Raw genomic sequence first — 57671 nt, forward strand, 5'->3', positions numbered from 1 at the left:
GCCCCGCACACATCGCCCGCTCGCGCCCGCACCAGGCCGCACCGGTCCTGAGGACGAACCACGTGCCTCCCGTCCGCTGCCTTCCCCGTCCCTGTCCCCGGTCCCGCGAACGGGCGATTCCTGCACCCCTTCCACCTGACGCCCTGCACACATCGCCCGCTCGCGCCGCTCCGGGCCGGACGTGTCCGCCCGATGCACCACGCGCCTCCGGTTCCATGCGCCACCTGACCCCGCGAGCGGGCGCTTCCCGCCCCCAGTTCGCCCGCCACCCCGCGGAGATCGCCCGCTCGGCACCGCGCTGACGACCCGAGACCGCGAGCGGGCGGAACCGGCACGCCGGCCGCCCGACCCTCTGCACACATCGCCCGTTCGGCACCGCGCTGACGGCCCCAGACCGCGAGCGGGCGGTTCCCGCACCTCACGCACTCGTCGCCGCGCACACATCGCCCGCTCGGGGTAGCCCGTGCGGACGCGCCACGAGCGGGCGGAACCGGCACGCCGACCGCCCGACCCCCTGCACACATCGCCCGCTCGCGAGGTCGCAGCACGGCAGGGGCGCGGAGCCACGGGCCGCGGGCAGGTAGGAGCGCGCTGCCGTGATGCGCCGTCGCCACGCGGCCGGGACCAGCCCGGGCTGCGGGACGATCTGCCCCCGGGCAGCCCCGCGTCAGTAGGGTCGAGGGGTGACCAGCGCGCTCCTCACGGACCAGTACGAACTCACCATGGTGGACGCCGCCCTGAAGGACGGCACGGCCGACCGTCGGTGCGTCTTCGAGGTCTTCACCCGCCGCCTCCCCGACGGTCGTCGCTACGGCGTCGCCGCGGGCCTCGGACGGTTCCTCACCTCGCTCACCGAGTTCCGGTTCGGCGACGAGGAGATCGGCTTCCTCCGCGACCGGGGCGTGATCGACGAGGGCACAGCAGCGTGGCTCGCCGACTACCGGTTCAGCGGCAGCATCCGCGCGTACCGCGAGGGCGAGGTCTTCTTCCCGAACTCGCCGGTCCTGCAGATCGAGGGCACCTTCGCCGAGTCGGTCGTCCTCGAGACGCTCGCGCTCAGCGTGTTCAACGCCGACTCGGCGATCGCGTCGGCGGCGGCACGCATGGTCTCAGCCGCCGACGGGCGCCCGCTCGCGGAGATGGGCTCACGCCGCACCGGCGAGTGGAACGCGGTCGCCGCCGCCCGGGCCGCGTACATCGCCGGCTTCGGCGCGACGAGCAACCTCGAGGCCGGTCGCACCTGGGGCATCCCCACGATGGGCACCGCCGCGCACGCCTTCACGCTCCTCCACGACTCGGAGGAGGCCGCCTTCCGCTCCCAGCTCGACGCCCTCGGGACCGGCACGACGCTGCTCGTCGACACCTACGACATCGAGGCCGCCGTGGCGACCGCAGTCCGGCTCACCGACGGTCGGCTCGGTGCCGTCCGCATCGACAGCGGCGACCTGCCCTCGGTCGTCGCATCGGTGCGCGCGCAGCTCGACCGCCTCGGCGCCCCCGCGACCAAGATCACGGTGACGAACGACCTCGACGAGTACACGATCGCCGCCCTCCGAGCCGCCCCCGTGGACTCCTACGGCGTCGGGACGAGCGTCGTCTCGGGCTCGGGCCACCCCGCGGCCGGCATGGTCTTCAAGCTCGTCGCCCACGAGACGCCCGACGGCGAGGGCTGGGTCCCGGTCGCCAAGAAGTCCGCGGACAAGGCGTCCACCGGTGGTCGCAAGGAAGCCGGTCGCCGACTCCGCAACGGCGTCGCGACCGCGGAGGTCGTCCTCACCACCGGCCAGGTCGGCCCCGACGAGCGCCCCCTGCTCGTCCCGGTCGTCGACCACGGCGAGGTCGACCCGGCCTTCACCGGCGTCGCGGGCGTCGAGGCAGCACGAGCGCACCACAAGCGAGCCAAAGCGGAGCTGCCGGCCGACGCATCACGCATCGGCCGCGGTGACCCGGCGATCCCGACCCTGGTGATCTGACCCGCCCGGTGGTGCGTCCGCGCTACTCGGCCTTCATCTTCTCGTAGATGGCCTTGCAGTCCGGGCACACCGGGAACTTCTCGGGGTCGCGACCCGGTACCCACTTCTTGCCGCAGAGCGCCTTGACGGGCTTGCCCGACAGCGCGGACTGCAGGATCTTGTCCTTCTTCACGTAGTGCGAGAAGCGCTCGTGGTCGCCGGGCTCGATCGCTTCTTCCTCGAGGAGCTTCTCGAGCTCGCGGTCCATCACGTCGAGGCCGCCGCCAGGTTCGGTCATGCTCATGGCTCCAGGGTACGACGGTGGCGGTGCCTCCGCGACGGCGTCGCGGAGGCTGTGGAGCGCCCCTGCGGGGCACGGCGCTGTGGAGGAAGGACCGGACGCACGATGCGCCTTGACGCCGTCACGTCCACGGACGGGAGGCACGGTTCCGGGCCGCCACGCGCCTCCCGCCCGACAGGCCGACAGGCCGACAGGCCGACAGGCCGACAGGCCGACAGGAGGCACGGTGCCGGGCCGCCACGCGCCTCCCGACCCGACAGACCGACGGACGGGAGGCGCAGTGCGGGGTCGCCACGCGCCTCCCGTCCGGCACTCAGTTGCGCTGGGCCGCCGCGAGCAGGTCCGGACCGTGCCGGTCGAAGAGTCGTCCGCCCAGGGCGACGCCGCCGATCAGGACGACCGCTCCGACGCCGAGCCCGACGAGGAGCGTCAGGACGGCCCAGGGCTCGGGGCCGTCCGTGAACGCGAGCACACCGAGCCACGCCGCGGGCACGACGGACAGGAGGATCCCGATGACCATCGTGGTCTGCGCGACGGCGGCCGTCGTCCCGGCGGCCTGCGGCTGCTGGAACGGGTGGTCCCCCGGACGCACCGTCGGGTACGGCAGTGCCACCGAGACGACGCTCGACAACCCGAGTCCGGCGAGCAGGGCGCCCACCGCGACGCCGGTGAGCACCGGGAACGCCGTCCAGTCGCCGAAGAGCTTCGCGGAGACCGCGGCACCGGCGACGACCGCGGGCACACCGACCACGAGCACGGGGACGAGTCGGCCGAGTCGGTCGCTCCACCCCGGCGCACCGGACGCGACGTGCAACCAGACCGCCGTGTTGTCGTAGGAGACGTCGTTGTGGGGCAGGAAGCCCGCGATGAGCGCCATCAGCGGCAGCGGCACGAGGGCCGTCCAGTGCCACGGCACACCCGCGACGCCGAGCGGGAGGACGACGATCGGCACGAACACGATCACGAGGTACGACATCCGGTAGCGGGGGTCCCGCGCCCAGTACGTCAGCGCTCGGGCCGCGACCGCACCGACCGGGCTCGACCCGAAGCGGGCGAACCACCCGAGGCCCTGGTAGCGGCGAGCAGTCGCACGGCCGTCGACGGTCTCGAGTGCACGACCGACGAGCGCCCACCAGGCGAGGCCGAGCAGACCGACGACGACGAGGGCGACCAGGAGCTTGAGGACGCCCTCGCCCACGCGTCCGCTCGCGATGTCGGCCGGGACGGCCCAGGCCGCACCCCACGGGGTCCAGCCGGCGACGTCCGCGACGGTCCGGAGCTCGGCGCTCGACGGGTCGAGCCACGACGTGCGCAGGAGGAGCGACGCCACCGGCAGACCGAGGACGACGACGACCAGGGCGGCGAGCCATCCGGCGTCGCGGGAGCGGTGCGGCGCGATCAGCATGGCGCCGACGGCCGAACCCACGCGGGCCAGGAGCGCACAGGTGGCGATGCCGAGCACGGCGGCGACGAGCGCGAGCACGACGAGGCCGCCGTTCCGGGACCACGTCCCGACCTGCCCGACGGCGACGATCGCGACGCACAACACCGGGATGCCGACCAGCCCGGCGACGCCGAGCCCGACGGCCAGACGTCGCCGGTCGATGCCGAAGACGGTGAACCGGCGCGGGTCGAACTGGTCGGTGCCGCCGAGCACGAGCGGGACGACCGTGAAGGCCACCGCGACGAACGTGCCGACGGGGACCGCGACGGACCGCGCGACCTCGACCGGGGCGCCGCGCAGCTCGAGCAGCTCGCCGGCGACGAAGACCGCCGCGACCAGTCCGAGCAGGCTGCCGACGACGACGAGGACGGCGTGCCGGGCTCCGCCGCGGACACCGCCCGCGAGCAGGTCGACCCTCAGTCGGAGAAGCTGTGCAACCATTCCATGCTCTCTGCCACGACGCGGCCGCCCGCGAGTTCGACGAACTTGTCCTCGAGGCTCTTGCGACCTCGGACCTGCGCCATCGTGCCGGAGGCGAGGACCTTGCCGCCGACGATGATGGCCACGGAGTCGCACGTGCGCTGGACCAGTTCCATGGAGTGGCTGGAGAGCACCACCGTGCCGCCGCCCCGGGTGTACCGGCGCAGGATGTCGGTGATGGTCGCCGCGCTCACGGGGTCGACCGACTCGAAGGGCTCGTCGAGGACGAGCACCCGCGGCGAGTGGATGAGCGTGGCGGCGAGGGCGATCTTCTTCGCCATGCCGACCGAGTAGTCGGCGACCTGGCGCCCGAGTGCCTCACCCAGACCGAAGGCGACGGCGAGGTCGTCGCTGCGCTTCCGGGCGGTCGCGCCGTCGAGGCCCCGGAGGGTCGCCGAGTAGTGCAGCAGCTGCGCGCCGGTCAGGCGGTCGAACAGCCGCAGTCGGTCCGGCAGGACCCCGAGGTCGCGCTTGGCGGCGACCGGGTCCGACCACACGTCGTGGTCGAGCACCGAGACGGTCCCGGCGTCGGGACGCAGCAGTCCCGTCACCATCGAGAGGGTCGTCGTCTTGCCGGCACCGTTGGGGCCGACGACGCCGAAGATCGAGCCCTGTCGGATCTCGAGGTCGACCTCGTCAGCGGCGACGGTCTGGCCGTACCGCTTCACGAGACCGCTGGCGCGCAGCACGACGGGCTGCAGCTGGGGCGCCTGGGCCGCGGGGGTCTCTCGGGCGGCCGGCTGGCGCTTCGGGGCGCGCTTCTTCTTGCCCGCGCCCGCTGCCTGGCTCGCACCGGAAACCTGGCTCGCACCCGACGCCTGGCTCGCACCAGACGCCTCGCTCGCACCCGTGGCGGTCGCAGCGGCGCCGTCGGACGTGGCGTCAGCGGCGGCGGTCTGCGTGGGCCGGGAGGCGCGGCCCCGGGGCTGCTTCGCCTTGCCCGGCTTCGTCGCGGTCGCTGCAACCGTCGCACCCGCGCCGGCTGCCGGTGCGGGGACGTCGGACCCGTCGCGGCCCGCCGACGGTCCTGCGACGGTCACCGTCGCACCGTCGGTCATCGCGTCACCATCGGGAGCGTCTCGTGCATCCCCGTCCCCCAAGTCGTCGTCGGCGCCGTCCGTCTCCGGATCGTCCGCCTCGGTCAGCCAGGCGGCATCGGACGTCACGTACACGTCGTCGTCATCAGCTGCGGCCACCGCCCAACCGTACCAACGCGTTCCGGACATCGGAGGACGGCCCCCGAGGGCGGGTCACGAATCGGACACGAAGGCGCCCCGGACGTACCCCGACGACCGCCGGTTCCGTAGGATTCACCGGGGCACGACGGAGTGTTCACCACTTGGAAACCTGCTCGGGCGGGCCGTCCGTGGCCGTCCGTCGCCTGCGCATCGACGCGGATCCGGCGCGTTCACGGGCAACTCAGACCTTCTGCGAGCAGACTCGACGAGGCCCGCCTGTGCCCAACGGCGCCCGGGCGGACACCAGAAGGGACCAGCATGACCACGCAGATCGTGATCCTCGCAGCGGGGATGGGCAGCCGGCTCGGCCGCAGCCTGCCGAAGCCGCTGACCGAACTGAGCGACGGCCGCACCATCATGCAGCAGCAGTTCGACAACATCCGCGCCGCGTTCGGCTCGAGCGCACGCGTGACGATCGTCGTCGGCTACAAGTCGGAGTACATCGTCGAGGCCTTCCCCGAGGCGAACTTCGTCTACAACGAGTCCTACGACTCCACGAACACCTCGAAGAGCCTGCTCCGTGCGCTGAAGGCGACCGGCAAGGGCGGCGTCCTCTGGATGAACGGTGATGTCGTGTTCGACCCGTGGGCACTCGTCCGTGCGGCGGACATGATGGACCAGGACCGCTCCTTCGTCAGCGTCAACACCGAGAAGGTCTCCGACGAGGAGGTCAAGTACACGGTGGGCGCCGAGGGCTTCATCGACAAGCTGTCGAAGCGCGTCGTCGGTGGTCTCGGCGAGGCCGTGGGCATCAACTACGTCTCGTCCCACGACAAGCAGGCGCTCATCCGCCAGCTCGGTCGCGTCGACGACCAGGAGTACTTCGAGGGTGGCATCGAGGCAGCCATCGCCGAGGACGGGCTACGCTGGTCGCCCGTCGACATCTCCGACCTGTACGCGGTCGAGATCGACTTCGCCGAGGACCTCGAGCGCGCGAACAACCTGTTCGCCTGACCAGACCGGATCCCCTCGGCAGTTCCGCCCGGAGGGAAACCGTGACCACAGCGAGTGCGCCGACCGCGCCCACGACCGCAGCTCCGGCAGCGTCGAGGGGCGCGGTTCGTCGTTACCGCCACGCCCTGTGGCTCCTGACCGTCCGCGACCTGCGTGTCCGGTACTCGACGTCCGCACTCGGCTACGTCTGGTCGATCCTCGACCCGCTCGTGATGTCGGCCATCTACTGGTTCGTCTTCACGCAGGTGTTCCACCGCGGGTCGGTGGGTGAGGAACCGTACATCGTCTTCCTCCTCTCGGCGCTCCTGCCGTGGATGTGGTTCACGGGATCGGTGTCGGACTCGACGCGGGCGTTCATCAAGGAGTCGAAGCTCATCCGCTCGACGACGATCCCCCGCAGCATCTGGGTGGCCCGCGTCGTCGCATCGAAGGGCATCGAGTTCCTGCTGAGCCTGCCGGTGCTGGCCGTGTTCGTCCTGGCCACCGGGGCCCGCGTGCACTGGGAGGTCCTGCTCTACCCACTGGCCATCGTGCTGCAGTGCGGGCTCGTCTACGGGCTCGGGCTCATCGTCGCGCCGCTGGTCGTGTTCTTCCGCGACCTGGAGCGTGCGGTCAAGCTCGTGCTGCGGTTCCTGTTCTACGCATCGCCGATCATCTACGGCACGCAGGCACTCCCCCGCACCCTGCACGACGTCGCCGCACTGAACCCGCTCAGCGGGATCTTCGGGATCTACCGGTCGGCCTTCTTCCCCGGCCAGCTGGACTGGTTCGAGGTGCTCGTCTCCGTCGTCGTCACCGTGGTGGTCCTCGGCATCGGGCTCGTCGTCTTCCGGCGCAGCGAACACCGCGTCCTCAAGGAGCTCTGATGACCGCAACGGACAGCAGCACCCGAACGAGCACGACCGCGCCCGTCATCTCGGTGCGCGACGCCGGCATCCGGTTCAAGCGCAACCGCCGGGCGAGCCGGAACTTCAAGGACCTGTTCGCCGGGCGATCGCGTCGCAAGCGGGCCGACGAGTTCTGGGCGCTGCGGAACGTCTCGTTCGACGTGCGCCCCGGCGAGGCGATCGGGGTCGTCGGCCGCAACGGCCAGGGCAAGTCGACCCTCCTCAAGCTCGTCGCGCAGGTGATGCTCCCCGACGAGGGACGCGTGCAGGTCCGCGCCGGTGTGGCCCCGCTCATCGAGATCACGGGCGGCTTCGTCGGGGACCTCTCGGTGCGCGACAACGTCTACCTCACGGCGGGCCTGCACGGGATGACGCGGGCCGAGATCCGCGACGCCTTCGACGAGATCATCGAGTTCGCCGAGATCGGCGACTTCGTGGACACCCCGTACAAGCACCTGTCGAGCGGCATGAAGGTGCGGATCGCCTTCGCGGTGATCTCCCGGCTCGACGAGCCCGTCATCCTGGTGGACGAGGTGCTCGCGGTCGGCGACAAGGCGTTCCGCGAGAAGTGCTACAAGCGCATCGAGGAGCTGCTCGCCGGCGGACGGACGCTCTTCTTCGTCTCGCACAGCGACAAGGACCTCCGGCGGTTCTGCGACCGCGGCCTGTACCTCGACAAGGGTCGTCTGCAGCTCGACGACACCATCGAGGCCGCCCTCGCCCGCTACGCATCCGACTACGGGAACTGACCCGTCGTTCCTCCACAGGGGCTGGTGGTGGAGGGCTGTGCACAGGGTGGGTCCTCGACGGGTCTCGGCGTCGGGCGGACGTCGGTGGGGGTTCCTAGCGTCGGGGACATGCAGCACCCGAGTACCGCCTACGCAGTCCCGTTCACGGTCGACCGCTCGCACGCGCCACGGCGCTACGAGCTGGTCAACACCGGCTCCGAGCCGGTCCACGCCCTGTCGCTGACGCACCTCGGCAACGGCTACGCGCCCCCGCTCGCGGTCAACCGGCTCGACCCCGGCCGGAGCCTCACGCTCGCCGTGTTCGGCGCCGATCCCGAGGACACCGGGGTCGTCGTCGTCCGGTGGCGTCGGCCCGACCGCTCCGAGTACCTGTGGCGGATGTCCCTGGTCGGTGGCCGCTGTGCTGCGTGACCGGGTGGGCCGTGTGGCGTCAGCGCTCGCCGCGCTCCGCCGCCACCTCGTGCCACCGCGCCACCAGTCGGTCGATCGCAGCGTGCAGCCGCGCGGTGGCAGCGCCCGGGGTGGTGTCCCCGAAGTAGCGGTCGACCCAGTGTCGGAGCTTCGCGAGCTCGGCGTCGTCGTGGGCCGCGGCATCCACCCGTGCGACGACGTCCACGGCGTCGGCGGCGGTCAACCAGTTCGCGTCGGCCAGGTACCCACGCTCGTCGACGTCGGCCTCGCCGGCCACCGGCCGCGTGACGATCAGCGGCTTGCCCACGGCGAGCCGGTCGTAGATCATCGCGCTGATGTCGGTGATGGCGACGTCGGCGTCGGCGAGCTGCCAGCCGAGCTCCGGACCGTCGTCGTGCACGTGCTGCGCGGACGGGTCCGCGGCGTTGGCCGCGGCGATCGCGGCGACGATGCGCTCGTGTGCTGCCCGGTAGGCCGGGTCGAGCACCCCGCGGCGCGGGTGGGGACGGTAGACGAGTCGGTGACGCGGCGAGGCGAGCAGGCGTTCGGCGAGGGTGACGCCGTGGGATGCGATCGACCCGTAGGCCGCAGCCGGGCGGTCCCCCTCCCAGGTCGGCGCGTACAGGACGACGATGCGGTCGTCCTCCGGGTAGGGAACCGCTCCGGCGAAGTGGTCGGCCTGGGGCCGTCCGATCGCGATCGTGCGCGCGTCGAGGTCGTAGTCCCACAGCGCGTCGGAGAGCCGGTCGCGGGCTGCGTCGCCGGCGATGAGCGCGTAGTCGTAGGCCTTGAACTGGTTCGTGGTCATGTACATCTTGTCGCTCTCGCCGTGGTTGACGAAGACGTGCCACATGCGCCCGTACCGCATCATCTGGAAGTTGCGGGCGTTCTGGTTGACGTACAGCACGATCTTCGGCGCCTGCTCGTCGACGAACCGCTCGAGGTCGACGACCTGGCGGGCGTAGACCACGGGCACCGGTGCCTCGTCGAGCAGCGCGAGCATGGTGCCCGGGTTCCGGGAGACGATCGCGACGGGGTGCTCGGCCGCGAGTTCGGCGAGCGGGGCGTACCACTGCCGTATCTGGTACATGTTCACCGGCGCGTCCGCGAAGTACACCGCCACCTCGACCGAACCGGGGGCGAGCGGCGGGTGTCCGGGGAGACGTCGGGCCAGGTCACGGCGACTCTGCCTCGAGCGCAGCAGACGTCGGGCCAGCCGCACGGCGGTCTGGGCGTCGCGGATGATCGGCATCGGGGGCACCTCCGGGTGCGAGCGGGACGGACGGAACGAGCGGAACGAGCAGGACTGACGGAACGAGTGGGACCAGCGGGCCAGACGGAACGGACGGAACGGACGGAACGAGCAGAACGGACAGTACGGACGGAACGGTTGGGACGAGCGGGACGAGCGGGACGGACCGAGCAACGTGACCACCGGGGCGGACACCGACCCGGACGTGCCTGCTCAGACGACCGGCGGCCTCCCCGCCAGCGTCATGCGTCCGACCGTCAGCCACCCCATCCTGCGCGCAGGACCGCAGTCGTGGGCCCAGCCCTCGCGCACACCGGCGAACCACGTGCGCAGACGAGCCGGGTGACGCCACCACCGAGCGACCTGGATCGCTGCCCAGGACGCCACGTACACGGGCTGCAGCAGCCCGGGCAGGTTCCGCCGTGCGAGCCAGACCCGGTTCCGGGCGTTCAGCCGGTAGTACTCGGCGTGCCGCGCCGGGTCGATCGCCGGGTGGTGCGCCACGAGCTCCCCCGAGTACCAGGCCCGCCGTCCGGCGTCCCACACACGCCAGGCGAGCTCGATGCCCTCGTGGGCGTAGAAGTACTCGGCTCCCCAGCCGCCGACGGCGCGGTAGACGTCCATCGGCAGGACGACGGCCCCCTCCCACACCGAGAACACCTGCGACGACGCAGCCGGGTCGCCCTTCCGGATCCGCGGCACCCAGCGACGGGGGTTCGCTGCGCCGGCCGGGTCCACGACCCGGGGCTGCACGAGGCCGAGCGACGGGTCCCGCTCGAACAGCGCGACGGCGTCCCGCAGGAAGGTATCGGACGGCACGGACGCGTCGTCGTCCAGGAAGAACACGTGGTCGCCGTCGACGACCTCCGCGCCGGCGTTGCGACCGGCTGGGATCCCGAGGTTCTCGGGCAGCGCGAGTGCCCGGACTCCCTCGGGCAGACCTGTCGGCTCCCACCCGTTGCCGACGCACACCACGTCGAGGTCGACGTCGCGCTGGGCGAGCACGCTCTCGATGCCGCGGCGGAGGTCGTCGGGCCGAGTGCCCTGCGTCAGGACGACGACCGCGATCCGTGGCCGCGCCCGGTGGGGTACGGCGTGCCGGCGGAGGGTGCTGCCGCTCACGCCCGGACCCGCTTCGACGCCATGATCGCCAGGAAGTGCCCTGCGGTGGCGAGCACGGCGAGCGGGAGCAGCGCGCCGACGAGCACGCGGTCGACCAGCGGGTGGCCCACCACGATGCCGACGACGGCGAAGACGAACGCCAGCATGGAGAGCTCGACCGAGTGGTACAGGCGGTGGAACGGCAGGAACCGCGCCGCGCGCCGCAGGGTCGCCAGCCGTCGGCCGGACGGCACCGTCCCGGCGTCCCGACGGTCGACGAGCTTCTCGAGCCCGGCGTTCGCCCGCGCGACGTGCACCATGTCGTTGAGCGCCTTGTTCAGCACGATGACGAGCCCGAGTGCGCAGCCGATCGTCGTCCACATCCACTCGCCCCCGTGCACCGGGAGGGTGGCTGCGCGGACGCCGAGCGCGATCGGGATGAGCCCCTCGGTCGTGTAGTGCCCGACCTTGTCGAGGAACACGCCGGCGGGCGAGCGGGTGCCGCGCCACCGGGCGACCTCGCCGTCGGAGCAGTCGACGAGCATCTGCAGCTGGCCGAGGACGAGCGCGAGCGCCGCACCCCAGATCCCCGGGATGAGCAGTGCCGCGGCGACGCTCCAACCGACGAGGATCATGAGCCCGGTGACCTGGTTCGCGCTGACGCGGGTCTTCAGCAGCACCCACGTCAGGTACGGCGAGACGTCCCGCAGGTAGAGCGACGCGGTCCAGTGCTCGGCGTTCGCGCGCGACCGGACCTCGTCCGGCTGTGCGACGGCGCGGAGTTCCGCGATGGAGCCGGGGCGTGCGTCGCCGCGGCCAGTGGTGTCGTGGGTCACGTGCTGGTCACCGTCCCGTGTGGGTGGTCAGTTCTGAGGTCCGGGTCAGGAACCCGATGATGAAGCCGACACCCCAGCCGACGTGGATGCAGGGCAGCACCACGAGGAGCCAGAGGAGCGTGCGCAGGCCCGACCGCCGTGCGACCACGACCGAGCCGAGGAGGACGAACACGAGGTACACCGCCGGCACGACGAACCCGACCATCGCCCAGGCGACCGGCGAACCGAGCGCGGCGCCGACGACGCCGACGATCCCCGCGACGAGCCCGAGCGCCATCGCGACGACCATCGCGGGCGGTGCGAAGTACCGGAGCCCGTTGTTCGCCGGGAACCGCCGGGCGAGCTCGCCACGCCACAGACCGGTCGCGACGAACTGCCGCACGAGTCGACGCAGGCTCGGGCGGGGGCGGTACGTGACGACGAGCTCCGGCGTGAACCACACGGTCCCGCCGGTCTGTCGCAGGCGCCGGTTGAGCTCCCAGTCCTGGCCGCGCTTGATGCCCTCGTCGAAGAGCCCGACCTCGAACAGGCGCTCGCGGCGGAACACCCCGAGGTACGCGGTCTCCGCCGGTCCGGCCTTGCCGCCGACGTGGTGCGGCGTCCCCCCGAGGCCCACCCGGCTGCCGTACGCGTGCGCGACGGCCCGCTCGAAGGGCGTGCGCCCCTCGGCACGCATGATGCCGCCGACGTTGTCCGCACCCGACTCGAGCAGGACCCGCACCGCGACCCGCGTGTAGTCGACGGGCAGCACGGAGTGGGCGTCGACGCGGATGACCACGGGGTGCACGGAGGCGCGGATGGCGACGTTGAGGCCGGCCGGCGTCGAGCCGACCGGGTTGTCGATCGCCCGGATGCGCGGGTCGGCCGCACTCATCTCGGCGACGAGCTCGTTCGTCCCGTCGATCGACGGCCCGAGGGCGAGGAGCACCTCGAACGGCCCGTCGTAGTCCTGCGCCAGCAGACTCCCGACGGCCGCGCGGACCTCGGTCACCTCGTTGAGCACCGGCATCACGTAGGAGACCCCCGGCAGGGGCTGTCCGTCAGTGTGCATGCGTACCTCGAGGTCGGGGCGGTGCGCGGAGCGCACCGCGGTCGGCGCCGCCCCGCAGAGCGACCCCGAGCCTATCAAGGGCGAGCGACGCCCCCTGCGTCACGCGCGTGGGAGGCACGGACGGACGGGAGGCGCGGTGCCAGCTGGCACCGCGCCTCCCGTCCGTCCCGTCCTGCGTCAGCCCTTGTAGGTGCCGAGCGTGACGTCCGTCTGCTTCGTCTCGCCGTTGCGGATGTAGGTGATCGTCGTCTTCGCGCCACCCGCGAAGAACCGGACCTGCGCCGTCAGGTCGGTTGCGTCGGAGACGGTCGCCGACCCGATCTTCGTGACGACGTCGCCCTTCTGCAGGCCGGCCCCGGCCGCTGCTCCGCCGGACGACACCGACTTGATCAGCGCACCCATCTGGCGGGCGCTGGTGTCCTCGGCGGCGTCGCCGACGGTGGCGCCGAGCAGCCCGTGCGTCGCGGAGCCGTTCTCACGGATCTCCTGCGCCACGCGCTGGACCAGGTTCGACGGGATCGAGAAGCCGACGCCGATGCTGCCGGACTGTCCCTCGGACGAGGACGAGCTGCCGGCGCTCGCGATCGCGACGTTGATGCCGATGAGCTTGCCCTTGGAGTCGAGCAGCGCACCGCCCGAGTTGCCCGGGTTGATCGACGCGTCGGTCTGGATGACCGGCAGCGACACCGTCGTGTTCGACGAGGAGCTGCTGCCGTTGTCGCCGTTGCCCCAGAAGTCGAACGGGCCGCCGTTGCCGTTGCCGCCCTCGTTCGAGTCGCCGCCCTTGCTGGGGGCGCTCGAGGTGACCTGGATGCTGCGGTTGAGCGTCGAGACGATGCCGTCGGTGACGGTGTTCGACAGACCGAGCGGGGCCCCGATCGCGACCGCGGTGTCCCCCACGTTGAGCTCGGAGGAGTCCGCGAAGGTGATCGGCTTCATGTCGGTCGCGTCGATCTTGATGACGGCGAGGTCGACGGTCGGGTCGGTGCCGACGAGCTTCGCCGGGTAGATCTTGCCGTCCGACGTCGTCACCGTGATGGTGCCGTTGCTGCTGTCGCCGTCGAGCGTCACGACGTGGGTGTTCGTGACGATGTAGCCGTCCTTGCTGAACACGACGCCCGAGCCGGTGCCGCCCTCGGAGCCCGAGGACACGTTGATCGTGACGACCGAGGGCGTGGCCTGCGCCGCGACCGCGGTGACGACCGTGGCGTTGTTGTAGTCGTTGACGGTGAGGTTGCCGCCGTTCTGCGACGCGCTGGAACCGATCACGGTCCCGCCGCCGTTCTGGGCGGAGCCCGCTGCCCACCCGGCGCCGCCGCCGACGAGGCCGGCGAGCACGAGTCCGGCGACCACGGGCAGCACGAGCTTGCTGCGGCCGTCACGGCGCTTGGTCGCGGCACCGGAGCCCGCGGCGGCACCGGCGGTCGCGCCGCTGAAGTAGTGGCCGTTGCGGTCGTTCGAGCCGTCGACGTCGCCGAAGGCGCTCGTGGCCGAGGTGGGGGCCTGCGCGGAGCCGGGGTACGACGCCGCCGACTGCGGGGCGCCGTGGGCCGAGCCGGCCGCTGCGTACTCGCCGTAGCGGGGCTGCTGCTGGGCCTGGCCGTACTGGCCGGTCTGGCCCTGGCCGTACTGGCTCTGCCCGTACTGACCCTGCTGGCCGTACTGGCTCTGCTGGCCGTACTGGGCCTGGCCGTACTGGTCCTGCTGCCCGTACTGGCCCTGGCCGTACTGGCTCTGTCCGTACTGGTCCTGCCCCGCCTGACCCTGCTGGGTCTGGCCGTACCGGCCGGTCTGGTCGTCGCCGTACTGGCTCGTCTGGCCGTACTCGCTCGTCTGGCCGTACTGGCTGGTCTGGCCGTACTGGCTCGTCTGGCCGTACTGGCTGGTCTGGTCGCCCTGGCCCTGCTGGGCCGACCGGTCGTACGGCGTCGTGTGCTGGCCGTAGCCGCCCGACGCACCGGAGTCGCCGACGCCGGGGTAGGGCGCCGTGTACTGCGCGGTCGGGTGGTCCGCGGGCGTCGGGATCACGTCGGTCTCGTCCGCACGACCGTGGCTGATGACGTCGGTGCGGTCGGCGTCGAGGGCATCACCCGTGCGGGCGCCCTCGTACCGGCTGTCGTCGGGCTGTGCGGAGTCGCGCTGCGTCGTCGTGTCCTCGCCGGAGGTTCCCTGCGTGGCGTCCTCGGCAGCGGCCGGGCGGGTGGTGTCCTCGGGACGGTCGTCGTCGCCGCGGCCGTGTGGCGTGGTGTCGCTCATGCTGACGTGCTCCTTTCAAGCTCGTGCAGTCTTCCGGACCCACCTGAGCGGTGCTCCTGCTGGCGCTGCGAGCCCCCTATGGCGATCTTATGCGTGGGCTGTGGATGAACGCCGGGGGTTGTCCGAGGTCCGTTAGCGTGAGGGCGTCGACCGCGGCGGCCCGTCGGGCAGCGGGGACACGAGCGCGACGGAGGCGACCGCATGGACCGGACCGGACCCTGGCTGCGCGCGGCGGAGGGCGCGATGCTGCTCGGACCCGACGGCGTCCCCGCGCCGACCGTCTTCGCCGAGATGAGCGCCCTCGCAGCGGCGACCGGCGCGATCAACCTCGGGCAGGGCTTCCCGGACGAGGACGGTCCCCGTGAGGTCCTCGACGCCGCCGTCGACGCCATCCGCCGAGGCGCGAACCAGTACCCGCCCGGGCGCGGTACCCCGGACCTCCGCCAGGCCGTCGCCGAGCACCAGGAGCGGTGGTACGGGCTCGAGGTCGACCCCGACCGGCAGGTGCTCGTCACCGCCGGTGCGACCGAGGCACTCGCCGCGACGCTCCTCGCGTTCGTCGAGCCCGGCGACGAGGTCGTCACCTTCGAGCCCTTCTACGACGCGTACGGCGCGCTCATCCGACTCGCCGGCGGCACGCACGTCACCGTTCCGCTGACCGCACCGGACTTCCTGCCCGACGAGACCGCCCTCCGCGCCGCCTTCTCCGACCGCACCCGTGCGGTGCTCGTGAACACGCCGCACAACCCGACCGGGCGGGTGCTCCCCCGCGAGGTCCTGCAGACCGTGGTCGACCTCGCGACCCGGCACGACGCGGTCGTCATCACGGACGAGGTGTACGAGCACCTGACCTTCCGGGTCCCGCACCTGCCGATCGCGACGCTGCCCGGAGCAGCCGAGCGCACGGTGTCGATCTCGAGTGCGGGCAAGACGTTCAACACCACCGGGTGGAAGATCGGGTGGTTGACGGCACCGGCCGACCTCGTCGAGGCGATCGTCTCGGTCAAGCAGTACCTGACCTTCGTCAACGGCGCCCCGTTCCAACCCGCGGTCGCGACGGGGCTCCGGCTGCCCGACGCGGTCTTCGCCGGCATCGCCGCCGAGCTCGCCGCGAAGCACCAGCTGCTCGCCGGCGGCCTGCGCGCGGCCGGTTTCGAGGTGCTCGAGCCCGACGGCGGGTACTTCGTCCTCGCCGACGCCGCACCGCTCGGGTTCACCGATGCCCGCGAGCTGTGTCTGCGCCTACCCGAGCTCGCCGGGGTCGTCGGCGTGCCGGTGTCCGCGTTCGTCCGGCCGGACCACGCAGCGGGGTACCGGTCCCTCGTCCGGTTCGCCTTCTGCAAGCGCCGCAGTGTGCTCGACGAGGCCGTCGCCCGGCTCGGGGCCCTCGCCGCCGCCCGCTGAACAGGCAGCGGCCTACGGCCTGCGGCCTGCGGGCAGTCGGCAACGGGCAGCCGACAGCCGCCCGCGTTCAACAGCCAGCGGCCTACGGCCTGAGGTCAGTCAGCAGCGGGCAGCGGCCAGCGGGCGTCAGCAGGCGGCCCTCAACCCCGCGGCACCACGTCGTAGCGGCGGAGTCCGAGTGACGGGTTGACGGCCCGCACGGACGCCGTCGTGGCGGTGTCGACGGTCGCCACGAGCACCCCCGGCACGGCGCCGGCGGCCGCCACCGCGACCCCGGACGGGTCGAGCACCACCGAGCCGCCGATGCCGACGGGAGGCGTCTGCCCGACGCCGACGACCCAGACGGTGTTCTCGACTGCGCGGGCGGTGAGCAGTGTGCGCCAGTGGTGCTCCTTGCCGGGGCCGCGCACCCACTCGGCGGGCACGAGGACGACGTCCGCAGCGCCGGACTCCTCGGCGGCCAGGCGGCGCGTGACCTCGGGGAAGCGCAGGTCGTAGCAGGTCTCGAGGCCGACCCGCACGCCTGCGATCGTGAAGACGGGCAGCTGGTCGGTGTCCCCGGCCTCGATCCGGTCCGACTCCCGCGAGCCGAACGCGTCGTACAGGTGCACCTTCCGGTAGACCGCGGCGACCGACCCGTCCGGCAGCACGGCGACGAGCGTGTTCCGGAACCGCCGGGCCACCGCGAGCCCGTTCACGTCCGCGAGCCCGATCGCGGACGTGTCCGCGTCGGCCTCGGTGCCCCCGACCCCGGTCGGGTCGTCGGCAGAACCGACGGCCTCTGCCACACCGACCACGAGCGCGATGCCCGTCGTCCGGGCGATCTCCCGCAGGCCGGACACGAACGGACCGTCGAGCGGCTCCGCGCTCGCCACGAACCGGTCGTCGATCTCCGCCGTGAAGTACGACGTGTACTCGGGCGTGACCAGCAGGTCCGCGCCGCGGGCAGCGGCGTCCTCGGCGGCGGTACGGACGGTCGCGAGGTTCGCTACCGGGTCGTCGACCGGGGCGAACTGCGCGGCGGCGATCGTCAGGGTTGCCATCCGCCGAGCGTAGCGACCCCCACCGATGCCGAACCCGAGCCGCAGCCGCAGCCGCAGCCCGAACCCGAACCCGAACCCGAACCGCAGCCCCAACCCGAACCCGAACCGCAGCCCGAACCAGAGCCGGAGCCAGCCGGGTCCCGACACGACCCGAGGCCGACCGGACGGGACCGGAGAACGACGAAGGCCCCGGTCCGACTGGACCGGGGCCTTCATGTGACGCTTGGTTGCGGGGGCAGGATTTGAACCTACGACCTCTGGGTTATGAGCCCAGCGAGCTACCGAACTGCTCCACCCCGCGGCACGTTGAACAGCCTACACAGGCCCGTGGCGGGGCACAAATCGTGTGCCCCGCCACGGCGTGTCACCCGGCGTTCTCGGCTGCGGTGGCCGCTTCGATCGCGGTCTGCAGGCGCTGGTCGGCCTCCGCCGCGGCGACGAGATCGTTGCGCGCGTACGCCTCCCGCCGGTCCTGGAGCGCCGCCTTCGCGTCCGCCAGTGCCTGCTGCAGCGTGGAGTTGCCCGAGGTGCCGGACCCACCGGTCGCACCCGAGCCCCCGGTCGCGCCGGACCCGGCACCGGTGCCCCCGCCGGTGCTGCCGCTGTCGCCGCCCTGGTCGGAGCCGGTGTCCGTGGAGCCGGTGTCGGACGACCCCGAACCGGCTGCGCCCTGGTCGCCGGCGGCCGCACCCGAGTTGCCACCGAACAGGCTGTTCAGGGCCTCGTCGAGGGTGTCCTCGAACGCGATCTTGTCGCCGAAGGCCACGAGCACCTTCTGCAGCAGCGGGTACGAGCCGCTCGACGTCGACTGCACGTACACGGGCTGCACGTACAGGAAGCCGCCACCGACCGGGAGCGTGAGCAGGTTGCCCTGCTTCACGGTCGAGTTGCCCCGCTTCAGGATGTTCAGCTCCTGCGACACCGTGGTGTCACCGTTGAACAGGCTCTGCACCTGCGCCGGACCGGGGATGTTGTCGGTCTTCGGCATCGTCAGGAGCGTGAGCTTGCCGTAGTTGGCACCCTTCTCGCCCTTGCCCGCACCACCCGCGTCGGAGTCCACCGCCAGGTACCCGGTCAGCACGTTGCGGTTGTTCGACCCCGCCGACTGCTGCGGGATGTAGGTCGTGTACAGCGAGTAGGCCGTGTCCTGCCCGGGCACCTTCATCGTCAGGTAGTACGGGTCCTGCAGGTTGCCCCGCGAGGCGGTCGTCTGCGTGCCCAGCGCGTTGGTGGTCGTCTGCTGCGTGTCCGCCGTGTCGTTCTCGGTCGTCCCCGAGGTGGTCTCCTGCGGGGTGTTCCACGCGTCGTCGCCCGAGTAGAACGAGTTGGCGTTCGTGACGTGGTACGTGCCGAGGATCGACCGCTGCACCTTGAACAGGTCGGTCGGGTACCGCACGTGGTCGAGCAGCTCGGCGCTCATCTGCGACACCGGCTCCATCGACGTCGGGAAGATCTTCTGCCACGTCTTGAGCACCGGGTCGGAGGTGTCCCACGCGTAGAGCGTCACCTTGCCCGTGTACGCGTCGACGGTGGCCTTCACCGAGTTCCGGATGTAGTTCACCTGGTCGGTCCGGAACGCGGACGACTCGGTGCCGTTGATGCTGTCGGACAGGCTCTGGCTCTGCGAGTACGGGTAGGCGTCGCTCGTGGTGTACCCGTCGACGACCCACTGGATGCGGTGGTCCACGATCGCCGGGTAGGCGTCGCTGTCGAGCGTCAGGTACGGGGCGACCTTCTGCACGCGCTGGATCGGGTCACGGTCGTACAGGATCTGCGAGTCCTTGTTCACCGCGTTCGACAGCAGGATCTGCTCCGACTGGAACTTCGCCGCGTAGACCAGGCGGTTGAAGAAGTTCCCGAGGCTCGGGCCGCCCTCGCCGCTGTACGTCGTCGTGGCGTTGCCGCCGTTGTCGTCGTCGGACCCGGACGGGTAGTCGAGCTCGACGTTCTTCGAGCCCTTCGGGCCACCGACGATCGAGTACGGCGGCGAGGTCTCGCCGAAGTACACGCGCTCCTGGTAGTCCCCGAGCGCGCCGTTCGAGGGGATGCCCGACTCGAGGAAGACCGGCTTGCCGTCGCTCGCGCGCTGGTTGCCGTAGGCCGCGGTGACGCCGAAGCCGTGCGTGTAGACGAACGTGCGGTTGTACTGCGTGTTCGCCTGCGCGCTGAGGCCGTCGAGGTCGATGTCGCGCACCGCGATCACGGTGTCCTCGGTCTGGCCCTTGACGTCGTAGCGGTCGACGTCCAGCTCCTTCGGGAACTGGTAGTACTGCCGGTACTGCTGCAGCTGGCTGAACGTGTCGGACACGATCTTCGGGTCGATCAGGCGGATGTTCGCCGTGGTCTGGGCGTCCTGCGCGAGGGCGCCGGAGCTCGCCTCGGTCGTGGCGTCGTAGTTCTGCTCCTGCACGTCGGAGACGTCGTAGGCATCGCGTGTCGCCTTGATGTTCCGCTCGATGTACGCCGACTCGAAGGTCCGCTCGGAGGGCTTCACCTGCAGTCGCTGGACGACCCAGGGGTAGATGCCGCCGATGACGATCGCGGCGACGAGGAGCAGACCGGTGCCGACGACGGAGATCCGCCAGCGACCGATGACCGCGGTGACGATGAACAGGACCGCGACGATCGCCGCGATGCCGGCCATGATCTCGCGACCGGGGATCACCGCGTTGACGTCGGTGTACTGCGCACCCGTGATGAGCGGGTTGTCCTTCGTCAGCGCCGCGTACTGGTCGAGCCACAGGCTCACGGCCTGCAGCGCGACGTAGACCGCCGCGGTGACGGCGAGCTGGATGCGCGCAGCGCGGGAGATCCGGACCTCGCGGCCACCGAAGCGGAGCGCACCGTAGAGGTAGCTGGCGGCGAGCGCCGCGATGCCCGCGATGAGCACGACCGCGGACGAGTACGCGACGACGGAGCGCCAGAACGGCAGCTCGAACACGTAGAAGCCGATGTCCAGCCCGAACTGCGGGTCGGTCTTGCCGAACGGCGTCCGGTTGAAGTACTCGAGGACCATGCTCCACCGGCCCGCGGTCGAGAGCCCGGCGAAGACGCCGAGGACCGCCGGGATGCCGATCATCACGGCACGGCGCAGCGGTTCGATGACCTGCTGGTAGCGGTCGAGCTGCGAGTTGAGCTTCGCGTAGACCGGCCGGAACCGGAAGGCCAGCGCGATGCTCACGTACACCGGGATCGCCATGCCGAAGAACCCGGCGACGAACATGGACGACCCCGCGATCCAGCGCGTGGTGAGGACCTGCTGGAAGCCGAGCTGCGCGAACCACGCGTAGTCGGTGTACAGGCTGGCGAAGATGAAGAAGCCGATCACCAGTGCGGCCAGCACGATGATCGTGACCACGATCGGGACCCGCGGCGATCGCCGCCCCGAGGGAGAAGGGCCCGAGGTGGACGAGGTTGTCGTCACTTGATGTGCTCCAGACGTGTCGGACCGGCGGGCCCGGCGCGGCGGGCCGTCAGTGCGTCGATCCTATTGGTCCCTGCCGACAGTGAAACTGTGCGGGGACTCAGGAACGTGCACCGCGCCTCCCGTCCGGTTCCGGTGACGGCCTGGAGGCGCGACCCGGCCCGCCGGGGCCGGCCACGTCGCCGACGTGGCCGGCTGCGACCCCCGCGGTCGCGTCAGGATCCGCAGCGCGCGAGTCCGGCGGTGCTCTTCCCGGCGGCGATCGTCTGCAGGTCGGTGACGGCCTGGTCGAGCGTCGCGACCTTGTACACGTCCAGCCCGTCGGGGACGTGGCCGACGACCTCGCCGCAGTTGTCGGCCGGCGCGAGGAAGACCGTCGCTCCAGCCGCCTTCGCGCCGTACAGCTTCTGTCGGATGCCGCCGATCGGACCGACCTGCCCGTCGGCGGTGATCGTGCCGGTGCCCGCGACGTGCTTGCCGCCGTTGAGCTCGCCGGGTGTGATCTCGTCGATGATCCCGAGCGCGAACATCATGCCGGCGGACGGCCCACCGACGTCCTGCAGCGCGATCTCCACCTCGAACGGGAAGTCGTACCGCTCGGTCACGCCGACCCCGAGGAGCGCGGTGCCCTGCTCTTCGCGCGGGGTGACCCGCAGCTGCTCCGAGGTGCCGTCGCGGTCCACGGTGACCGTGGCCGGCGAGGACGTGCCGTGCTCGGCGACGGCCTTCCGCAGGCTGCCGGCGTCGACGTTCGTCGTGAGCTGCGTGCCGTCGAAGGCGGTGATCACGTCGCCCTTGCGGATGACGCCGTCCGCTGCCGAGCCCTCCTGCACGGAACCGACCTCGAGCTTCGTCGGGAGGTCGTACCCCTGGTGGACGAGGGCGGCGGCCACCGCGGACTGCTGGGACGACTGCATGTCCGCGGCGTCCTGTTCGTTCACCTGCTGGGTCGTGGTGCCCTCGGGGTAGATGGCGCTCGCGGGGATGACGGCCTCGGAGCGCGAGAACAGCGCCCGGATGACGCTCGTCCAGGACGGCCGGTTCGTGGCGTCGCCCTGGATGCCCACGGTGAGCATGTCGAGTGCACCCGCAGTGTCGTAGGTCTTCGTGCCCCTGATCTGGATGAGTTCGACGTCCTTCGCGTCCTTGCCCGTGCCCTGCCGCTGCGTACCGATGGTGTTGTAGACCGGCCCGGGGACCTCGATCAGGTACGGGCTCGGCAGGAAGCTCGCCAGGAGCCCGAGCACCACGGCACCGATCACGAAGGCCCAGCCGACCGTGCGGGAACGGGAGCGGCGACGGGGGGCCGGGGCGAAGAGGGTCACGGACGTCCTTCCAGGGGCGGTGCGCGCGTCCGGGGCGGTGGGCCGCCACCGGGGGCGGGACCGGCGCTCGAGCGCGGGGCTGTTCGCCCTCGGCGCAGCGCTCCGGGCGTCCCCACGGGGGCGTCCCAGGCGCGGTCCCGTGAGCAGCGATTAGCGTAGTCGGCATGCCTGATCAACCGCAGCCGGGGCCGGACGACGACTTCCAGGAGATGCTGCGCAAGCTGCTCTCCGGAGAGGGCCAGATCGACCCGTCGCAGCTCGCCGGCGCGGCCGGGCTCCCGAACGACCCCGCGTTCGTCGCGAACCTGATGAGCCAGCTGCAGCGCGCGGCGCAGTCGGGCGGTGACGGCATCGACTTCTCGGTCGCGGCCGAACGCGCGACCGCGATCGCCCGCGACGGTGGGCACGCCGTCGACCCGGCCACCGCGCACGCGACCGACCAGGCGTTCCAGGTGGCCGCGCTGTGGCTCGACGAGGCCACCACCGTGCCCGAACTCACGGCCACGCCGAGCACCTTCACGCGTGAGCAGTGGGCGAAGGCGACGACGCCGGTGTGGGCGCAGATCGCCGAACCGGTCGCACTGAGCATCTCGAACGCGCTGACCGAGGCGATCGAGCAGCGGGCGCCCGAGGAGCTCAAGGCGATGCTCGGCGACGTCTCGAAGGCGATGCGCGGCGTCGGCGGTGCACTGTTCGCGATCCAGCTCGGACAGGTCGTCGGGCAGTTGTCGAAGGAGGTCGTCTCCGGCGGCGACGTCGGTGTGCCGCTCCTCGACGAGCAGGTCGCCGCGCTGGTGCCGCAGAACGTCGCCGAGTTCGCGGAGGGCCTCGACGTCCCCGAGGACGAGGTCCGCATCTACCTGGCGGTCCGTGAGCTCGCCCACGCGCGGCTGTTCCGCTCCGCACGCTGGCTGCGGCTGCACATCATCTCGTCGATCACGGACTACGCGCGGGGCATCCACATCCCGTTCGACCGGGTCGAGGAGCTCGCGTCGGAGATCGACCCGACGAACCAGGAGCAGCTGCGGGACGCCCTCGCGTCCGGCGCGCTCATCCCGCCGCGGACCGCGGAACAGGAGGCCGCCCTCGGACGCCTCGAGACGATGCTCGCGCTCGTCGAGGGCTGGGTCGACACCGTGACCGCCGCCGCCACCGTGCGCCTGCCGAAGTCCGACGCCATCGCCGAGATGGTCCGCCGTCGCCGTGCCGCCGGCGGGCCCGCCGAGTCCGCGTTCGCGACACTGGTCGGGCTCGAGCTGCGCCCCCGTCGCCTCCGCGAGGCCGCGGCGCTGTGGCAGCGCGTGACCGACGAGCTCGGCGCCGAGGACCGCGACGCCCTCTGGGCACACTTCGACGCCGTCCCGACCTCGGAGGACGTCGACGACCCGGAGGCGTTCGTGCTCCGGCTCCGCAACCCCGGGCACTCGGCCGAGGACGACGCGTTCGACAAGGCACTCGCCGACCTGCTCGCCGACTCCACGGGCGACCGTCCGCACGAGGACGAGCAGGGCGGCGTCGAGGACCCGGACGGCCCCTCGACCCCCGGGGACCCCGACTCCTCCCGCTGAGTTCTCCACAGATCCGGACCCGCCGCCCCACCCGGGCGGCGGGTCCGGCAGCGTTGGGGGCATGGGCATCCGCATCGACCCCACGCTCGAGTTCGTCTGGCGCGATCCGTCCACCGTGCAGCTCGGGGTCGACCCGCCGCGTGCCGTCGTGCCCGTGCCGACCACGGCCGAGGAACGCTTCCTCTGCGCTCTGCGGCGCGAGACGAACCGCGACGCCCTGGCCGCCCTCGCGCGGACGACCGGGTGCCGTCCGGAAGTGGCTGCCCGGCTGCTCGGGACCGCGTCGCCCGCCGTCGTCGACGTCCTGCCCGAACCGCTCGCACGCGTCGAGGTGCACGGCGCCGGGGCCCTGGCCGACCACGTCGCCGACCTGCTGTCCGGCGAGGGCGTGACGGTCGCCCGCACCTCGGCACCACGGGGTGGACCGGTCCCGCTCCCCGACCCCGACCCGGCGATCGCGCTCGTGGTGGCCGACCACGTCGTCGACCCGGCCGTGCGGTCCGCGTGGACGCGTCGCGGGACGCCCCACCTCGCGCTCGTCGTCGGGGACGGCCGGATCCGGCTCGGACCGGTCGTGGTCCCGGGTGACGGACCGTGCCTCCAGTGCGTGGAGTACGCCCGCGTCGACGCCGACCCGGCGTGGCCGGCCGTCGCGGCGCAGGTGTGGGGGCGGCCTGCGGCGGCGCTCTCGCCCTGGCGGTCCGCGGCGGTTGCGGCCGCGGCGACCCGGGTGGTCGTGCGGCGGCTGCCCCACCGGACGCAGCGGCCGGACACCGACCAGGTCGTGTTCGACCGCGACGACCTCGCCGTCACCGTGGTGCCGGTGACGCCCCATCCGCGGTGTGCGTGTCGAGCGCTGCCAGGAACCGACTCGGGGCCCGGGCTCCCCCACGCGTGGAACCCTGTCGCGACCACGTGACCGTGACCGACCGCCGTGCACGGGTCAGCCCGACGTAGAACAGCCGGCGCTCCTCGTCGACCTCGGCGTCGGTCGTCGCGTGCGAGATCGGCAGCAGGCCCTCGGCGGCACCGACCACCACGACGTGCGGCCACTCGAGGCCCTTGGACGAGTGCAGCGTCGCGAGCGTCACCGCGTCGAGCTCGGGTTCGTGGTGGGTCGCCGCGCGGTCGACCAGGTCCTGGGTGAACTGCTGCATCGTCGTGCCCGCGGGGGCGGACTCGGCGAGCCCCATGATCGCCTGCAGCGCTTCCCACTGTGCGCGCACGGCTCCGATGCCCTCGGGCGGGGTCGGCGTCCAGCCGCTGAGCTGCAGCACGAGCCCGACGCGTCGGGTGAGCTCGTCGTCGGTCTGCCGGACGGCCTCGCCCCGCATGTGGTGCACGGCGAGCTTGACCTCGGGGCGCTCGAAGAACCGGGTGCCGCCCTGCACCCGGTACGGGATGCCCGCTCGGCCGAGGGCCGACTCGAGCGCGGCGGACTGGGCACCGACGCGGAACAGCACCGCGCAGTCGCCGTACGCCGCCCCGGCGCCGACGACCTCGGTGATCCGCCGGGCCACGGTCTGTGCCTCGTCGCCGTCGTGCACGCACGCCAGGACCTCGGGCTCCGGTCCGGGCTCGGTCGTCTGCGCCACCAGGTCGAGCGCACCGGGCTGGCCGCGCATGAGGGTGTTCGCGGCGTGCACGACCTCGCGGGTCGACCGGTAGTTGCGCTCGAGGCGCAGCACCGTGCCGCGGGGGAACTCGGCGCCGAAGCCGAGCAGGTACCGGCTCGACGCCCCGGCGAACGAGTAGATGGTCTGGCTCGCGTCGCCGACCACGCACAGGTCGTCCCGGCCGCCGAGCCACGCCCGGAGCAGGTCGTGCTGCACCGGGGAGACGTCCTGGTACTCGTCGACCACGAAGAAGCGGTACTGCTGCCGCACGTACGACGCGACCCGCGGCTCGGACTCGACCATGCCGAGCGTCGCGAGCAGGACGTCCTCGAAGTCGAGCTGCCGCCGGTCGTCCTTCAGCTGTTCGTAGGCCCGCATCAGGTCGACGACCCGACGGGGTGGGGTGTCCCGGGGCATCACACGGTCGACGGCGGCGGCCTCGTACTCCTCGTACGAGAGCATCTGCACCTTGCGCCACTCGACCTCACCCGCCAGGTCGCGGAGCACGGGGGTGTCCACGTGCAGACCGACGGCGTCGGCCGCGTGCGCGATCACCCGGCCCTTGGACTCGACGATGCGGGGTGCGTGGCCACCGACGGTGTCCGGCCAGAAGTAGCTGAGCTGCGACATCGCCGCGGCGTGGAAGGTCCGCGCCTGGACCGTCCCGGCGCCGAGCGCGCGCAGCCGGGACCGGAGTTCCCCCGCCGCCCGGGTCGTGAAGGTCAGCGCGAGGACGTGGTTCGGCGAGTACGTCCCGGTCGCGACGCCGTAGGCGATCCGGTGGGTGATCGCGCGGGTCTTGCCGGTCCCGGCCCCGGCGAGCACGGCGACCGGTCCGAGGAGCGTCCGCGCGACGGTCCGCTGTTCGGCGTCGAGCGCGTCGAGCAGCTCGTCCGGCGAGGGCGGCCGCGGAGCACCGGCGACCGCGGCGGTGCCGTCCCGTCCGTCGTTCACGGCAGGTCCAGCGGCCCGCCGTACCACTCCTCGATGACGGCGCGGGCGATCGACGTGCGGCCGGGCAGCAGCAGGGTGTCGCCGGCGCGCTCCCGGATCTCGTCGCGGGAGAACCAGCGGACGTCGAGGATCTCGACGCCGTCCGGTCGGGCGGTCGAGGGGTCGCCGTCCACCGCGCGGGCGCGGAACCCGACCATGAGCGACGCCGGGAACGGCCACGGCTGCGAGCCGAGGTACTCGGGCTCCTCCACGTGGACCCCGGACTCCTCCCAGACCTCGCGACGGACGGCGTCCTCGAGCGACTCCCCCGGCTCCACGAAGCCGGCGAGCAGCGAGTAGCGGTTCGCGTCCCACGCGGCGTTCGAGCCGAGCAGGATGCGGTCGTCGGCGTCCGTGACGCCCACGATGATCGCGGCGTCGGTCCGTGGGAAGTGCTCGTGGCCCTCGGGGTCGCGGCGCACCCACCCGCCGGTCACGACGGCGGTCGGCGAACCGGTGCGCGGGGAGAACCCGTGCACGGCGTGCCAGTTCGCCATCGCCACGGCCTCGACGGCGAGGCCCTGGTCGCGCGCCGAGAGCTCGGTCCCGAACATCCGGAGGCTGCTCCACGCGTCCTCGTCGGGCTCGATCGCGGTCGCCGTGGCCGCGTCGACGAGGGCCGCCACGAACCGGGTCCCCGCCGGGGCGTCGGGTGCGTCGGCCACGGCGCGGCCGAGGTACAGCGTCACGGTGCCCTCCGGGACGGCGTCCGCGTCGACGAAGCGCAGGGCACCGTCGGGGGCGCGCAGCAGCTCGGCGCCGTGGACGGGCAGCCAGCGCGTCGACGGGTCGGCGCGCAGGACCTGCTCGAGGTCCGGGGTGGAGCGGTACTCCGCGTCGCGGTCGAGTTCGTTGCGGGACAGCGGCAGCCGGGCGGCGAACTCGTCGGTCACGACAGGGGGCTCCTCGGGGTCTGGTCGGGTGTTCGGCGGGAGCCTGTGGACGGTCCTCGGGCTTGCACAGGCCAGCGTGGCGCACGCGCTCGCACCGACGGCGGACCTACCCTGAGGGGCATGGCGGGATCCCAGTTCACTCTAGCCGCGTTGGCGACGACGGCCGTGCCCGGCATGGTCGTCACGGGGACACGCACCCTCGGCTCGGCTGCGTCCGGCGACTACGAGTCCGCCGTCCTGCGCGAGGCGGACGGCACGCTCTCGGCGATCCGTCGCCCGCGCAACCAGCGCGCCGAGGCACGACAGTCGGCCGACCTCGTCGCGATCCGGGCGCTGAGCGCCGGCATCCGCACGCGCCTGCCGTTCGCCGTGGCCGAGTACCGCGGCCAGGCGCCGGTCGGGTCGACGCGGGCCATCGTCACCACATACCTGCCGGGAGCCCACCCGACGCTCCGCGACCTCGCCGAGCGGCCCGAGCTCGCGGCGTCGGTCGGCCGTGCCGTCGCCGCCGTGCACCAGCTTCCCACGAGCTTCGTCACCGACGCCGGGCTGCCCTCGCTCACCCCGTTCGAGGTCCTGCGCTCCGCCGTGTCCGTGATGGACCGGGCCGTCGCGACCAAGCTGGTCCCGGCCGCGCTCAAGGAGCGCTGGGAGGGCGCCGCCCGCGACCAGCAGCTCTGGCAGTTCACGCCGACGGTCGTGCACGGCGCCTTCGGTGCCGGGGTCGTCCTCGCCGACGGTGACGCCGTGAGCGGCGTCCTCGAGTGGGGAGAGCTGCGCCTCGGCGACCCGGCGAAGGACCTCGCGTGGGTCCTGGCCGGCCGCCGCGACACCTTCGACACGGTCCTCGCCGCGTACGAGGCCGGTGGTGGCGGACGCGACCGACAGCTCGCGCAGCGGGCCCGGGTGCACCACGAGCTCGAGACCGCGCAGTGGCTCCTCCACGGCGTGCAGGCGAAGAGCACCGAGGTCGTCGACGACGCGGTCGCCATGATGCACCGGCTCGTCGACGCCGTGCAGACGCCCAGTGCCGCACCGCTGCAGTCGGTGTCGCCCGAGACGATGGAGATCGGCGAGGTCGAGCAGCTGCTGTCGTCGACCGAGCGCAGGCACGGCTGAACCGCCGCTACGGCTGGACCGCGGCCACGGCTGGACCGCGGCCACGGCTGATCCGCCGTCACCGTGCCTGCGGCCCTGCGCCGGCGGCCGGCGGCGCGCCGCCCGTCCGACGCGACGGCCGGTAGCGCGACAGCGCAGCCCGGTCCCGACCACGTGACGGACGGGAGGCACGTGGCGGGGCCGCCCCGCGCCTCCCGTCCGGGTTCTGGTCCTGGACCGGGTCCGGGTCCTGCACCCGTGATCAGCCGAGCGACGCGCGCCACGCGCGCTCGAGCCCCCGCCGGTCGAGCAGCCCGGTGGGTCGGACCTCGAGGTCGTCCGCGACGAAGTAGAACACCGCGTCGACCTCGTCGATCGGTCGCCCGGTGAACTCCGCGTACGCCACCCGGTAGAGCGCGAGCTGCAGTTGCCGCGCCGCGAGGTCGTCGGCGTCCTTCGGGGCCTTCCCCGTCTTCCAGTCGACGACCTCGGCGCGGCCGTCCACCTCGTACACCGCGTCGAGCTTGCAGACGACGCTGTGTCCGAGGAACGGGATGTGGATCTCGCGCTCGACCTCGACCGGAACGAGGCCTGCCCAGCGGGACCGGGCGAAGGTGTCCTGGAACGCCGCCAGTCGGCGGGCGTCGTCGTCCGTGACCGGCGCTTCGGTCGACGCGTCCACGAGCTCGTCGGCGTCGAGGTCGCGCTCGCCGTCCCACAGGTCCAGCGTCTCGAGCGAGCCACCGCTCCGGGCACGCTGCTCGACCCACTGGTGGAACAGCGTGCCGAGTCGCGTCGCCCGGTACGGCCGCTCCGGCATCGGCCGCCGCAGCCGCTCGGCGACCGCGTCGGGCTGCGTCAGGTAGTCCTTGAAGCCCGACGCCGGCACGCGGTGCGGCACGGCCACGGTGTGCCGGGCCGACCGTTGCGCGCGACGTTCGGCGAGGAGCAGGTCGATGTCGGCCGCGAACCGCCCGGACGCTCCCGGGTTGGCGTTCCGCACCCGGTCGGCCGCCGCGGCGACCCGGGCCCCGCGCTGGCCGAACGGCACATGCGGCCAGTCCTGGGTGGCACCGTCGCCGCCGAGGGGGTTCTCCTCGTGCTCCGTGCCGTCCGGGACCGCTCCGGCGTCGATGACCCCGGCCTCGACCAGGTCGCGCAGGTACCGGCTGGGGGCGGTCGGACGGACCCCGCCCGCCCAGGACGACCCGGACACGAGCAGGTCGTGCCTGGCGCGCGTCAGGGCGACGTAGGTGAGTCGGCGTTCCTCGTCCTCGTTGCGGGCACCGACCTCCTCGCGGTAGGCATCGATCGCGTCGACGACCGCCTTCTGCGACTCCTGCCCGCGCCACTCGAGCCGCGGCAGCTCCTCGGCGTCGCCCCGGAACGCGTAGGGCAGGCGGCCGAAGCCCAACCAGCCCGACGAACCCTCCTGGGGCCGTGCGGGCAGGGAGCCCTCGACCAGTCGCGGGACGGCGACCGCGTCCCACTCGAGTCCCTTCGACCCGTGGATCGTCAGGATCTGGACCGTGCCGGACTCGGGTTCCTCGGACCGCGGGCCCATGTCGTCCCGTCGCGCGGCCGCGTCGATCCAGCCGAGGAACGCCCCGAGGTCGGCGCGGTCGTCCGTCGTGACGAACCCGGCGAGCTCGTCGACGAAGGCGTCGAGGAACGCCCCGCTCCCCTGCTCGTGCGCGGCGACCTCGACGTCGAGCCCGGTCTCCTGCACGACGAGGGTCACGAAGTCCACCAGGTCACCCGCGGCGCGGGACCGCAACGAGGCGAGCTCCTGCCCGAGGGCCCGCATCCGTGCCCGGCCGACCGGGCTGATGTCGGCGAGCGCACCGTGCTCGTCGGGGGCGGTGGCGACGAAGTCGAGCGCGTCGACGATCGACCCGTGCTCCCCCGCGGCGACCGACGCCCGGAAGGCGGCGGTGACGTCGTCGTCCAGTCGCTGGTGCGTGTGGTCGCGACCGAACAGCCAGCGGGCCAGTCCGTGGAGCGCCGCGATGTCGGCCGCACCCACGCGCCACCGCGCTCCCGCGAGCAGGCGGATGAGGTCGTTGCCGGCCGCGGGGTCGTGCAGGACGCGCAGGGTCGCGACGAGGTCGACGATCTCCGGCCGCTGCAGCAGCCCGCCGGTCCCGAGCACGTGGAACGGGACGCGGTGCTCCGCCAGCGCCGCGGTGAAGGACGACAGGTCCTTCCGCGATCGCAGCAACAGGGCCATCGAGCCCTCGGGGTCGGCAGCGCGCCGGTCGGCGAACCAGCGGGCGACCGCGTCGGCCTCCTCGGGCAGGGTCTCCGGGAACACCGCCCGGACGGTCCCCGCATCGGCACCTGGTCGGGGTGCGAGCCGCTCGACGGCGACCTCGGACGCTGCCGAGAGCGGATCGACGACGGCGTTCGCGGCGGCGAGGACGTCCACCGGGTTGCGCCAGCTGGTGGACAGCGCGAAGGTCACCGGGGCGGCTCCGTCACCCCCGAAGTCGCGGGGGAACCGGGCGAGGTTCGCGGCACTCGCACCGCGGAACCCGTAGATGGACTGGTGCGGGTCGCCGACCGCCATCACCGGGTGGTCGCGGAACAGCCGCGCGAGGAACCGGGTCTGCACGACCGAGGTGTCCTGGTACTCGTCGAGCAGCACGACGCGGAACCGACCGCGGAGCTCGTCCACCACGCGCGGCGCCGACTCCGCCGCGGCGAGCGCGAGGGCGATCTGGTCGGAGAACTCCACGAAGCCGCGGTCGACCTTCTGCCGTCGGAACTCCTCGACGAGGTCCACCAGGGGCTCGAGCGAGCCCACCGCGGCGACCGCGTCGGTGACGGCCTTGTACGGGTTGCCCCGGGCGTTCCCGGGCAGTTCGAGCAACCCGCGGAAGTCGACCGCGAACCGGCGCAGGTCCCCGGGGTCGACGAGGTGCTCGGAGACCGCGCCGGCCAGGGCGACGACGGCGGCGGTCACGGTGTCGACGTCACGGTCGAGCCCGGCGAGCCGGTCGTCCCGCGCGCCCACGACGACCCGACGCGCGAGCTGCCAGGCGGACGGCTCGGTGAGGACCTGGGACTCGCCGTCGCGGCCGACCAGCAGGGCGTTCTCGCGGAAGACCGCGTTCGCGAAGGCGTTGTAGGTCGAGACCGTCGGCGCCTCGAACGCGTCGCCGGCCTCGAGCAGGCCGACGTCCTCGAGCGCGCGGATCCGCTCGTTGATGCGGACCGACAGCTCGCCCGCCGCCTTGCGGGTGAAGGTCAGACCGAGGACCTCGGCGGGCCGGACGTGGCCGTTCGCGAGCAGCCAGACGACCCGGGACGCCATGGTCTCGGTCTTCCCGCTCCCCGCCCCGGCGACCACGAGCGCCGGTGCGAGCGGCGATTCGATCACGGCCCGCTGCTGGGCCGTCGGTCGTGGTCGGCCGAGGGCGTCCGCGACCGCGTCCGCCCCGATCGGCCCGGTCGTGCGCGCCGTCGCGGTCGGGTCCGCGCCCGTGGTCGTGGTCGTGTCCGTGCCGCCGCTCACCAGGTCACCTCCCCGACGACGTGGATGCGGCACTCGACGCCGGTCCGCGCCTTCGTGCAGTGGTCGTCCACCCGTGCGACGAAGGTCCGGCCGGCCATGCCGCGGGCGACGGTGTGCAGGCGCTCGCGGTAGGCCTCGCGGGTCTCCTCGTCGAAGGCGTGCTGGGTCCGCTCCGAGTACGCGTGCCCACCGCGCGGGTTCTGCACGAACACCAGGCGGGCGTCGGCCATCCGGGAGCCGGCCGGGACGCCCTCCACCGCGCCGTCCTCGACCGCGAGCTGGTACGCGCCGAGCTGCGGGTGGTCGGGCATGTCGTTCTTCTCGCTCGGCATCGAGCGTCCCGTCTTCAGGTCGACCACGCTGACTCGGCCGTCCGGGTCCACCTCGATCCGGTCGATGCTCCCCCGCATGCGCGCCGGACCCGTGACGAGCGCGAACGACGTCTCGGCGCCGAGGAGCCGGCGACCGGCACCCGCGAACGTGCGGAGGTAGTCGCTCAGGCCCTCGATCATCCGACGCGTGCGGGCACGCTCGCGGTCGGCCACCCACGCCGACTCGAACGTCAGCTCGTCCCACCGTGCCTCGACCCGCTGCCACAGCGACTCGACGTCCACCTCGGTCGCGTGCTCCATCGCCTCGTGCACGATCGTCCCGATGCCCATCGCGGGGCTCGGGGCACCGCCGCCGAAGGTCTGCGCGAACCAGTGCACCGGGCACTCTTCGAAGGTGCCGATGCGGGACGGCGACACCGACACCGCCGGTGCGACGGGCTCGCCCTCGTCGTGCAGGGGCGCGGGTGCGGCGTCGAGGTCGACGAGCGGGTCGTCGGTCGAGGGATCGAGCAGGCCGTACCACTCGTCCGGCGACGCCCCGGGGACGCCTTCGGCGGCCAGGCGCGCGAGCGCGGAGGCGGCCTCGTGGTCACCCGAGGTCACCACGCGCCGGCGGAGCGACCCGGCGAGACCGCGCAGCGAGAGCGGGTGCACCGTGGCGGCGCGGTCCGGGGGCACGGGGACGAGCCGGACGAACGGCGAGGGGGCCTCGTCGTCGTTCGCCACGGTGCCGATGACGACCTGGGTCGTCGCCCGTGACACCGACCGGGCGAACAGGCGCAGTTCGTCGGCCACCACCGCGGCCCGGTCGTCGGTCGTGCCGTGCTCGACCCCGGACGCGGCGCGGACCAGGCCGTCCGGGTCGAGCAGGCTGCCGCGCACGCGCGTGTTCGGCCAGACGCCGTCCTGCAGCCCGAGCACCACGACGACGTCGCACTCGAGCCCGATCGTCGCAGACGGGGTCAGCACTCGCACACGGCCCGCGGTCCGGTCCGGACCGATCGAGTCCTCGGGCAGGTCGGCGCCGAGCAGGTCGTCGACGAACACCCGCGCCGGGGCGTCCGGGGTCCGTTCCACGAACCGCTTCGCCGCGGTGAACAGCCCGACGACGGCGTCCAGGTGGCGGTCGGCCTCGCCCGCGCCGACGCCGCCCGCTGCGGACTGCGCACCCCAGGCGCTGGCGAGGCCGCTGCGCTCCCACAGCCCCCAGAGGATCTCCTCGATGCTCGCGTCGGCCGCGGCGTCGGCCCGGGCCTGCACCAGGCTGCGTGCGAGCCGCGTGGCGCGTCGTGCGAAGCCGGCGTCGACCGTGGCCAGGCGTTCGGGTGCCCCGAGCGCCTCGACGAGCAGCTCGTCCGAGGTCCGCGTGCCACCACCGGCGAGCTCCTCGCGGCGCAGGGCGAGCCGCAGCCGCCGCATCGCGAGCGTGTCGAGCCCGCCGAGGGGGCCGGTCGCGAACGCGGTCGCGAGTGCCGGGTCGAGCGGCAGGACGTCGAGCGCGACGGCCGCGGCGTCGAGCAGGGCGCGCGCCGCGGAGTCGTCGCGCGGTCGGACCGGCGCGGCCCCGGCGGTCGCGGGGACCTCGGCCACGGACAGCGCCCGCACGAGCTCGGGGATCGCCGCGCCGCTGCGGGTCACCACCGTCATCCGGTGCCAGGGGACGCCGTCCAGGAGGCGGTGCTCACGCAGGCGACGGGCGATCGCGGTGACGAGGGCGGAGCGGCTCGGTGCCTCGAGGTGCACGACCGCGTCGGACCGTGCGTCGGTCGTCGACGCCGTCGCGGTGCGCTGTCGGCCGGCCGCCGCCGCGCCGATCCGGCCGGTGACCGACTCGACGAGCGCGCGGACCGGCGCGGGGTGTCGGTGCACGGTGCCCAGCACGATCTCGTCGACCCGGTCGACACCGAGCCGGACCGCGAGTCGGCCGAGCACGTCCGGTTCCGCCCCGCGGAAGGCCGAGGAGGCGATGTCGGGGTCGCCGAACGCCACGACCTGCACCCCGGAACGGGCCAGCGCCCCGAGGAGCGCGACCTCGCCCTCGACGAGCTCCTGGGTGTCGTCGACGACGAGCAGTCGGAGCGCCGCCACGCTCGGGGGCACCTCGCCCCGGAGCACCGCGGCGGTGGCGTAGGCGACGAGTTCGGCGGCGTCGAGGCTCGTCGACCGGAACGCCGACAGGGTGGCGCGGTACTCGTCGACGAAGTCGCCGACCGCGCGCCACTCGGGGCGTCCGCGTTCGTCGGCGAGCTCGCGCATGTCCTCGGGCTCCACCCCCGCGGCCACCGCACGCATCATCACGTCGCGGAGGGCCGTGCGGAACCCCGCGCGTTCGCGGACCACGGCCGTGATCGGCGCCGGCCAGTCGGGCCCCGCCCCGTCGGCCTCGTGCCCGTCCAGCAGGTCGGCGATGATGCGGTCCTGCTCGCCGCCGGTGAGGAGCGTCGGCGGCTCGAGTCCCTGCACGAACGCGGCGTGCGCGACGACCTGGAACGCGAGCGAGTTGACCGTGCGGGCGAGCGCGCCGGGCACCACCCGTCCCACGGTGGCCGCGAGTCGGTCGCGCAGCGCGGTCGCGGCGGTCCGCGCCGAGGTCAGCGCCAGCACCGTCGCGTGTCCGTCGACCGAGATCGCGTCGGGGCGGCCGAGCCGGTCGGCGACGAGCCGGGCGAGCGTCGTGGTCTTGCCGGTGCCCGGCGCCCCGATGACCGCGGCGTGCCGTCCGTCCGGCAGTGCGAGCACGGCGTCCTGCGTGGGGTCCACCGTGAGTGCGCGCGCGACGCCCACGTCGTCCGTGGTGGGCGTCAGCAGGGTCCGGGGCACGCGGACACGGTACCGACCACGGCCGACAGGGGCGGACGGGCCGGCCGCGCACTCCCCCGTGCGCCTGGGGCGAACGGCCGGTGCCGCCCGGACCCGCTCGGATACGCTGTGCTCGTGGACATCAAGATCGGCATCATCAACAGCCCGCGCGAGATCGCGTTCGAGACCGCCCAGAGCGCCGAGGAGATCGAGCAGGCCGTGGCCCAGGCCCTCGAGTCGCAGTCGACCCACCTCGCCCTCAAGGACGACAAGGGCCGTCGCTTCATCGTCCCCGTCGCCGCCCTCGCCTACGTCGAGGTCGGAGCCGAGGAGTCGCGCCGCATCGGGTTCGTCGCCTGACGTGGAACTCCTGTTCGCCGTGCTCGGCGGCATCGTCCTCGGTGCCGTCGCGCACGTCGTCGTGCCGTGGCGCTCGACGCGCGGTGCGCTGCTCGGGCCGGTCGTCGGCGGCGTCGTCGCCGCGGTCGCCTGGGAGGCCCTGACCTGGGCCGGGTGGCGCTACGACGGCACCTGGATCTGGGTCGTCGCCCTCATCGGCGCCGGCGTGGTCGCCGTCGTGACGGAGTGGGTGCTCGGCACGCGCCGCGCCCGGGCGGACGAAGCGTTCTTCGAGCGCTCCCGCGCCTGATCTGCAGCCCCAGCGCGCCCTCCCGCGCCTGACGACGCGAGCACCCCGACCCAGCGCGCGCTCCCGCGCCTGACGACGCCGACACCCCGGGCGAGCGCCACGCACGTCCGGACCGGACGCCGAGCGCGTCCGACCCGCACGGCCGCGCCTCAGTCGGCCCACTCCCCGAGCGTGAACTGGTGCGTGTTCGCGACGCACAGCGCGACGCCCACCACCAGCACGACGAGCGCCACGCGCCGTCCGGTGGCGTGCCGCACCGACGCGGCGCCGAGCGCCACCCAGATCGGGAACAGCGGCAGCGTGTTCCGCGCGAGCGAGACGTAGGTGGAGCTCGTCATGAGCGACACCGCCGTGATCACGAGGAACACGGCCTCCGCCCACGACCGGTGGACGAGGAAGTACGCGATCGCGGCGAGCAGCAGCCCCGCGAAGACGATGTCCAGCAGGAACTGCGGCTGGGCGGACGGCATTTCGTGGTGCGCGACGGACTGCACCGTGTACGAGAACGTGTCCCACGGCGCTTGGATCCGCCGTCCCCACCCGGATCCCTGCGCCCGCGACCAGGTGTCCCACCGGCCGGTCGACGTCCACAGGTACAGCATGTAGCCGAGGAAGCCGGCCACACCCGTGGCGAGTCCCAGCGCCGGCCACGCGACGAGCCGACGCCCGGCCGCGCGACGCCGGACGACGTAGAGGACGACGATGGCAGCGAGCAGGAAGAGGCCGTTCGGTCGGATCGCGCCCGCGACCGCCGTCAGGACGCCTGCGAGCAGCCACCGGTCCCGCGTCGCGGCGTACCACGCTCCGATCGCGGCGGCTGCGAAGCACGACTCCGCGTACGACGCGTGCAGGAAGACGGCGTACGGCCCGAGCACGAAGAGCGCGGTCGCGACCTCGGCCGCACGGACCCCGGAGCTCGTGTCGACCAGGCGCCAGAGCAGCACGCTGGCGACCAGTCCCCCGATGCCCGCCACGACCGCGAGCGCCAGCGCGACCGGGTCCGGGCTCCACGGGCCGAGGAGCGTGGCCACCGCGCGCGCAGCGAGCGGGTACCCCGGGAAGAACGCCGTGTTCGTCGAGTCCGCGTCGTAGCCGTGCCGGGCGATCTCGGCCAGGTGCACCGAGTCCCACTGCGCGAGCAGGTCGACGAACGGTCGCCCGCCCAGGAACAAGCCCGTCGCCGCCCACTGCGACACCATCGCGACCGTCGTCACGAGCACGCGCGAGAACGCCCATGCGGACGCACCGCCGAGGACCGCACGACGCCAGGTCGCGGCACCGCGGACGAGGTCCTGCGATGCGCGGTGCGCTGCGGTCACGCCGTCAGGCCCAGCGCGTCCATCCGCCGGGTGTGCGCCGCGATGAGCTCGGTCCACACCGGCTCGAGCCGTTCCTGGTCCTCGCGGGCGTGCGACGCCAGTGCCGACCGCGCCACGAGCAGCGTGTCGCCCACGAGCCGTCGCCCCCACATCGCCAGCCGGGAGCCCACGCGCGGGTCCTGCTCGATGTGCGCCGCGAGCTCGTCGACGACGGCGCGCTCCTCGCGGCCGTCGAACACCGTGCGCAGCCGCTGCCGCACGTCGGTCGGCAGCGAGCGGAGCAGGCTGCTGAACAGGTCGTTGAGGATGCCCGCCGTGACGTAGCCGGTGAGCATCGACTCGTACCAGTCGGCACCGCTCGTGCGCAGCAGGAACCGGTCGATCGCCTCGCGGTGGGGTTCCATCAGCTCGGCAGGGTCACCCCCGCCGCGTTCGATCTCGGCGACGATGGTGCGGTGCCGGTCGAGGGCCGCGGTCGCGAGCACGCCCGTCACGAGGCGGCCGGACATGGTCGGGGCGGCGACGCCGGCGCGGCCCATCGTCTCGTACAGCGACAGCTGCAGGTACGCGGCCTGGCCCAGGTAGACGTCGAGCTCGGGGCTCACGTCGTCGAGCTGCAGACGCTCCACCGTCGAGGCGTTCCGCGGGTTCCGCGACGCCAGCCACGAGGCGGCGAGCTCCGCCGCGCGCTTCCGGTTCCACCACGACACCACGCCCCGAGCATACCGGCCGGGCAGCGGTGCCCCGCCCCGCCGGTAGACTGACCGCGACTCCCACCAGGACCAAGGTGATCCATTGACTTTCGCAGACCTCTCCATCGAGCAGGACATCGTCGACGCGCTCGCGACGAAGGGCATCAGCGAGCCCTTCCCGATCCAGCAGCAGACGATCCCGCTCGCCCTCTCCGGCCAGGACATCATCGGCCAGGCCAAGACCGGTACCGGCAAGACCTTCGGCTTCGGCCTGCCGCTCGTGCAGCGCCTCGGCCCCGACCCCGAGCACGGTGTCAAGGCACTCGTCGTCGTCCCCACGCGTGAACTCGCGGTGCAGGTGACCGAGGACCTCGAACTCGCGACCTCGAACCGCCCGACCAAGGTCGTCTCGATCTACGGCGGCAAGGCGTACGAGGGGCAGATCGAGCAGCTCAAGGCCGGCGCCCAGATCGTGGTCGGCACGCCCGGCCGCCTCATCGACCTGCAGCGCCAGCGCATGCTCGACCTCTCCCACGTGCAGGAGGTCGTCCTCGACGAGGCCGACCGCATGCTCGACCTGGGCTTCCTCTCCGACATCGAGCGCATCTTCCAGGCGATCCCGGCCGTCCGGCACACCATGCTGTTCTCCGCGACCATGCCCGCGCCGATCGTCGCGCTCGCCCGCCGCTTCATGACCCGCCCGGTGCACATCCGCGCGACGGACCCCGACGAGGGCCTGACGCAGGCGAACATCAAGCACGTCATCTACCGCGCGCACTCGCTCGACAAGGACGAGGTCATCGCCCGCATCCTGCAGGCCGAGGGTCGCGGCAAGACCGTGATCTTCACGCGCACCAAGCGCGCGGCGGCCCGCATCGTCGAGGAGCTCAAGGACCGCGGCTTCAACGCCGCCGCCGTCCACGGTGACCTCAACCAGGAGCAGCGCGAGCGCGCGATGGCGGCGTTCAAGGCCGGCAAGCGCGACGTGCTCATCGCGACCGACGTCGCAGCCCGCGGCATCGACGTGGACGACGTCACGCACGTGATCAACCACACGATCCCGGACGACCCCGACACGTACCTGCACCGTGCGGGCCGCACCGGCCGTGCCGGCAAGACCGGCATCGCGGTCACGTTCGTCGACTGGGACGACCTGCACAAGTGGACGCTGATCGACAAGGCGCTCGAGTTCGGCATCCCCGAGCCCGTCGAGACCTACTCGTCGTCGCCGCACCTGTTCAGCGACCTCGACATCCCGGCCGGCACCAAGGGTCGTCTGCCCGGCGCGTCGAGCCACGCCGCCACGGCGGGGACCGAGCGACGCACCGCCGACAAGCGCACCGGCGACCGCCCCACCGGTGAGCGCAGCGGCTCGCGCAGCCGCAGCCGCAACCGGTCTGGAGGCACGGAGCAGTCCGGCACGTCGGCTCGCGCCGCCGGGTCGGCCGACGCCGGGACCACCACCACCGAGACCGCGCAGCCCGCGGTGGACGCGTCGTCGACCGACGGCACGACGGACGGCGCCGCGAAGCGTCGCCGCCGTCGTCGCCGTCGCAGCGGGGGTTCCGCCGAGGCGACCAGCTCGGCACCGCAGGCAGCCGGCGAGGGCGAGTAGCGCCTCCCGTCCGAGGGCCCCGTCGCTGACGCGACGGGGCCTTCGTCGTCTCCGCCTGCCGGCACGCTCCTCGACGGAGCAGACGACGTCGCGTACCGAGCGTCGACCCGACGTCTGCTGCTCCATCGGCGACGACCACCGACGCCGACGAGCCGGCCGCAGAGCGGGTCAGGCCAGGCGGGAGCCGGGTCCGTGCACCGGGGCGCTGCCCGTCGCCTGCGCGACGATCGCGTCGAAGGCCACCCGCGCGGTGCGGTGCTCCCCGAGGCGGTTGGGCTTGCCGGTGCCGTGGTAGTCGCTCGACCCGGTGACGAACAGGCCGGAGCGCCGTGCCCAGTCGAGCAGCGTGCGCTTGCCGTGCGACTGGTTCTCGCGGTGGTCGACCTCGAGGCCGCCGAGTCCGGCGTCGACGAGCTCGCGGAGCATCGGCTCGTCGATCACGATCCCGCGGGACGAGGCGGCGGGGTGCGCGATGACGGGGACGCCACCGGCCCCGCGGATGAGCTCGACGCCGCGCAGGGGCGACGGCGCGTCGTGCGGTTCGTAGTAGCCCGAGGCCGGGTGCAGTATCCCGCGGAAGGCCGCGCTCCGGTCGGGTTCCAGGCCGCGGGCGACGAGGGCGTCGGCGATGTGCGGCCGACCGATCGTGGCACCCTCGCTCGACTGCGCGAGCACGTCCTCCCAGGTGATCGGGTGATCGCGGCCGATGCGGTCGACCATGCGGCGGGCACGGGCGAGCCGACCCTCGCGGATGCGGGTGGTCTCGGCGACGAGGTCCGGGTCGGTCGGGTCGACGAGGTAGCCGAGGACGTGCACGCTCCGGTACCCGACGCGCGTGCTCAGCTCGAGGCCCGGGACCAGGGTCATCGGACGGTCGGCGACGGCGGCGATCGCCTCGTCCCAACCGGCGGTGGTGTCGTGGTCGGTCAGGGCGACACCGTCGAGGCCCGCCGCGGCGGCCGCGGCGACGAGGTCGGCGGGCGGCTCGGTGCCGTCGGACACGCTCGAGTGCGTGTGCAGGTCGATGAACGGATCGGGCACCGGCCCATCGTACCGACAGGTGAACAGCCGCTCAGGCCGTCAGTCCAGGTCGGTGCGATGATGGGGCACATGGCCGACACGACTCCCCGCGCGACGAGCAACCGTTCCACCACCCCCGGTTCCTCGACCTTCAAGGACCACATCGCCTCGCAGTGGGCCGAGCGCGAGCGGCCGCTGCCGGAGCCCCGTGAGCAGGCCCCCTTCGCCGCCGAGCGCCGTGCCCGGATCTCCGAGCTGCACCCCGGCCGCACGATCGTGGTCCCCGCCGGCCGCGCCAAGGTCCGGTCGAACGACTGCGACTACCCGTTCCGCCCGCACTCCACGTTCGCGCACCTCACCGGCTGGGGCACCGACACCGTGGTCGGCTCGGTGCTCGTGATGACGCCGTCCGGCTCCGGCCACGACGCGACGCTGTACTTCCGCGCGACCGCGGGGCGTGACTCCGACGAGTTCTACGCCAACCCGGAGATCGGCGAGTTCTGGGTCGGCCCGCGTCCCTCGCTCGAGGACGTCGCCGCCGACCTCGGCATCGCGACCGCCGACCTCGGAGCGTTCGACGCCGTGGTCGACGACCTCGACCCGGCCGTGCTCGTCGTCCGCGACGCCGACGAGGAACTCACCCGGTCGCTCGACACCCGCTTCGGCACCGCGGTCGGCGGTGCGCCCGAGACCGACGGCGTCCCCGCGACCGACGACGTGCTCGCCCGCGACCTGTCCGAGCTGCGCCTGGTGAAGGACCGCTACGAGGTGCAGGAGCTCCGCGCTGCCGTCGCCGCGACGAAGCACGGGTTCGACGACGTCATCGCCGACTTCGACGCCGTCCTCGCGCACCCCCGCGGCGAGCGCATCGTCGAGGGCACCTTCAACCGCCGTGCCCGCGCCGACGGCAACACGGTCGGCTACGACACCATCGCCGCCTCGGGGCACCACGCCTGCATCCTGCACTGGACCCGCAACGACGGTGCCGTGCAGCCCGGCGACCTCATCCTCATCGACGCCGGGGTCGAGGTCGACTCGTTCTACACGGCCGACATCACCCGGACCCTCCCGGTCTCGGGCACCTTCACCGACGTGCAGCGCATGGTCTACGAGGCCGTGCTCGAGGCGGCCGACACCGCGTTCGCGATCGTGCAGCCCGGCATCACCTTCCGCGAGGTGCACGCCACCGCGATGGAGGTCATCGCGCGGAAGACCGCCGAGTGGGGCTTCCTGCCCGGCACCGCGGAGGAGTCGCTGCGCCCGGACAACCAGTTCCACCGCCGGTACATGGTGCACGGCACGAGCCACCACCTCGGCCTCGACGTGCACGACTGCGCCAAGGCCCGTCGTGAGATGTACCTCGACGGCGTGGTGCAGGCCGGCATGGTGTTCACGATCGAGCCCGGCCTGTACTTCCAGCAGGACGACCTGACCGTGCCGGAGGAGTTCCGCGGGATCGGCGTCCGCATCGAGGACGACGTCCTGGTGACCGAGGACGGCGCCGAGAACCTGTCCGTGGGCATCCCCCGGACCCCCTCGGAAGTGGAGGGGTGGATCGCCCGCTCCGGCCGCTAGGTTGAAGGCGTGACCACGCCCGAGGCCCCCACCGACACGACGCCCTCCGACCGCCCCACGATCACCATCGACGTGGAGCACTTCGACTCCCCCGACGCCCAGCGCCTCCGGGCCGCGCAGCGTCTCGAGATCGACCGTGCGTACGGCGGGGACACCGAACCGGGTGAGAAGCCGACCGCCGACTCGATCGCGGTCTTCTTCCTCGCCCGGGACGAGGACGGCACGCCCCTCGGCTGCGGTGGCCTGCGCATCGTGCAGGACGGCGTCGCCGAGGTGAAGCGCATGTACGTGCGGCCGGAGTCCCGCGGCGCCGGCGTCTCGACGGCGATCCTGCGGCGCCTCGAGGAAGCCGCGATCGACCTCGGTTCGCCGGCCCTCGTGCTCGAGACCGGCGACGAGCAGAAGCGCGCGATCGGCTTCTACGAGCGCGAGGGCTTCTCGCGCATCGCCCAGTTCGGCCCGTACGTCGGTGCCGCCCGGTCGATCTGCTACTCGAAGGTGCTCTAGCCCCGACGCTCCTGGTCGGCTGCGCCGTCGCCGTCCTCGGGACGTGCGGGCTCGGTCGGCGCCGGTCCGGTGACGCGCTCCCCGTACTGCGGCGGCTCGTCGGGTCGGGACTGCGGACCGCGCGGGTCGGCGGGCTGGCGAGCAGGCGCGGTCCCGGCGGTCTCGCCGTAGCGCGGGCCGTCGTTCGTGCCGTACCGCGGGCCGTCGTTCGTGCCGTACCGCGGGCCGTCGTTCGTGCCGTACCGCGGGCCGTCGTTCGTCCCGTACCGTGGCGCGTCCTGGCCGGGCGCCCCGCCCTGGGGCGCTCCCGTCTGCTGGCCGCTGGCCGACGTCCCGGGCTGCTGCGCGCCTCCCGGCTGGTGGGGTGTGGCGTGCCCGCCGTAGGGCGATCCCTGGGACGGGCCCGGACGCCAGGGCTGCTGCCCCTGCAGGGGGCGGGGCTGGGTGCCCTGCGGACCGGACGGCGCCTCGTTCCAGTGCGTGGACGGCGTCGCGCCGTGCTGCCCGAGGATCCGCTGCGCCTGCCCCGTCAGCTGCGGGTCCACGACGATCTGGTAGTTCGTGGCGAGCACCTGGTGCACGCTCGTGAAGTCGCGCTGCCGCTTCGTGATCGCGAACGAGACGATGCCGTAGAGCATGCCGAACGCCGCACCGATGATCGCGGCGGCGAAGATGAGGCCGCCCGCGCTCGGCGAGAACAGCGTCAGCACGATGCCGAGGAAGAACCCGAGCCAGAGGCCCGACAGCGCGCCGGCGATGGCGGCACGACCGTAGGTCATCTTGCCGGTGACGCGCTCGACCGTCTTGAGGTCGTTGCCGACGATCGCGATCTTCGCCACCGGGAAGTCCGCCTCGGCGAGCTTCGCGACGACGCGCTGGGCGTCGGGGTAGCTGTCGTAGGTGCCGAGGACGTCTCCGCGCGGGAGCGTCGGGAAGGCCTGGGCGGTGCGTCCGGCGAACGGGCTCTGGTTGCTCACCCAGCCATCATCCACCGGGCACCTTGCGATCGCACGTGCACCTCCCGGGAGACACCCGGACGAGCGCAGGACCCCGGCCACCACCGCAGCCGCATCTGCGTCTCCTCAGGCCCGTCCCCCGCCGCTGCCGCGGCTCCCCGGCACGAGCGGCTACGCTGGCCGGGTGAGCGCCACGAAGGTCTTCGTCGCCCGCCTCGCCGGGTGCTCCGTCTTCGACCCCGCGGGCGACCGCGTGGGTCGCGTCCGGGACGTCCTGGTCGTCTACCGTCGCGTCGACCCTCCCCATGTGGTCGGCCTGATCGTCGAGGTCCCCGGCAAGCGTCGGATCTTCGTGAGCATCGGCCGCATCACCTCCATCGGCGCCGGACAGGTCATCACGACCGGTCTGGTGAACATGCGTCGCTTCGAGCAGCGCGGCGGCGAGGTCCGTGTCATCGCCGAGATGCTCGGCCGCAAGGTCCTCATCAAGAAGGAGCGCATCCGCGCCACGATCGAGGACGTCGCGATCGAGGACCGCGGGCAGGGCGACTGGGAGGTCTCGCAGCTCTTCCTCCGCAAGCCGAAGACGACCCCGTCGCCGTTCGGCAAGGGTCCGACGACGTTCTCGACCTGGAACGAGGTCACCGAGGACGAGCTCCCCGGTGAGGCCCAGTCCGCCGAGCACGTCATCGCGGCGTACTCCGACCTGGTCCCGGCCGACCTCGCGTCGACCCTGCTCGACCTGCCCGAGGAGCGCCGGTTCGAGGTGGCCGAGGAGCTGCCCGACGACCGGCTCGCCGACGTGCTCGAGGAGATGCCCGACCAGGAGCGCATCGCCATCCTGACCCGCCTCGAGGACGCCCGCGCCGCGGACGTGCTCGACCAGATGCAGCCCGACGACGCCGCCGACGTGCTCGCCCAGTTCCCGGACGACCGCAGCGAAGCCCTCCTCCAGCTCATGGAGCCCGAGGAGGCGCAGGACGTCCGCATGCTGCTCGAGTACGAGCCGGACACCGCGGGTGGTCTCATGACGACCGAGCCGGTGATCGTCTCGGCCGACGCGACCGTGGCCGAGGGACTCGCACTCATCCGTCGGCACGAGCTCGCTCCGGCGCTCGGTGCGAGCGTGTGCGTCACGCTGCCGCCGTACGAGCCGCCGACCGGCCGGTTCCTGGGCCTCGTGCACTTCCAGCGGATGCTCCGGTACCCGCCGAACGAACGGCTCGGCACGCTCATCGACCAGCAGACCGAACCGGTGCGGGTCGACGCCAGCGCCGCCGAGGTCACGCGCGTCATGGCGACCTACAACCTCGTGTCCGTCCCCGTGGTCGACGACGCCCACCGTCTGGTCGGGGTGGTGACGATCGACGATGTCCTCGACCACGTCCTGCCGGACGACTGGCGAAGTCGGGGCGAGGGGGACTCCCCCTCGCGACTCCGCCAACGCCCGCGCAAGACGCCCGTGACGACGGGAAGGAGGACCACCCGTGGCCCGAACGGATGACGCACGACAGGTGCGGCTCGACTCGCCAAAGGGCATGCGCACGCGCGTGCTCCCGACCCGCCGACGTGGCCGCGGGGACACCTTCGGTCGCGCGACCGAGGGCATTGCACGTGCAATGGGAACACCCTGGTTCCTCGTCGGCCTGACGGTGTTCTGTGCCGTCTGGATGATCTACAACACGGTCGCACCGCCGAAGTGGCAGTTCGACTCGGCGGCGATCGGCTTCACCGCGCTGACCCTCGTGCTGTCGCTCCAGGCCTCGTACGCCGCGCCGCTCATCCTGCTCGCGCAGAACCGCCAGGACGACCGCGACCGCGTGCAGTTCGAGCAGGACCGGCAGCGCGCCGAGCGCAACCTCGCCGACACCGAGTACCTCGCCCGCGAGGTCGTCGCCCTCCGGCTCGCCATGCGCGACATGGCGTCGAAGGACTTCATCCGCGCCGAGATCCGGTCGCTGCTCGAGGAACTCGACCGGCGCGACGCCGACGACGCAGCGGTGCACGGCAGGGCCGAGGCCGACGAGGCCGGCCGGACCGGTCGTGGCTGACCCCGCCGACCGGCACGAGGACGACGAACGGCTGGGCGCGGCGGTCCTCGCTGCGCTCGGCCGCGTCCTCGACCCCGAGATACGCCGACCCGTCACCGAGCTCGACATGATCCGCGGTGTCGACGTGCAGCCGGGAGGCACGGTGCGCGTCGACCTGCAGCTCACGATCGTCGGGTGCCCGGCCGCCGACACGATCGAGCGGGACGTGCGCGCGGCCGCCGGTTCGGTCGACGGCGTCGCCGCCGTCGACGTCGACGTCTCCGTCATGTCGCCCGCGCAGCGCGCAGCGCTCACCGAACGGCTGCGGGGCGACCGCCCGCGCGGCGTGCAGTTCACCCCGGACTCGCTGACCCGGGTGATCGCCGTGACGAGCGGCAAGGGCGGGGTCGGCAAGTCCACCGTCACCGTGAACCTCGCGGTGGCCCTCGCCGCCGCCGGACAGCGGGTCGGTGTGGTCGACGTCGACGTGCACGGCTTCAGCGTCCCCGGGCTGATGGGCCTGACCGACGCGGACGGCGTCGCACCCCGACCGACCCGGGTCGACAGCATGATCCTGCCGCCGGTCGCGCACGACGTGAAGGTCGTCTCGATCGGCATGTTCGTCGACGACGTCTCGACCGCGGTGTCCTGGCGCGGACCGATGCTGCACCGCACGGTCGCCCAGTTCCTCACCGACGTGTGGTTCGGCGACCTCGACGTGCTCCTGCTCGACCTGCCGCCCGGGACCGGCGACGTCGCGATCTCGGTCGGGCAGCTGCTCCCGCACGCCGGGGTCATCGTCGTCACCACCCCGCAGGCCGCCGCGGCGGACGTCGCCGAGCGGAGCGGCGTCGTCGCGCGTCAGACCGGGCAGCGGGTGATCGGCGTGGTCGAGAACATGGCCGGGCTCGTGCAGCCCGACGGCAGCGTCCTGCACCTGTTCGGCGAGGGCGGCGGCGACGAGACCGCGGCACGTCTGTCGCGCGGGCAGGACGTCCCGGTGCCGGTGCTCGGCCGCGTGCCGCTGTCGGTGCCGCTCCGGGAGGGCGGGGACACCGGTGTGCCGGTCGTCCTCGGCGCCCCGGAGGACCCCGCGGCCCGCGCGCTCCGGGAGGTCGCGGAGACGATCACCACGATGGGGCGCGGCCTCGCGGGGCGGAAGCTCGGGTTGACGCTCTCCTGAGCACGGCTCGCGGACCGCTCCCGTCCCCCGCTACCGTGGCGGCATGAGCAACACCGACCACGTCACCGTCGACTGGGACGCCGCCCGCGACGCCAACCGAGCGAACTGGGACGACCGGGTACCGATCCACGAGGGCGCCTACGACGTCGCAGCGCTGGACGACCCCGGCCACCGCTCCGACGTCGTGCGCGACGACCTGCCGGTGCTGGCGCGCTGGCTGCCGTCCGGCTCGCTGGACGGCCTCGACGTCTGCCACCTGCAGTGCCACATCGGCACCGACACGGTCTCGCTCGCGCGCGAGGGCGCCCGTGTCACCGGGGTCGACTTCTCCGCGCCCGCGCTCGCCTCCGGTGCGGCGCTCGCGGAGCGGCTCGGGCTCGACGTCACGTGGGTGGAGTCCGACGTGCTCGACGCCCGCGCGGCCGTCACGGGCGACTTCGACGTCGTCTACACGAGCATCGGCACGATCTGCTGGCTCGACGACCTCGACCGTTGGGCGGCGCAGGTCGCCGCGCTCCTGCGCCCCGGCGGCGTGTTCTTCATCCGCGACGGCCACCCGGCGCTGTACGCGGTCGACGAGGCCGCCTCCGAGCTCGTCACGCGGTACCGGTACTTCCCGGACAGCACCGCGCAGCAGTGGGAGGGCGCGGGCACCTACGCCGGCGAGGGCACCGTCGCGAACACCCGCACGTACGAGTGGCCACACCCGCTGTCCGAGGTCGTGAACGCGCTGCTCGGGGCCGGCCTCCGACTGCGGCTCCTCGACGAGGGCCGGACGCTCCCGTGGCGCTTCAGCCCGCGCATGGAGGAGGACGGCCACGGCTCGTGGGTCTGGCCCGCGGCGGACCGCGACCGCATGCCGACGACGTTCACGGTCGTCGCGACCAGGGACTGACGGACGGGAGGCGCGGTGCSGGCCSGCACCGCGCCTCCCGTCCGTCAGCGGGGCACGTAGCGGACGTGGGCCGCTCGTCGGAACACAGGCGGGCCCGTCGGCGGTGAGTCGGAAGGGTCAGGTCGCCTCGGCGTCGAAGGGGGCGGGCTCGCCCGCGGCGAGCGGCACGACGGGTGCCGTCGCGCGGACGCGCGACGCGGTGACCTGCGCGGTCTCGACCGCCGCCATCCCACCCGCGGTCGTGCCGCCGGAGTCGAGCAGCGCGTCGCGGATGATCCGCCGCGGGTCGTACTGGCGCGGGTCGAGCTTCTGCCAGTCGACGTCGTCGAACTCGGGGCCCATCTCCTCGCGCATCCGGTCCTTCGCGGTGTCCGCGAACCGACGGACCGCCTTGACGAACTCCGCGAGCTTCTGCGCGTACATCGGCAACCGCTGCGGGCCGAGGAGCAGCACCGCGATGATCCCGATGATCAGGATCTTGTTGAAGTCGATGGACACGCAAACGAGCGTAACCCGTCCCACTGCGCCGCACCCGTAGAGTTGTCCTCCGAACGGAGTGTGCGTGTCAGAGAAAGAGTCGAACTGGAAGTTCACCGAGGACCTCGTCTCGGAGCCCGAGGTGATCGCCCGGGCGCGTGAGCACTCCCTGGAACTCGGGGTCGAGGCGATCTCCCCCGCCATCGGCGCCCAGATCGCCGTGGTGTCCGCTGCCTCGCGTGCGACGGCGATGATCGAGATCGGCACCGGGCTCGGCGTCTCCGGGCTGTACCTGCTCGCCGGGGCCCCGGACGCGACCCTCACCACGATCGACGTCGAGGTGGACCACCAGCAGTACGCCCGCGACGCGTACATCGCCGCCGGCACCGCCCCCGCCCGGATCCGGCTCATCCCCGGTCGGGCGAACCAGGTGCTCCCGCGCATGAACGAGGCGTCCTACGACGTCGTGCTCGTGGACGCCGACCCCGAGCACGTGATCGAGTACGTCGAGCACGGGCTCCGGCTCGCCCGTGTCGGCGGCACCGTGCTCGTCCCGCACGCACTGTGGCGCGGTCGTGTGGCCGACCCGGTGCGCCGGGACCGGGCGACGACGGACTTCCGGCTACTGCTCACCGAGGTGTCGACCTCGGGTGCCGTGCGGAGTGCGCTCTCCCCCGCGGGGGACGGGCTGCTGCAGATGACGAAGGTGTCCGCGTAGCGGTCTGCACCTGAGCACGGCCGCTTCATCGAGCGCAGCGGGCGTTTCCTCGCGCGCAGCGGCCGCTTCCTCGAGCGCCGCCGCTTGCTCGTGCGCGGCTGCTTGCTCGTGTGCGGCTGCTTGCTCGTGCGCGGCTGCCGCCCGGACTCCCACAGACGACGACAGGCCCGGAGCGTACGCGCTCCGGGCCTGTCGACGTGGTGCTTCGACGGACTATGCCGAGACGACCTCGGCGAGTGCGTCGTGGAGTTCCTTGGCCTCGGCGTCGTTGACCGAGACCACCAGGCGGCCTCCACCTTCGAGCGGAACCCGCACGACGATGAGTCGACCCTCCTTGACAGCCTCCATCGGCCCGTCACCGGTCCTCGGCTTCATCGCTGCCATCAGATGTCCCCTTTCGCGCAGTACATGCCTGGCCATTATCCCGTATCGAGGGGCGAACTGCGAAACCGCCCAGGTTGGGGGTGTCGGATCGCCGCTGTCGTTCGGCTCCCGTGCGTACGCTGCGCGGATGCCGTTCATCCGCTCCACGCGCAGTGCACGCCCCCTCGACCCCGCCGTCGAGGCCGTCCCGGCGGGCATGCGCATCGCGGGCGCCTTCTCGTGGCGGTTCCTCGTCGTGCTCGCCGCGCTGGCCGTCGTCGTCGCGTTCGTGGTGCTCCTGCAGGACATCGTCGTGCCGTTCTGCATCGGGCTGCTGCTCTGCGCGTTGCTCGCGCCGATGTCAGCGTTCCTGCAGCGGCACCGGTGGCCGAAGTGGCTCGCGGTGCTCTCGTGCTTCCTCGCGGTCGCCGTCGTGATCGCCGTCCTCGCGCTCGTCGTCACCGCGCAGATCCGGTACGACCTGCCGTCGCTCGAGCGTCGACTGCACCACACCGCGGACTCGCTCCAGTCGCTGCTGAACACCGAGCCGTTCGGCATCACGTCGTCGCAGGTCGACAAGTGGATCTCGCAGGGCACCGACTTCATCGAGAAGCACGCCTCGTCGATCCTCTCCGGGTTCCAGGCCGCGGGACTCGGCGTCGTGCACGCGCTCGAGGGGCTGTTCATCGTGGTCTTCACGACGCTGTTCGTGCTCATCGACGGGAAGCGCATCTGGGCGTGGGTCGTCCGGCTGTTCCCCCGTCGCGCCCGTGCCCGCATCGACGTGGCCGGGAACGCCGGGTGGAAGACCCTGACGAGCTTCATCCGCGTGCAGCTCGTGGTCGCGGTCACGGACGCGCTCGGCATCGTGATCGGTGCGCTCGCCCTGCAGCTCCCGCTCGCGATCCCGATCGGTGTCGTGGTGTTCCTCGGTGCGTTCGTCCCCGTCGTCGGTGCGATCGTCGGCGGCACGGTGGCCGTCGTGATCGCGCTCGTCTTCAGCGGCTGGGTGCCGGCGCTGGTGATGCTCGGCATCGTCGTGGTCGTGCAGCAGCTGGAGAGCCACGTCCTGCACCCGTTCCTCACCGGCAGCGCCGTGAAGGTGCACCCGCTCGGCGTCGTGCTCGGCGTGACCGCGGGCACGACCATCGCCGGCGTGGTCGGCGCGTTCTTCGCGGTGCCGTTCATCGCCACCGTGAACGCGATGGTCACCGCCGCGGCCGCGTGGAAGCCCGACGGCGCCGGGCTGGACGGCACCGGCTCGGTCGGCGCGGGGTCGGACGGCGCCGGCTCGGACGGCACCGGCTCGGACGGCACCGGGCCGGACGGCGCGGTGCTCCCCGGCGGGGCGTCGTCGGACTCAGCGGCGGGGGCGGCCGATCACGGCGGGGTCCAGTCGTAGCCGTCGACCCACCAGCAGTAGTACAACCAGGTCCACTGCAGCCCGAGGCAGACCGCCACGAGGAGGACCCGGTACACCCGCGACCGCGGCAGCGCGACGATCCCGAGCAGGGGCGCGATCGGCAGCAGGATGCGCCACGTGCTCGACTGCGGGAAGAACACCGCGAGCAGGTAGACCAGGTACGCCACGGCCCACAGCCGCAGCTCCAGACCGATGCGCCGCGCGGCGGGCTGGAACACGAAGACCGCGAACCCGACGAGCACGAGCGCGAGCAGGACCCCGCCCACCGGCTGCCGGAACCACCAGCCGAAGCCCTGCACCCACGGCGCGAAGGGCACGAGGTCACCCCACCCGATGTACGACGACCGCCAGGCGAGCTCGGTGTCGGTGTACGCCTTCGGGACGCCGGTGACGGCCCAGGCGATCGCCGGCCACGCCAGCCCGACCAGGCCGGACACCACGGCAACGACGAGCGGTGGCAGCGCGCCCCGGACCGTCGGACGAGCGTCCTCGCGGACCCAGGCGGGACGGACGGCCCACACGACCACGAAGAGCCCGACCGCGAGCGCGAAGGCGAGTCCCGTGGGCCGCGTCATGCCGAGCAGGAGCACGACGGGCAGCATCGTCCACCAGCGCCGGTCGACCATGAGCAACAGCGCGACGACGAGCAGGAACAGGCCCATCGCCTCGGCGTAGGCGACCTGGAAGACCGCGGACACCGGGGCGACGCAGAACAGCACCGTCGCGAAGGTGGCCCGCGGGTCGTCGAGGAACCGGCCCACGAGCCGCCGGAAGACCAGGGCGGCACCCCATCCGGCGACGAGCGACACCGTGACCGCGACGGCCTCGAACGACGCACCGGTCAGGAGCATGAGCCCGCGGACCAGGAACGGGTACGCGGGCATGAACGCCCACGCGTTCTCCGTCACGTGGCCGACGGCGTCGACGGGCAGCACGGACGGGTAGCCGCCCGTCGCGATCACCCGGTACCAGGCACCGTCCCAGATGGACGCGAAGGACAGGTACGACGGGTGCGCGGGCGTGAACGAGTTGGCGGTCTGCACGCGCGCGAAGGCGAGCAGCATGGCGCCGGTGACGAGCCGGGCGGCGACGTAGACGACGGTGATGCGCACCCACCAGGGCACGGCGCGGTAGCGGGCACGCCAGCGCGCACTGCTCCGGGGTCCCGCGACGACCGGCGCGGGACCGGTGGTCACGCCGTCAGCCACCGCCGCAGACCGTCCTCGACCGCGGTGATCTGGTCGACGGGGACCTGCTCGTCGTCGTGGTGCGCGAAGACCGGCTCACCCGGGCCGTAGTTCACGGCGGGGACGCCGAGCGCCGAGAACCGGGCGACGTCCGTCCAGCCGTACTTCGGGCGCGGGGCCGGGCCGCCGACGGCCGCGACGAAGTCCTGGGCCAGCGGAGCGTCGAGTCCGGGGCGGGCGCCGGCGGCGAGGTCGACGATCTGCACGTCGTACCCGTCGAAGAGCTCCCGGATGTGCGCGACGGCCTCGTCGGCGCTGCGCGAGGGCGCGAAGCGGTAGTTGACGTGGACCATCGCCTCGTCGGGGATGACGTTGCCGGCGATGCCGCCAGAGATGCCGACCGCGTTGAGGCCCTCGCGGTACTCGAGCCCGTCCACCGTCACGGTCCGGGGCTCGTACGCGGCGAGCGTCGCGAGGATCGGCGCGGTCTTGTGGATCGCGTTGTCGCCGATCCAGCTCCGGGCGCTGTGCGAGCGCTTGCCGAACGTCCGGACCTCGGCCCGGAGGTTGCCGTTGCAGCCGCCCTCGATCTGGGCGCCCGAGGGCTCCCCCAGGATCGCGAAGTCGCCGGCGAGGAGTTCCGGTCGGGTGCGGGCGAGCCGACCGAGGCCGTTCAGGGAGTCGCTCACCTCCTCGTGGTCGTAGAAGACCCACGTGACGTCGACCGACGGTGCGACGAGGTCGTGCGCGAGCTTGAGCTGCACACCGACCCCGGCCTTCATGTCGACGGTGCCGCGGCCCCAGAGGATCTCGGTGCCGTCGTCGGTGGTGCGGAACTCGGTCGGCAGGTTGCCGTTCAGCGGCACGGTGTCGATGTGCCCGGCGATGACGACCCGGCGGTCGCGCCCGAGCTGCGTCCTGGCCACGATCGCGTCACCGTCGCGGACCACGTCGAGGTGCTCCAGCGGCGCGAGGGTCGCCTCGATCGCGTCGGCCAGGCGGCCTTCGTTCCCGGACACCGACTCGATGTCGCAGATGGCACGCGTGATGTCGATGGACGAGGCGGTGAGGTCGAGCAGCTCCGGCATGCGGGCAGCCTACCGGCCGAGCCCTGCCGGTCCCGTGGACGGTGGCGAACCTGTGGAGCACCGCAGGCCCCGCAGTCCGCGACGCCGGTGCCGTCCTCCGGACCGCCCGGACGGTCGCCCCTCGCGGGCGCTCGCTACCCTTGTCCGGTGACCGAGACGACCTCCACCGCGCAGCCCACCCACGCCTGGGGCCACGGCCTGGCGACGATCGCCGCCGACGGCACCACCCTCGACACCTGGTACCCGGAGACGCACCTCGGTGTCCTGCCCTCCGACGCCGCCGTCCCCGCCGACCTCCTCGCGCACGTGGGCGAGGACCCGCGCCGCGAGGTCCGCACCGAGGTCGTGACGACCGCCGTCGCCATCGACGACGCCCCGGCGAGCACGCCCGACGCGTACCTCCGACTGCACCTGCTCAGCCACCTGCACGTCCGCCCGAACACCGTCAACCTCGACGGCGTCTTCGCGCACCTGCCGATCGTCGCGTGGACGAACGCCGGACCGGTCCACCCCGACGCGCTCGTCCGGCTCCGCCCGGTGCTGCAGCGCGCGGGCATCGCGGTGCACGCGGTCGACAAGTTCCCCCGCCTGCTCGACTACGTGGTGCCCGAACGGGTCCGGATCGCCGACGCCTCGCGGGTCCGCCTCGGCGCGCACCTCGCCCCGGGCACGACCGTCATGCACGAGGGCTTCGTCAACTTCAACGCGGGCACCCTCGGTGACGCGATGGTCGAGGGCCGGATCAGCCAGGGCGTCGTCGTGGGGAACGGCACGGACATCGGTGGCGGGGCGTCGATCATGGGCACGCTGTCCGGCGGCGGCACGCACCGGGTGTCCCTCGGTGAGCGGGCCCTGCTCGGCGCGAACGCCGGTCTCGGGATCTCGCTCGGCGACGACTCCGTGGTCGAGGCGGGGCTCTACGTCACGGCCGGCACCAAGGTCGTGCTCGTCGGAGCCGCCCCGGCACCCGACGGGACCGCCCGCACCGTGAAGGCTGCCGAGCTCTCAGGCGTCCCGAACGTGCTGTTCCGCCGCAACTCGCTCACGGGCGCGGTCGAGGCCCTGCAGCGCAAGGGCGACGGCATCCAGCTCAACACCGCCCTGCACGCGTAGCCGCTCGGCATCCGCGCCTGGAACGGGGCGTGCCTGGCCGAATCGGGCGTACCTGGTCCATCGGAACGACCAGGTACGCCCGGTTCGACCGAGCATCCCACGCGCGCCGGGCGAGCATCCCACGCGGCACGGGAAGGAACGGCCGGGGCGCCGGACGGGAGGCGCGGTGCCAGCCCGCACCGCGCCTCCCGTCCGACGCCGCTCGCGTCGCCGAGCGGGCAGGACACGCCGCGCGCGCAGCGCCCAGCGGGCACGAGGCGTCAGCACGCAGCGCCGAGCGTGACAGAAGAGGCCCGCTCGCGGGACGCGAGCGGGCCTCTTCTGTCGGGAAGGCGGGCGCCGCGGCGTCAGCGCGCCGGCAGGTCCCGCTCCGGGTGCCCCACGTACAGCTGCTGCGGGCGCCCGATCTTGTTCTGCGGGTCGTTGTTCAGCTCACGCCACTGCGCGATCCAGCCGGGCAGCCGCCCGATGGCGAACAGCACGGTGAACATCCGCGGCGGGAAGCCCATCGCCCGGTAGATGATGCCGGTGTAGAAGTCGACGTTCGGGTAGAGCCGGCGGCTGACGAAGTACTCGTCCTCGAGCGCGATCTGCTCCAGCTCCATCGCGATGTCGAGCAGGTCGTCCTGCACGCCGAGCGACTGGAGCACCTCGTGCGCGGACTCCTTGACGAGCTTCGCGCGCGGGTCGTAGTTCTTGTAGACGCGGTGCCCGAAGCCCATGAGCTTCACCCCGCGCTCCTTGTTCTTCACCCGCTCGACGAAGCGTGACACCGGCTCGCCCGAGTCCTTGATCTGCTGGAGCATCTCGAGCACGGCCTCGTTCGCGCCGCCGTGCAGCGGCCCGTACAGCGCGTTGATGCCCGCCGAGATCGACGCGAACATGTTGGCCTTCGTCGAGCCGACGAGCCGCACGGTCGAGGTCGAGGCGTTCTGCTCGTGGTCCTCGTGCAGGATGAGCAGCCGCTCGAGCGCCTTCGACAGCACCGGGTTCGGCACGTAGGTCTCGGCCATGGTGCCGAAGTTCAGGCGGAGGAAGTTGTCGACGAACGACAGCGAGTTGTCCGGGTACAGGAAGGCCTGCCCGATCGCCTTCTTGTGCGCGTACGCCGCGATGACGGGGAGCTTGGCGAGGAGCCGGACGGTCTGCAGCTCGACCTTCTCGGGGTCGTCGACGTCCATGTCGTCCTCGTAGTACGTCGACAGCGCACTGACCGCGCTGGACAGCACCGACATCGGGTGGGCCGAGTGCGGGAGCGCGTCGAACAGGCGACGGAGGTCCTCGTGCAGCAGCGTGTGGCGACGGATCCGCGCGTCGAACGACGCGAGCTCGTCGGCCGTGGGGAGCTCACCGTAGATGAGCAGCCAGGCGACCTCGAGGTACGTGCAGCCGGAGGCGACCTGGTCGATCGGGTACCCGCGGTACCGCAGGATGCCCTCGTCGCCGTCGATGTACGTGATGGCGCTGCGGGTGGCCCCGGTGTTGACGAAGCCGTAGTCGAGCGTGTTCAGCCCCGTCTGCTTCTTGAGCGACGAGATGTCGATCGCCGACGCTCCGTCGACGCTCGGCAGGATCGGGAACTCCGCCGTTCCCCCCGGGAACGTCAGCGTCGCGGTCTCCGTCGACTCGGCGGCGCCCGGGCTCACGGGGACAGGCGTGGTGGGCGGTGTGGCCGTCTTCTGAGCGTCGTTGGCAGTGTCAGTCACGACGACAGCCTAATCGCGGCGACTGTCGGTCGTGCACCACCCGGGACCCGGGATTTGGTGGGAACCGCGGATTGTGCACGGAACGCCCGGCGGTGCGGAGCCCGCGGACCGGCCGGGAGGCGCGGCCCACGCCCGTCAGGACGCGGACAGTCGCCGCGTGCTCGCCAGCCGCTGCGCGGCAGCCGCGATCCGGTCGTCGGTCGCCGTGAGCGCGATGCGCACGTGCTCCGCGCCCGCAGGACCGTAGAACGTGCCCGGGGCGACGAGGATGCCGCGGTCGGCGAGCCACCCGACCGTGTCGAGCGCGGGCTCACCGCGCGTGGCCCACAGGTACAGGCCGGCCTCGCTGTGGTCGATGCGGAAGCCCGCCTCGTCGAGTGCCCGTCGGAGCATGTTCCGGCGGTTCCGGTAGCGCGCCTTCTGCTGCTGCACGTGCGTCTCGTCGGCGAGGGCGACCACCATGGCCTGCTGCACGGGCAGCGGCGGCATCATCCCGGTGTGCTTCCGGACCGCCAGGACCTCGGCGAGCAGTGCGGCGTCCCCGGCGACGAACGCGGCACGGTAGCCCGCGAGGTTCGACTGCTTCGACAGCGAGTAGACGGCCAGGACGCCGTCGACCGAGTCGCCGACGACCCGCGGGTCGAGGATCGACGGGGTCGGGGCGGTGTCGTACGGCGGTTCCCACCCGAGTTCGGCGTAGCACTCGTCCCCGACCACGACGGCGCCGAGCTCGCGGGCCCGGGTGACCGCGGCGCGGAGCTGCTCGACCGACAGGACGCGGCCGTCGGGGTTGCCGGGCGAGTTCAGCCACACGAGCTTCGTCGTCGCCGGCCACGCGGCGGGGTCGTCGGACGCCAGTGCCTCGGCGCGGACGAGTGCGGCGCCGAGTTCGTAGGTCGGGTAGGCGGCCTCGGGGAACACCACGGCGTCGCCCGGGCCGATGCCGAGCCACAGCGCGAGCCCGGCGATGAACTCCTTCGAGCCGATCGTCGGCAGGACCTGCTCCGGCGTCAGGGTGATCCCCTGCCGGCGTCCGTACCAGTCGGCGATCGCCTCGCGCAGGGCCGGGGTGCCGGCGACCTGCGGGTACGCGTGCGCGTCGGTGGCCTCGGCGAGGGCCGTCCGCACCACCGCGGGCGTCGGGTCGACGGGTGAGCCGACGCTGAGGTCGACGATGCCGCCCTCGTACGCCGCGGCGCGCTGCTTGAACGGGACGAGCTGGTCCCAGGGGAAGTCGGGGAGGTCGAGCGCCACGTGCTGCCCCGGGCTCAGCCGCGCGGGGGCTCGGCGAGGACCACGGGGTGGTCCTTGTGGATCACGCCGACCTTGGCGGCGCCACCGGGCGAGCCGACCTCGTCGAAGAACTCGACGTTGGCCTTGTAGTAGTCGGCCCACTGGTCGGGCAGGTCGTCCTCGTAGTAGATCGCCTCGACGGGGCAGACGGGCTCGCAGGCCCCGCAGTCCACGCACTCGTCGGGGTGGATGTAGAGCGACCGGTCACCCTCGTAGATGCAGTCGACCGGGCATTCGTCGATGCAGGCGCGGTCCTTGACGTCGACACAGGGCTGGGCGATCACGTAGGTCACGGTGCGGGTGCTCCCTTCGGACTGAGCGAACCCGAGTCTACCCGCGGGCCGCCGGGGGCCCTGACCGCGCCGCTCGGAGTCCGGCCAGGTCCGGCCACGCGAGCGTGAACGCGGCGATGACCGCCGGCGCGAACGTCCACACGTAGCCGGCGAGGTTCTGCGGGACCAGGGGCGAGGACGGTCCGGCGACCGACGAGAGCACCTGGGTCGCGACCATGACCGCGATCCCGGCCGCGGCGACCATCGCCCGCGACCGGTAGAGCAGGCGCAGCCCGACGAGCAACCCGACCACCATGAGCGTCGTGATGACGGCGCCGACCGGGAACCCGCCGAGGGTCTGCTGGTGGGTCACGGTGCCGAGTGCACCCTCGACGAGTCCGAGCACCGCGGCGACGACCACCGCGGCGGCCTTCCCCTGCCCGGACATCTCGGCGAAGGTCTGCGGAGCCTGCGGCACGGGGTCGGCGTCGTGCCGGTACGCCTCGACCGCGGGGGCGTGCTGCCGCTCGCCGTGCGGCATCACCCAGCTGAGCGCGCGGGGGTGCTCCGGGTCGGCCGGGTCGACGGTGACCTGCGACCGGTACTGCTCGAGCGCCGCACGCACCTTCGCCCGCACGGGCAGGACGTCGACGGTCAGGTCGACCT

General features: G+C 72.7%; 48 protein-coding genes and 1 tRNA gene (1 of these 49 running past the window's edge). 21 read left to right on the top strand and 28 right to left on the bottom strand.

Going from position 1 to position 57671, the window contains the following annotated elements; all coding sequences use genetic code 11:
- Positions 1-683: 683 nt before the first annotated feature.
- On the top strand, positions 684-1973 hold the full coding sequence (locus tag BEP24_RS01605; RefSeq protein WP_083229981.1) for a nicotinate phosphoribosyltransferase: 1290 nt from the start codon (positions 684-686) through the stop codon (positions 1971-1973).
- 22 nt (positions 1974-1995) lie between these two features.
- Here BEP24_RS01605 and BEP24_RS01610 read toward each other — a convergent pair whose 3' ends face one another.
- From BEP24_RS01610 to BEP24_RS01620, 3 genes are all read right to left on the bottom strand, one after another.
- Complete coding sequence (locus BEP24_RS01610; protein WP_111228526.1) at positions 1996-2256, bottom strand: DUF3039 domain-containing protein; 261 nt, start codon at positions 2254-2256, stop codon at positions 1996-1998.
- Positions 2257-2566: 310 nt separating this feature from the next.
- A complete protein-coding gene (locus tag BEP24_RS01615) occupies positions 2567-4138 on the bottom strand; it encodes a hypothetical protein (RefSeq protein ID WP_065959609.1) in 1572 nt (523 codons plus the stop codon).
- Positions 4114-5373, bottom strand: coding sequence for an ATP-binding cassette domain-containing protein (locus tag BEP24_RS01620; protein ID WP_253181529.1), 1260 nt, complete (start codon positions 5371-5373; stop codon positions 4114-4116). Before BEP24_RS01620 ends, BEP24_RS01615 begins: the two co-directional genes overlap by 25 nt.
- Before the next feature lie 300 nt (positions 5374-5673).
- Between BEP24_RS01620 and BEP24_RS01625 the strand changes: the two genes are divergently transcribed.
- From BEP24_RS01625 to BEP24_RS01640, 4 genes are all read left to right on the top strand, one after another.
- Positions 5674-6369, top strand: coding sequence for a phosphocholine cytidylyltransferase family protein (locus BEP24_RS01625; RefSeq protein ID WP_065959610.1), 696 nt, complete (start codon positions 5674-5676; stop codon positions 6367-6369).
- A gap of 41 nt (positions 6370-6410) precedes the next feature.
- On the top strand, positions 6411-7235 hold the full coding sequence (locus tag BEP24_RS01630) for an ABC transporter permease (protein ID WP_083229982.1): 825 nt from the start codon (positions 6411-6413) through the stop codon (positions 7233-7235).
- A complete protein-coding gene (locus BEP24_RS01635) occupies positions 7235-8005 on the top strand; it encodes an ABC transporter ATP-binding protein (RefSeq protein WP_065959611.1) in 771 nt (256 codons plus the stop codon). The genes BEP24_RS01630 and BEP24_RS01635 overlap by 1 nt, the downstream gene beginning before the upstream one ends.
- Positions 8006-8113: 108 nt before the next feature.
- Positions 8114-8416, top strand: a complete 303-nt coding sequence (locus tag BEP24_RS01640) for a hypothetical protein (protein ID WP_065959612.1) — start codon at positions 8114-8116, stop codon at positions 8414-8416.
- Between the two features lie 19 nt (positions 8417-8435).
- On the opposite strand, the gene BEP24_RS01645 is transcribed toward BEP24_RS01640, so the two are convergent.
- The 5 genes from BEP24_RS01645 to BEP24_RS01665 all read right to left on the bottom strand — a co-directional run bounded on the left by BEP24_RS01645 (position 8436) and on the right by BEP24_RS01665 (position 14912).
- Positions 8436-9668: a CDP-glycerol glycerophosphotransferase family protein gene (locus BEP24_RS01645; RefSeq protein ID WP_065959749.1), complete on the bottom strand. Its 1233-nt coding sequence runs from the start codon at positions 9666-9668 to the stop codon at positions 8436-8438.
- A gap of 213 nt (positions 9669-9881) precedes the next feature.
- The gene (locus tag BEP24_RS01650) at positions 9882-10790 is read right to left on the bottom strand and encodes a glycosyltransferase (protein ID WP_065959614.1); all 909 of its coding nucleotides are present in this window, start codon (positions 10788-10790) and stop codon (positions 9882-9884) included.
- Positions 10787-11605 carry a CDP-alcohol phosphatidyltransferase family protein gene (locus BEP24_RS01655; protein WP_065959616.1) on the bottom strand — a complete coding sequence of 273 codons (819 nt, stop codon included), beginning with the start codon at positions 11603-11605 and terminating at the stop codon, positions 10787-10789. The genes BEP24_RS01650 and BEP24_RS01655 overlap by 4 nt, the downstream gene beginning before the upstream one ends.
- Before the next feature lie 7 nt (positions 11606-11612).
- Positions 11613-12656 (bottom strand): glycosyltransferase family 2 protein, encoded by a 1044-nt coding sequence (locus tag BEP24_RS01660; RefSeq protein ID WP_065959751.1) that lies wholly within the window; start codon positions 12654-12656, stop codon positions 11613-11615.
- 177 nt (positions 12657-12833) lie between these two features.
- Positions 12834-14912, bottom strand: coding sequence for a trypsin-like peptidase domain-containing protein (locus BEP24_RS01665; RefSeq protein ID WP_065959619.1), 2079 nt, complete (start codon positions 14910-14912; stop codon positions 12834-12836).
- 201 nt (positions 14913-15113) lie between these two features.
- On the opposite strand from BEP24_RS01665, the gene BEP24_RS01670 reads away from it, so the two are divergent.
- Complete coding sequence (locus BEP24_RS01670; RefSeq protein ID WP_065959622.1) at positions 15114-16316, top strand: aminotransferase class I/II-fold pyridoxal phosphate-dependent enzyme; 1203 nt, start codon at positions 15114-15116, stop codon at positions 16314-16316.
- Between the two features lie 140 nt (positions 16317-16456).
- Here the strand turns inward: BEP24_RS01670 and BEP24_RS01675 are convergent, their stop codons facing one another.
- From BEP24_RS01675 to BEP24_RS01690, 4 genes are all read right to left on the bottom strand, one after another.
- Entirely contained in the window at positions 16457-17359 is a 903-nt protein-coding gene (locus BEP24_RS01675) for a nitrilase-related carbon-nitrogen hydrolase (protein WP_065959753.1), read from the bottom strand.
- A gap of 224 nt (positions 17360-17583) precedes the next feature.
- Positions 17584-17660: transfer RNA gene (locus BEP24_RS01680), tRNA-Met, on the bottom strand.
- A gap of 63 nt (positions 17661-17723) precedes the next feature.
- A complete protein-coding gene (locus BEP24_RS01685; protein WP_171898695.1) occupies positions 17724-20717 on the bottom strand; it encodes a UPF0182 family protein in 2994 nt (997 codons plus the stop codon).
- Between the two features lie 281 nt (positions 20718-20998).
- The gene (locus tag BEP24_RS01690; RefSeq protein WP_065959624.1) at positions 20999-22108 is read right to left on the bottom strand and encodes a S16 family serine protease; all 1110 of its coding nucleotides are present in this window, start codon (positions 22106-22108) and stop codon (positions 20999-21001) included.
- Between the two features lie 164 nt (positions 22109-22272).
- On the opposite strand from BEP24_RS01690, the gene BEP24_RS01695 reads away from it, so the two are divergent.
- Together BEP24_RS01695 and BEP24_RS01700 are read left to right on the top strand one after the other, a co-directional pair.
- On the top strand, positions 22273-23676 hold the full coding sequence (locus tag BEP24_RS01695; RefSeq protein ID WP_065959625.1) for a zinc-dependent metalloprotease: 1404 nt from the start codon (positions 22273-22275) through the stop codon (positions 23674-23676).
- A 61-nt stretch (positions 23677-23737) separates the two neighbouring features.
- Positions 23738-24595: a TOMM precursor leader peptide-binding protein gene (locus BEP24_RS01700; RefSeq protein ID WP_065959630.1), complete on the top strand. Its 858-nt coding sequence runs from the start codon at positions 23738-23740 to the stop codon at positions 24593-24595.
- Here BEP24_RS01700 and BEP24_RS01705 read toward each other — a convergent pair.
- Positions 24486-26246 (bottom strand): ATP-dependent helicase, encoded by a 1761-nt coding sequence (locus tag BEP24_RS01705; protein WP_065959632.1) that lies wholly within the window; start codon positions 26244-26246, stop codon positions 24486-24488. The genes BEP24_RS01700 and BEP24_RS01705 overlap by 110 nt on opposite strands.
- Complete coding sequence (nudC, locus tag BEP24_RS01710; protein ID WP_065959634.1) at positions 26243-27178, bottom strand: NAD(+) diphosphatase; 936 nt, start codon at positions 27176-27178, stop codon at positions 26243-26245. Before nudC ends, BEP24_RS01705 begins: the two co-directional genes overlap by 4 nt.
- 120 nt (positions 27179-27298) lie before the next feature.
- On the opposite strand from nudC, the gene BEP24_RS01715 reads away from it, so the two are divergent.
- Entirely contained in the window at positions 27299-28297 is a 999-nt protein-coding gene (locus BEP24_RS01715) for a phosphotransferase (RefSeq protein ID WP_065959637.1), read from the top strand.
- A gap of 241 nt (positions 28298-28538) precedes the next feature.
- On the opposite strand, the gene BEP24_RS01720 is transcribed toward BEP24_RS01715, so the two are convergent.
- Complete coding sequence (locus BEP24_RS01720; protein ID WP_083229984.1) at positions 28539-31793, bottom strand: ATP-dependent DNA helicase; 3255 nt, start codon at positions 31791-31793, stop codon at positions 28539-28541.
- Positions 31790-34945 (bottom strand): UrvD/REP family ATP-dependent DNA helicase, encoded by a 3156-nt coding sequence (locus BEP24_RS01725; protein ID WP_171898696.1) that lies wholly within the window; start codon positions 34943-34945, stop codon positions 31790-31792. The genes BEP24_RS01720 and BEP24_RS01725 overlap by 4 nt, the downstream gene beginning before the upstream one ends.
- 114 nt (positions 34946-35059) lie before the next feature.
- Between BEP24_RS01725 and BEP24_RS01730 the strand changes: the two genes are divergently transcribed.
- A complete protein-coding gene (locus BEP24_RS01730) occupies positions 35060-35284 on the top strand; it encodes a DUF3107 domain-containing protein (protein ID WP_065959759.1) in 225 nt (74 codons plus the stop codon).
- 1 nt (position 35285) lies between these two features.
- Positions 35286-35573: a hypothetical protein gene (locus BEP24_RS01735; RefSeq protein WP_065959638.1), complete on the top strand. Its 288-nt coding sequence runs from the start codon at positions 35286-35288 to the stop codon at positions 35571-35573.
- Positions 35574-35722: 149 nt separating this feature from the next.
- Here the strand turns inward: BEP24_RS01735 and BEP24_RS01740 are convergent, their stop codons facing one another.
- Positions 35723-36892, bottom strand: a complete 1170-nt coding sequence (locus BEP24_RS01740) for a mannosyltransferase family protein (protein ID WP_065959640.1) — start codon at positions 36890-36892, stop codon at positions 35723-35725.
- Positions 36889-37605 carry a ferritin-like fold-containing protein gene (locus tag BEP24_RS01745; protein ID WP_065959643.1) on the bottom strand — a complete coding sequence of 239 codons (717 nt, stop codon included), beginning with the start codon at positions 37603-37605 and terminating at the stop codon, positions 36889-36891. The genes BEP24_RS01740 and BEP24_RS01745 overlap by 4 nt, the downstream gene beginning before the upstream one ends.
- A gap of 82 nt (positions 37606-37687) precedes the next feature.
- Here BEP24_RS01745 and BEP24_RS01750 point away from each other — a divergent pair, with 82 nt between their 5' ends.
- Positions 37688-39199: a DEAD/DEAH box helicase gene (locus BEP24_RS01750; protein WP_065959645.1), complete on the top strand. Its 1512-nt coding sequence runs from the start codon at positions 37688-37690 to the stop codon at positions 39197-39199.
- 168 nt (positions 39200-39367) lie between these two features.
- Here the strand turns inward: BEP24_RS01750 and BEP24_RS01755 are convergent, their stop codons facing one another.
- A complete protein-coding gene (locus tag BEP24_RS01755; RefSeq protein ID WP_083229986.1) occupies positions 39368-40240 on the bottom strand; it encodes a PHP domain-containing protein in 873 nt (290 codons plus the stop codon).
- A gap of 69 nt (positions 40241-40309) precedes the next feature.
- Between BEP24_RS01755 and BEP24_RS01760 the strand changes: the two genes are divergently transcribed.
- Together BEP24_RS01760 and BEP24_RS01765 are read left to right on the top strand one after the other, a co-directional pair.
- Entirely contained in the window at positions 40310-41794 is a 1485-nt protein-coding gene (locus tag BEP24_RS01760) for an aminopeptidase P family protein (RefSeq protein ID WP_065959761.1), read from the top strand.
- A 9-nt stretch (positions 41795-41803) separates the two neighbouring features.
- Positions 41804-42301, top strand: a complete 498-nt coding sequence (locus BEP24_RS01765) for a GNAT family N-acetyltransferase (protein ID WP_253181530.1) — start codon at positions 41804-41806, stop codon at positions 42299-42301.
- Here the strand turns inward: BEP24_RS01765 and BEP24_RS01770 are convergent.
- A complete protein-coding gene (locus BEP24_RS01770) occupies positions 42298-43278 on the bottom strand; it encodes a general stress protein (RefSeq protein ID WP_065959648.1) in 981 nt (326 codons plus the stop codon). The two genes, BEP24_RS01765 and BEP24_RS01770, sit on opposite strands and share 4 nt — an antisense overlap.
- A gap of 163 nt (positions 43279-43441) precedes the next feature.
- Between BEP24_RS01770 and BEP24_RS01775 the strand changes: the two genes are divergently transcribed.
- The 4 genes from BEP24_RS01775 to BEP24_RS01790 are packed head-to-tail and all read left to right on the top strand — an operon-like array spanning position 43442 to position 47365.
- Positions 43442-44761, top strand: a complete 1320-nt coding sequence (locus tag BEP24_RS01775; protein ID WP_065959650.1) for a CBS domain-containing protein — start codon at positions 43442-43444, stop codon at positions 44759-44761.
- Positions 44745-45308, top strand: coding sequence for a DUF1003 domain-containing protein (locus BEP24_RS01780; RefSeq protein ID WP_171898697.1), 564 nt, complete (start codon positions 44745-44747; stop codon positions 45306-45308). Before BEP24_RS01775 ends, BEP24_RS01780 begins: the two co-directional genes overlap by 17 nt.
- The gene (locus tag BEP24_RS01785; protein WP_065959655.1) at positions 45301-46470 is read left to right on the top strand and encodes a P-loop NTPase; all 1170 of its coding nucleotides are present in this window, start codon (positions 45301-45303) and stop codon (positions 46468-46470) included. Before BEP24_RS01780 ends, BEP24_RS01785 begins: the two co-directional genes overlap by 8 nt.
- Positions 46471-46513: 43 nt before the next feature.
- Positions 46514-47365 carry a class I SAM-dependent methyltransferase gene (locus BEP24_RS01790; protein WP_065959657.1) on the top strand — a complete coding sequence of 284 codons (852 nt, stop codon included), beginning with the start codon at positions 46514-46516 and terminating at the stop codon, positions 47363-47365.
- A 117-nt stretch (positions 47366-47482) separates the two neighbouring features.
- Here BEP24_RS01790 and BEP24_RS01795 read toward each other — a convergent pair whose 3' ends face one another.
- Entirely contained in the window at positions 47483-47863 is a 381-nt protein-coding gene (locus tag BEP24_RS01795; RefSeq protein WP_065959660.1) for a twin-arginine translocase TatA/TatE family subunit, read from the bottom strand.
- Between the two features lie 64 nt (positions 47864-47927).
- On the opposite strand from BEP24_RS01795, the gene BEP24_RS01800 reads away from it, so the two are divergent.
- Positions 47928-48560, top strand: coding sequence for a class I SAM-dependent methyltransferase (locus BEP24_RS01800; protein WP_065959663.1), 633 nt, complete (start codon positions 47928-47930; stop codon positions 48558-48560).
- Between the two features lie 213 nt (positions 48561-48773).
- Here the strand turns inward: BEP24_RS01800 and BEP24_RS01805 are convergent, their stop codons facing one another.
- Entirely contained in the window at positions 48774-48944 is a 171-nt protein-coding gene (locus BEP24_RS01805; RefSeq protein ID WP_022905043.1) for a DUF3117 domain-containing protein, read from the bottom strand.
- Between the two features lie 127 nt (positions 48945-49071).
- Here BEP24_RS01805 and BEP24_RS01810 point away from each other — a divergent pair, with 127 nt between their 5' ends.
- Positions 49072-50325 carry an AI-2E family transporter gene (locus BEP24_RS01810; protein WP_065959665.1) on the top strand — a complete coding sequence of 418 codons (1254 nt, stop codon included), beginning with the start codon at positions 49072-49074 and terminating at the stop codon, positions 50323-50325.
- On the opposite strand, the gene BEP24_RS01815 is transcribed toward BEP24_RS01810, so the two are convergent.
- Together BEP24_RS01815 and dapE are read right to left on the bottom strand one after the other, a co-directional pair.
- Positions 50304-51542, bottom strand: coding sequence for a hypothetical protein (locus BEP24_RS01815; RefSeq protein WP_065959765.1), 1239 nt, complete (start codon positions 51540-51542; stop codon positions 50304-50306). The genes BEP24_RS01810 and BEP24_RS01815 overlap by 22 nt on opposite strands.
- A complete protein-coding gene (gene dapE / locus BEP24_RS01820) occupies positions 51539-52621 on the bottom strand; it encodes a succinyl-diaminopimelate desuccinylase (RefSeq protein WP_065959667.1) in 1083 nt (360 codons plus the stop codon). Before dapE ends, BEP24_RS01815 begins: the two co-directional genes overlap by 4 nt.
- Before the next feature lie 147 nt (positions 52622-52768).
- Between dapE and dapD the strand changes: the two genes are divergently transcribed.
- Positions 52769-53734, top strand: a complete 966-nt coding sequence (gene dapD, locus BEP24_RS01825; protein WP_065959669.1) for a 2,3,4,5-tetrahydropyridine-2,6-dicarboxylate N-succinyltransferase — start codon at positions 52769-52771, stop codon at positions 53732-53734.
- Between the two features lie 347 nt (positions 53735-54081).
- On the opposite strand, the gene BEP24_RS01830 is transcribed toward dapD, so the two are convergent.
- The 4 genes from BEP24_RS01830 to BEP24_RS01845 form a co-directional block, all read right to left on the bottom strand.
- Positions 54082-55380, bottom strand: coding sequence for a citrate synthase (locus BEP24_RS01830; protein ID WP_083229989.1), 1299 nt, complete (start codon positions 55378-55380; stop codon positions 54082-54084).
- Between the two features lie 195 nt (positions 55381-55575).
- On the bottom strand, positions 55576-56694 hold the full coding sequence (gene dapC, locus BEP24_RS01835) for a succinyldiaminopimelate transaminase (RefSeq protein WP_065959671.1): 1119 nt from the start codon (positions 56692-56694) through the stop codon (positions 55576-55578).
- Between the two features lie 14 nt (positions 56695-56708).
- Positions 56709-57026 carry a ferredoxin gene (gene fdxA / locus BEP24_RS01840; protein WP_065959672.1) on the bottom strand — a complete coding sequence of 106 codons (318 nt, stop codon included), beginning with the start codon at positions 57024-57026 and terminating at the stop codon, positions 56709-56711.
- A gap of 37 nt (positions 57027-57063) precedes the next feature.
- Positions 57064-57671 carry the 3' portion of a PIG-L family deacetylase gene (locus tag BEP24_RS01845; protein WP_065959675.1) on the bottom strand. It continues 586 nt past the right edge of the window, so only the last 608 of its 1194 coding nucleotides appear in the window; its start codon lies off the right edge, out of view; its stop codon occupies positions 57064-57066.

This window comes from Curtobacterium sp. UCD-KPL2560 (assembly GCF_001705035.1).
Taxonomy (GTDB): Bacteria; Actinomycetota; Actinomycetes; order Actinomycetales; family Microbacteriaceae; genus Curtobacterium.

What these genes read in the sequence shown, in the direction of transcription:
- BEP24_RS01610 (WP_111228526.1), bottom strand. Translation starts at nt 2,256, where the DNA reads ATGAGCATGACCGAACCTGGCGGCGGCCTCGACGTGATGGACCGCGAG.
- BEP24_RS01615 (WP_065959609.1), bottom strand. Translation starts at nt 4,138, where the DNA reads ATGGTTGCACAGCTTCTCCGACTGAGGGTCGACCTGCTCGCGGGCGGT.
- BEP24_RS01625 (WP_065959610.1), top strand. Translation starts at nt 5,674, where the DNA reads ATGACCACGCAGATCGTGATCCTCGCAGCGGGGATGGGCAGCCGGCTC.
- BEP24_RS01635 (WP_065959611.1), top strand. Translation starts at nt 7,235, where the DNA reads ATGACCGCAACGGACAGCAGCACCCGAACGAGCACGACCGCGCCCGTC.
- BEP24_RS01640 (WP_065959612.1), top strand. Translation starts at nt 8,114, where the DNA reads ATGCAGCACCCGAGTACCGCCTACGCAGTCCCGTTCACGGTCGACCGC.
- BEP24_RS01645 (WP_065959749.1), bottom strand. Translation starts at nt 9,668, where the DNA reads ATGCCGATCATCCGCGACGCCCAGACCGCCGTGCGGCTGGCCCGACGT.
- BEP24_RS01660 (WP_065959751.1), bottom strand. Translation starts at nt 12,656, where the DNA reads ATGCACACTGACGGACAGCCCCTGCCGGGGGTCTCCTACGTGATGCCG.
- BEP24_RS01665 (WP_065959619.1), bottom strand. Translation starts at nt 14,912, where the DNA reads ATGAGCGACACCACGCCACACGGCCGCGGCGACGACGACCGTCCCGAG.
- BEP24_RS01670 (WP_065959622.1), top strand. Translation starts at nt 15,114, where the DNA reads ATGGACCGGACCGGACCCTGGCTGCGCGCGGCGGAGGGCGCGATGCTG.
- BEP24_RS01675 (WP_065959753.1), bottom strand. Translation starts at nt 17,359, where the DNA reads ATGGCAACCCTGACGATCGCCGCCGCGCAGTTCGCCCCGGTCGACGAC.
- BEP24_RS01695 (WP_065959625.1), top strand. Translation starts at nt 22,273, where the DNA reads ATGCCTGATCAACCGCAGCCGGGGCCGGACGACGACTTCCAGGAGATG.
- BEP24_RS01700 (WP_065959630.1), top strand. Translation starts at nt 23,738, where the DNA reads ATGGGCATCCGCATCGACCCCACGCTCGAGTTCGTCTGGCGCGATCCG.
- BEP24_RS01715 (WP_065959637.1), top strand. Translation starts at nt 27,299, where the DNA reads ATGGCGGGATCCCAGTTCACTCTAGCCGCGTTGGCGACGACGGCCGTG.
- BEP24_RS01760 (WP_065959761.1), top strand. Translation starts at nt 40,310, where the DNA reads ATGGCCGACACGACTCCCCGCGCGACGAGCAACCGTTCCACCACCCCC.
- BEP24_RS01790 (WP_065959657.1), top strand. Translation starts at nt 46,514, where the DNA reads ATGAGCAACACCGACCACGTCACCGTCGACTGGGACGCCGCCCGCGAC.
- BEP24_RS01805 (WP_022905043.1), bottom strand. Translation starts at nt 48,944, where the DNA reads ATGGCAGCGATGAAGCCGAGGACCGGTGACGGGCCGATGGAGGCTGTC.
- BEP24_RS01810 (WP_065959665.1), top strand. Translation starts at nt 49,072, where the DNA reads ATGCCGTTCATCCGCTCCACGCGCAGTGCACGCCCCCTCGACCCCGCC.
- dapE (WP_065959667.1), bottom strand. Translation starts at nt 52,621, where the DNA reads ATGCCGGAGCTGCTCGACCTCACCGCCTCGTCCATCGACATCACGCGT.